The organism is Mesorhizobium sp. B2-6-2, assembly GCF_006440615.1.
GTDB lineage: Bacteria > Pseudomonadota > Alphaproteobacteria > Rhizobiales > Rhizobiaceae > Mesorhizobium.
The window spans coordinates 1-56,225 of record NZ_VFUG01000003.1; the positions used below are offsets into that span (position 1 = coordinate 1).

Consider the following 56,225-nt stretch of genomic DNA (forward strand, 5'->3'; position numbering starts at 1 on the left):
CCACCGATCTCTGCACCATGCTTGGCGATCCGGCAGGCGATCATATCGGCACCGTCGAGCATCTGATGGCCACGGTGTTCGGTCTCGGCATAGACAACCTGATCATCGAGATCGACGGTTCGGAAGTCCCCATTCTCGACGGCAGCGCCATGGCCTTCGTCGAGGCCATCGACCAAGCCGGCATCGAGACGCTGGCGGTGAGGCGTCGCTACATCCGTGTCGTCAAGCCGGTGCGCGTGGAAGCCGGCGCGTCCTGGGCGGAGTTCCGCCCCTATGACGGCACGCGGTTCGAGGTCGAGATCGATTTCGAGAGCCCGGCGATCGGCCGCCAGCAATTCGCCTCCGACATCAATCCCGACATCTTCCGCCGCGACATCGCGCGCGCTCGCACATTCGGCTTCATGAAGGACGTCGAGAGGCTTTGGGCCGCCGGCTACGCGCTCGGCTCGTCGCTCGAAAACTCGCTTGTCATCGGCGACGACAATCGCGTCATCAATGTCGGCGGGCTGCGCTATCCCAACGAGTTCGCCCGCCACAAGACGCTCGACGCGATGGGCGATCTGGCGCTGGCCGGCGCGCGCTTCATCGGCTGCTTTCGCTCCTATCGCGGCGGCCACCGGATGAATGCCTCGGCATTGCGCCGGCTGCTTTCCGACCGGACGGCCTTCGAGATCGTCGAGACGAGACGTCGCGAGCGCGGCCGCGTCGCCGAGATGATCGCCGTCAGCGGGCCGGTCTACGCGCCCTGGGTGATCTGATTCTTAACCGTTTTCTGGCTTTGTGGTCAGGCTTGTGTTGCATGGCTGCATCACAGGGCCGTCAAAACGCGCGGCTTTGGCCATCGCGTCGGCCTGCCACAAAAATGTGCGATTGGCCGGACATAGCGTTGCCGGGCAAGGGGATAATGGTTTATGGCTTCGGCCCGGGACCGAAACGACGCCGAAGGGGCGGAATCCAAACATGTTTTTTTCGCGAGTTGGTCAATCGGTAACGCCGCGTCGGGGTGTTTTGCTGGCGCTGTCGGTGGTTGCTCCCGCGCTCGTGCTGTCGGCCTGCATGTCCTCCGAGAAGGATGTCAACCTGGCGACCTATGTCGACCAGACCGAGCCGGCCGACGTTCTCTACAACCAGGGCCTGGCCAACATGAATGCCGGCCGCCTCGATGAGGCGAGCAAGAAGTTCGACGCGGTCGACCGCCAGCATCCCTATTCCGAATTCGCGCGCAAATCGATGGTGATGGGCGCTTTCGCCGACTACCGCGCCGGCAATTACGACGAGGCGATCGGTTCGGCCAAGCGCTACCTGACCCTCTATCCCTCGACAGACGACGCGGCTTACGCGCAGTACATCATCGGCCTCTCCTACTATCGGCAGATCAAGGACGTCACCCAGGACCAGAAGGAAGCGCGCCAGACCATCCAGACCATGCAGGATCTGGTGACGCGCTGGCCGAACTCCGAATATGTCGGCGACGCCAAGGACAAGATCCGCTTCGCCAGCGACCAGCTCGCCGGCAAGGAGATGCAGGTCGGCCGCTACTATCTCGAGCGCCGCGAATACATCGCCGCCGTGAAGCGTTTCCGCACCGTGGTCGAGAACTATTCCAATACCCGCCATGTCGAGGAGGCGCTCGCGCGCCTGACCGAGTCCTACTATGCGATGGGCCTGACCTCGGAAGCACAGACGGCCGCGGCGGTGCTTGGTCACAATTATCCGGACAGCCCGTGGTACAAGGATTCCTACAAGCTCCTGCAGAGCAACGGGCTTGAACCCCGCGAAAATGCCGGATCGTGGATTTCCAAGGCCGGGAAGCTGATCACCGGCGCCTGAAGCTTGCGATGCTGTCCAGACTGTCGATCCGCGATATCGTCCTGATCGAGAAGCTGGACATCGACTTCCTGCCTGGGCTTTCGGTGCTGACCGGCGAAACCGGCGCCGGCAAATCCATCCTGCTCGATGCGTTGTCGCTGGCGCTTGGCGCGCGCGGCGATGCCTCGCTCGTCCGCCATGGCGTCGCGCAAGGCCAGGTCATTGCCGTGTTCGACGTGCCGCGCAACCATCCGGCACGCGCGTTGCTCGCGGGAAACGACATCGAGGACGATGGCGACATCATCCTGCGCCGCGTGCAGACCGCCGATGGCCGAACCCGCGTCTTCGTCAACGACCAGCCCTCCAGCGTCACCCTGATGCGCGATGTCGGCCGCGCCCTGGTCGAGATCCATGGCCAGCATGACGAGCGGGCGCTGGTCGATCCCGGCGCGCATCGCGAATTGCTGGACAGTTTCGGCGGCCATCTGGGCGCCGTGCGCGGCACGGGCGAAGCCTGGCGGTACTGGCGAAACTGCGAGCAGGAGCTTTCCCGGCATCGCGCCAAGGTCGAGGCGGCGGCGCGCGAAGCCGATTATCTGCGCGCTTCCGCGGCCGAGCTCGCAAGACTCGACCCGCAACCGGGCGAGGAAACGGAGCTTGCGGAATTGCGCGCGACGATGATGCGCGTCGAAAAGATCGCCGCCGAAATCCATGATGCGCAGGATGTGCTGTCGGGGCCGTCCTCGCCCTTGCCGCAGCTCGCCAGCCTGTTGCGGCGGCTGCAGCGCAAGTCCAGCGAAGCGCCCGGCCTGCTCGACGACGTGGTGAAATCGCTCGACGAAGCGATGATGTCGCTCGACGCCGCGCAGTCCGGCGTGGAAGCAGCGCTTCGCGCCACCGAATATGATCCGCAGCGTCTGGAGAAGGCGGAAGAGCGTCTGTTTGCGCTGCGCGCCGCCTCGCGCAAGCACAGTGTCGCGGTCGACGATCTGGCGCAGCTGCGCGACACGATGGTGGCCGATCTTGCCGATCTCGATGCCGGCGAGGAGCGGCTGCACGCGCTGGCCAAGCAGGCCGCCGCGGCGCGCGAGGCCTACGATATTTCCGCGGCGCAGCTGTCGTCGCTGCGCCATGCGGCGGCGGCGGGCCTGACCAAGGCTGTCATGGCGGAACTGCCGGCGCTCAAGCTCGAACGGGCCGAGTTTATCGTCGAGATGGGAAGCGATGCCGAAAGCCGCATGGAAGAAGGCATCGACCAGGTCGAATTCTGGGTGCGCACCAATCCAGGCACGCGGCCGGGACCGATGATGAAGGTCGCTTCCGGCGGTGAGCTCTCGCGCTTCCTTTTGGCGCTGAAGGTGGCGCTGGCCGATCGCGGCTCGGCGCCGACCCTGGTGTTCGACGAGATCGACACCGGCGTCGGCGGCGCGGTGGCCGACGCCATCGGCCAGCGGTTGGCGCGGCTGTCGAAGCGGGTGCAAGTGCTTTCGGTCACGCATGCGCCGCAGGTTGCGGCACGCGCCGCCACGCATTTCCTGATCTCGAAATCCGGCGGCAAGGACCGTGTCGCCACCGGCATTGCCGAAATGGACCGCGCCGCGCGCCAGGAGGAAATCGCGCGGATGCTGGCCGGCGCCACCATCACCGACGAAGCGCGCGCGGCAGCGGAGCGGTTGCTGCGCGAGAACACCGCGGCGGCTTAAGATTTCCGGTAGTGGGTCAGTTTGAAATCACCCCGTCATGCGGTCGGCGACGGAGGCCGCAAGATAGCTTGGGCCAGAAGTGATTTGACAGTAGGCCATCCCGAGCGCCGAGTCCTTCTGTGCGCATTCGCGCACGTTCGATGGGAGGAGACCCGATCATGGAAGAGATTAATCGTCGATCTGCACTGGCGATCGGTTTAGCGTCAGCTGCGGCAACGCCTCTTTTCGCTTTGGCGTCGCCCGCAAGAGCCGCAGAGATCGTCCCGAAATATAGCCCAAATGACGGTACGGAGATCGCCCCCGGCGTTCGCATAGTGGAAGTAGGCACTTGGCCGTCGGATATGACAGGCGTCAAAAGCGTTCAGATACTCGATGCCGTATTCCAACCCGGGGCTACAGACAAAGAATCCGTGATGGACAACGACATGGTCTGTTTTATCACTTCCGGTGAGTTCACCATAAAGAAGACGAACCCCGACAAGGAATTTACCGTGAAGAAAGGGGAGTACTATACCTGCGGCAAAGGCAAGACCGACCATGCCACGAACATAAGCAAAGAAGTCGGGATTCACCGGATCACCGTGCTGATACCCGCCTGAAAGGTTATTTACTTGGGCCACCGAACGTTTAAGTGGCCCTTCCTCTTTTTACCACTTCATCACCAAGCGCGCTTCTTATACGGACCGCGAACCGGCGGCCTCTCGGCCTCCTTCGCCTCGATAAGCGCAACGATGTCGCCGATTTCCCGAAGCTTGTCGGTGACGCCAGCGGCCATTGCCGGGGGTTCATCCGCAGAGAAGCATGAATGCGGACGAAATAATATCACATGAAGTGCAGCGCAACCGCGTTGGCGTGAGCTTCGACCTTCTTTGAAAAGCCGTTGGTCAGGCGCCTGAAGCGGCGCATGCGCATCCGCATGGTAAGGTTCTGCCGATCCGCAAAAGACGTGCTGACGTGCTTGGCATCGGGATTGCCTTCGATGGTGAAGCGGCCCTTGGCGCTATCTGGCGACGTGGCGGCGCGACAGATCGTCCGTGAAAGCCGTCGCGCATTTCACTGTCGCGCCCGCCGACCAAGCCACGACATGACCAGCTTGGTGTCGGCATCGATGGCGGTCCACGTCCAAGTGTCGCCCGCGCCTTCCGGGGCAGCCTTGGCCGTCGCGACGTTCTTCTGCTTGGCGCAGGTGAACGACCAGATTTCCGTATGCTGGCAGGGAGAGTCAGCAGATGGCTGCATCCCGCTGTTCAGCAATGATTTCTTCGCAATCCGACTCCCTCGCGGCGAATCCTGATTTATAGTGGCCCGCCATAATTCGAGGACCGCGTTTCATGTCGGAAAAACCCGTCGATTCGTTGAGCGAAGGCGAAGCCGCGGATGAGCTGAAGCAACTGGCGGCGGAGATAGCCGAGCATGACCGGCGTTATCACACCGAGGACGCGCCGACGATCACCGATGCCGAGTACGATGCGCTGCGCCGGCGCAACCTCGCCATCGAAGAGCGCTTCCCCGATCTCGTGCGCGAGGATTCGCCGACGCGGCGGGTGGGCGCCCCGCCCGCGGAGGGCTTTACCAAGGTGCGGCACGCGGTGCCGATGCTGAGCCTCGCCAAGGCCTATACCGACCGGGACGTCGCCGATTTCATCGAGCGCGGAAGGCGCTTCTTCGACCGCGACAAGGACCTCGACATCGCCTTCACCGCCGAACCGAAGATCGACGGGCTGTCGGCCTCGCTGCGCTACGAGAGCGGCGTGTTCGTGCAGGGCGCGACGCGTGGCGACGGCACGGTCGGCGAGGACATCACCGCCAATCTGAAGACGATTGCCGACATCCCGAAGAAGCTGCAGGGTTCGGGCTGGCCGGAAATCATCGAGGTCCGCGGCGAGGTCTACATGACCTATGCCGAATTCGAAGCTTTGAAGCAGCGTTCAGCGGCGGTCGGCGGCCAGGACTACGTCAATCCGCGCAACACGGCTGCAGGGTCGCTGCGCCAGAAGGATCCATCGGTCACCGCCAGCCGCAATCTGAAATTCTTTGCCTATGCCTGGGGCTATACGACAGCGGACCCCGCACCGACGCAGTTCGATTCCGTACAGAAGTTCAAGGAATGGGGCTTCAAGGTCAGCCCGCTGATGGTGCGGGCGAAGTCGATCGACGACCTGATCGCGCATTACCACCGCATCGAGGAACAGCGGTCCTCGCTCGGCTACGACATAGACGGCGTCGTCTACAAGGTCGACCAGCTCGAGCTGCAGCGCCGCTGGGGTTTCGTCACCGGCGAGCCGCGCTGGGCGGTCGCCCATAAATTCCCGGCCGAGCAGGCGATGACGACGGTCGAGAGGATCGACATCCAGGTCGGCCGTACCGGCACGCTGGCGCCCGTGGCGCGGCTAGCGCCGGTCACGGTCGGCGGCGTGGTGGTCGAGAATGTCACGCTGCACAATGAAGACTACATCAAGGGTTTCGACAGCAACGGCCAGCCGATCCGCGACGGCATCGACGTGCGCATCGGCGACACGGTGGTCATCCAGCGGGCAGGGGATGTCATCCCGCAGATCGTCAGCGTCGTCATCGACAAGCGGCCAGCCAATGCAGTGCCTTACGAATTCCCGCATACCTGCCCGGTCTGCGGCTCGCCGGCGACGCGCGAGATCAACGAGAAGACAGGCAAGGAGGATTCGCGCCGGCGCTGCACCGGCGAGATGATCTGCGCCGCGCAGGCGGTCGAAAGGCTGCGTCACTTCGTGTCGCGCGGCGCGCTCGACATCGAAGGCCTCGGTGCCGAAAACATCGACCTGTTCTTCAATTCGGGGCTGGTGAAGACCGCCGCCGATATCTTCACGCTGAAGGACCGAAGGCTCGCCGTCACTAGGGCGCTGGCCGAGCGACGCGAGGAGCAGGCGAGGCTGCGCGAGGAAGCCTCGGGCAAGGCGCGCAAGAACGTGCGCAGCGTCGAGGAGCGCAATTATGAAGGTCTCGACAAGCTGTTTTCGGCCATCGACGCACGCCGCGAGCCGGAGCTCGACCGTTTCATCTTCGCGCTCGGCATCCGCCATATCGGCGAGACCACGGCGGCCGTGCTTGCCCGCCAATTCTCGACCATCGAGGAACTGATCCGTGTCGGCAAGGAGACGGCGAAAGCGGAGGATCCGCACAGCGTCTTCCCGTCGATCAACGGCATCGGCGATACGGTGATCAACGCGTTGCGCGACTTCTTCGGCAATGAGCGCAATGACGATGTGCTGGACGCCTTGCTGGCGCAGGTTCATCCGAAGCCTTATGTCGTGGAAATCTCGGCCGGCAGCGAAGTCTCGGGCAAGACGGTGGTGTTCACCGGCTCGCTGGAAAAGATGACGCGTTCGGAAGCCAAGGCGATGGCGGAGCGGCTCGGCGCCAAGGTCGCGGGCTCGGTTTCGGCCAAGACCGACCTGGTGGTGGCGGGTCCTGGCGCCGGCTCGAAGCTGAAAGTCGCGAGCGACCTCGGCATCGAGGTGATCGACGAGGATACCTGGCTGCAGCGCATCGGCAGGGCGGGTTGATGGCGGGCGCGTTCAAGGGTTTTGGGCCGAAGGCCATTCCGTTCCTGAAGGCGCTCGACTTCCACCAGAGCCGCGAGTGGTTCCAGGAAAACCGCGACCTTTACGACAGCGAGCTGCACGGGCCGTTCTGCGATCTGGTCGAGACGCTCACAGAGCGTTTCGAGGCGGCCAAGCTCGGCTTGCGCGGCGACCGCAAGAAATCGCTGTTCCGCATCAATCGCGACGTGCGCTTTTCCAAGGACAAGCGGCCCTACAACCGGCATCTCTCGGCGATCCTGTCGCCCGACGGCACCAAGATGGAGCAGGGGGTCTTCTATGTGCATATCGGTCTGGAGCGCTGCTTTGCCGGTGTGGCCTGGTGGCAGCCGGCGCCTGAACTGCTGCAGGCGATGCGCAAGGCGATCGTGACCAAGCCGGCCGCGTTCCGCGGCATGGTCGCATCGCTCAAGAAGGCCGGCCTCGCGCTCGATGCGGAAGACCGCCTGAAGCGGGCGCCACGCGGTTTCGAGGATGTCGGCGACGAGGATCTCGCCGAGGCGGTGCGCAACCGGCATTTCGTGGTCCGGCACGACATCGATCCGGCGACGATCCATTCGCCGGCGCTGGTCGACGATCTCGTCGGCTTCACGCTTGGCGCCAAGCCGTTGCTTGACTGGGGCCGGGCGATCCAGGGGACGGCCGTCGCGGCCTGACGCCGCCTTCGGCTGTCGCCGGGCTTACATCCGCATCAAGAGGCCGCCGTCGACGGCAAGCTCGATGCCGGTGATATAGCTCGCAGCGTCCGAGAGCAGGAAGAGCGCGGCGTTTGCCATGTCCTGCGGCGTGCCGATGCGGCCGAGCGGCGTATAATTCGCCACGGCGGCGCGCTTTTCTTCAGTGTCCCAGCGCGCCTGCAGCGGCGTCAGCGCCATGCCGGGGCAGATCGCGTTGGAGCGGATGCCGTCGCCGGCAAGCTGCATGGCGAGCGACTTCGACAGCGCGCAGACGCCTGCCTTCGAGGCCTGATAGGCATCCTGCGGCTTCGGGTCGCCGCGATACCATTGAATGGTCGAGAAATGCACCATGGCGCCGCCGCGGCCGCCGGCGCGCATCTGCGGAACGACCGCGCGTGCGGTGTGCACGAAGGATTTCAAATTGATGTTGAAGACCTGATCCCAGACCTCCAGATCCATTTCGAGCGCCGATTTGTCGCGACCGAACCACAATACGCCGGCGACATTGGCGAGATAATCGATGCCGCCGCGCTCGCGGCCCGCCGCACCGATGGTCCGCTCCACGAAGGCCGCGTCGGTCAAATCGCCCTGGGCGAAGGTGAGCCGGTCGTCGTACGAGGCGAGGGAGGCCGGACGCGGCTTGATGTCGATGGCGGTGACGGAGGCGCCGGCATCGAGCAGCGCCAGCGCGATCGCTTCGCCCATCCCGCCGCCGGCTCCGGTGACGACCGCATGCCGGCCCGTGAAATCATAGACGACCATTCATTTCCCCTCGGTTTTTGCTGCAAGGCGCGGCGCTATCTCTGCGCCAAGGCGCGATCGTTCGACAATAGGGGCGGGCAAAAAATCCCATCCGATGCCAGGCAGGCGTCGCACATCAGGGACTTCGAATGGCAGCGCTATTTCGTCAGCTGAGCAGTGGAGAACTTCCAACGCTTTGCAACGCCGGCGATCAGTTCCGCTGATCATTGGGTCAGGCGAATTGGTGTGACATTGAAAGCGACGCTCCCTAAATGAAACCGCTCTTAACGCGCGTCGCGCTGAACGAATCCAGGCGACGCGCTTTAAGTCTTTTTGTTGATGCATGTCGTTGTCCCAGAACCGCTGCGCACTTCTGGGCGACATGCACGAGGAGCGGTGCATGGCAGCGGAAGCAATCTCCGAGGGCAGAACGGGAAGCGATTTCTGGGACGGCGTTCGGTTGAGCATGCCGGTCGTCGTCGCCTCCGCGCCGTTCGCGATCCTGTTCGGCACGATCGCCGTCGACAATGGGTTTTCCGTCCTCGAAGCCTTCCTGATGAGCGCTATGATCTATGGCGGCGCCAGCCAGATGGTCGGCATCGAGCTGTTCGGCCAGCATGTCGCGCCATGGCTGATCGTGCTGTCGATCTTTGCGGTGAATTTCCGCCACGTGCTCTATTCGGCCGGCATCGGCCGGCGCATCGCGCATTGGCCGCTGCTGCAGCAGGCGCTCGGCTATTTTATCCTGACGGATCCGCAATTCGCCATCGCCGAGGCAAGGGCCGAGTCCGGCCGTCCCGTCGGCTTCGTCTGGTATCTGGGGCTCGGCCTGCCGGTCTATGTGTTCTGGGTGGTCGAAAGCGGATTGGGCGCGGTGTTCGGCAAGCTGATCCCGGACACGCATGCGCTGGGCATCGATTTCCTTTTGCCGATCTATTTCCTCGGCCTGGTGCTCGGCTTCCGCAAGCGGCCGCTCTGGGCGCCCGTCGTCGCCGCCAGCGCCGTCGCCTCGATCATCGCCTATCGAACCGTGGGCTCACCCTGGCATATCTCGATCGGCGCAGTCGCCGGCATCCTCCTGGCGGTGATCCTGCCGCCGCATCACAGCGGCGTGGGCAAGCGGCCATGAGCACAACCTTCTGGATCATCCTGGCCGGCGCCGCCGCCACCTATCTGACCCGCGTCGGCGGCCACCTCGTCATCTCGCGCTTCGAGACCATCCATCCGCGCGTCGAAGCCGGCCTCAACGCTGTGCCTGCCGCCGTGCTGACGACCTTGGTGGCGCCCGAGCTATTGCATGCCGGGCCCGCTGAGTGGGCTGCGCTGATCGTCACCGTGCTGGTGTCGCTGCGCGGCGGCCTGATGGCGATGTTCTTGGCCGGCGCGGCTGTGCTGATTCTGGCACGCCAGTTTGTGGGTTAGGACTCTGCCAGCGCGATCGTTTCGGATCGTCGGCACTGCCCCTCATTGCCCTGCCGGGCATTTCTCCCCGTAAACGGAGAGAAAGACGCTCACCTCAAATCTTCGCGTCATGCGGCAGCGGCGCGGTGGCTATCTCCAGCCAGGCCAGCGTCTCGCCGTCGACCGTCGGGCCGATCTCGGCCAGCACCCGGGCGTGATAGCGGTCGAGCCACTGCAACTCGTCCCGGTGCAGCAGATCGGTGCGGATGAGCCGCTTGTCGATCGGCGCCAGCGTCAGCGTCTCGAAGCCGTGCATGGCGATGTCGCCGCCTTCGATCTGTTCCGCCGGCGTGACCAGGATCAGGTTCTCGATGCGGATGCCGTAGGCGCCTTCCTTGTAGTAGCCCGGTTCGTTCGACAGCATCATGCCGGCCAGCAGCTTTTCTGTGCCGGTGCGGGCGATGCGCTGCGGCCCTTCATGCACGGCGAGATAGGAGCCGACTCCGTGGCCGGTGCCGTGGGCGAAGTCGCAGCCATGCTTCCACAGCGCCACGCGGGCAACGGCGTCGATCTCCGAACCGCGCGTGCCGGCGGGGAAACGCAGCGTCGAGATGCCGATCATGCCCTTCAGCACGAGGGTGAAGCGCTCGCGCATCTCCTCGCTCGGCTGGCCGATCGGCACGGTGCGGGTGATGTCGGTGGTGCCATCCTGATACTGGCCGCCGGAATCGAGCAGGAACAGCTCGCCGCTCTCAAGCTTGCGGCTGGTGGCGCGCGAGACGCGATAGTGCATGATCGCGCCGTTCGGGCCGGCGCCGGAAATCGTGTCGAAGGAAACGTCGCGCAGCGGCATCTGCGTTCCCTCGCCGGTCTGCCGGCGCACCTCCTCCAGCTTGGTGACGACGGCGATCTCGTCGAGTGAGCCAGGCGGTTGGCGGTCGAGCCAGCACAGCAGCCTGGCGACCGCGGCGCCGTCGCGGCGATGCGCGGCGCGGCTGCCGGCGATCTCGGCCTGGTTCTTGGTCGCGCGCGGAATACGCGCCGGGTCGGCGGCCAGGACGACCGTGCCGCCATTGTCCTCGACCAGCATGCGGAGCTTCTCCGCCGCCAGCACCGGATCGAGCGCGATTTTCGCGCCGTCCTTGGCGAGCGCGACGATGGCGGCTTCGAACTCGCCCGGGTCATGCGGATCGGCAAGCTGGGTGAGATAGGCCGCGACCTGGCGCGGGAATTTGCGCTGGTCCATGAACAGCTGATGCTTGCCGTCGGCGGCGAGGATGGCGAAGCCGAGCGCCAGCGGCGTATGCGGCACGTCGCCGCCCCGGATGTTGAAGGCCCAGGCAATCGAGGAAGGATCGGTCAGGACCGCATGGGTGGCGCCTTCCTTTTCGATCGCGCCTGCCAGCCGTTTGAGCTTGTCCTTGGCTAGCTCGCCGGCGAGGTTTTGCGGATGGATCTCGACAGGCGCGCGGGGCGGTTCCGGCTGATCCGTCCAGATGATGTCGATGGGATTCCTGTCGAGCGGCACCAATGTCGCGCCGGATTGCTCGGCCGATGCCTTCAGCGCCTTGATCTCACCAATCGTGTGCAGCCAGGGGTCGAAGCCGAGCCTTGCGCCCTTGCCGAGATTGTCCTTGATCCAGCTCGCCGGCGGATTGTCGATGAGGCTTTCGACGGTGAAGATCGAAAGATCGACCTCGCCCCGCACCTGCAGCGTGTAGCGGCCGTCGACGAAGATGAAGGCGCGGTCGCGCAGCACGATGGCGACGCCGGCCGAACCCGAAAAACCGGTCAGCCACTTCAGCCGCGCCGAGCGGTCGGCGACGTATTCGCCCTGGTGCTCGTCCGCGCGGGGAACAAGGAAGCCATCCAAACCATTCTCAGCCAGCCATTGCCGCAGCAGCGCCACACGCGGCTTACCGACGGCAGGATCACCAGCGGAATCAAAGGTCTGGAACATTTTTGGCCTCTCGTCGATGCTTGTTGCGAGCGTAGCGCATGACCCCGGAAATCGGAATCGATTTCGGCAGGGCCAGATCGGCTGGATGCGACCCGGCCTCAGTGCTTGAGGTGGATGGTCACCCAGCCCTCGCGATGCAAGGTGCGCACGTGGCGGAAGGCCTGGCCGACATAGGCCGAGATCACCGCGTCGCGCTGCCGGTCGAGGATGCCGGAGAGCACCAGCGAACCGCCGAGGCTGATGTGCTTGGCCATTTCGGGCGCGAGCCGCATCAGCGGCCGGGCCAGGATGTTGGCGACGATGAGGTCGAAAGGCGCGCGCCTGGCGAAGATCGGATGATGGAAGCCGGGCGCCGTCACCGTCTCGACCAGCGCCTTGACGTGGTTGAGGCGGGCATTGGCGGCGGCGACGCGGACGGCGACCGGATCGATATCGGTCGCCAGCACCGGGATATGCGCGAGCTTGGCCAGCGCAATCGCAAGCACGGCGCTGCCGGTGCCGAGGTCCAGCGCATTGCGCGGCCGCTCGCGCAGCACCACCTGCTCCAGCACTTCGAGGCAGCCGGCGGTGGTGCCGTGATGGCCGGTACCGAAGGCAAGGCCCGCCTCGATCTCGATGGCGAGGTCGCCACTGCGTCGCTTGGCCCGGTCGTGCGAGCCGTGGACGAAGAAGCGTCCGGCGCGGACCGGCTTCAAGCCTTCCAGCGAGCGCGACACCCAGTCGACGTCGGGAAGGACCTCACGCTCGACAGGCTTCGGCAGGCCGAGACCGGCTAGGACATCCCTGACCCGCGCCTCGACGGGATCGACCTCGCCATCGGCATAGAGCGACACTTCGTGGATATCTTTTTCCTCGTCGAGCTCCAGCACGGCGATCGGCAGGCCGTCATCCTCGAAGGCGGCGTCCAGCGCGGCAAAGATGCGGTCGGCCTCAAGCTTGTTGGCGGTGAAGTGGAGCCTAGTCTGGCCCATCAGGTCTGCCCACCCGCAGCCAGCCGCTTCAGCTTGGCTATCGCGGTGTCGGCGCTCTCCCCATAGGCGATGGTGCCGGCGAAATCGCCCTTGGCGTTGAGCAGCAGCACCGAGGCCGTATGGTCCATCGTGTAGTCGCCGTCGCCGGTGTCGACCTTCTTCCAATAGATACCGAAGGCCTTGGCCATGGCGTGCACCTTGTCCGGATCGCCGGTGATGCCGGTGATCCGGTCGGAGAAGTTGCTGACATAGGTGTTCATCGTCTCCGGCGTGTCGCGTTCCGGATCGACGGTGACGAAATAGGCGTTGAGGTCCTTGCCGCTGTCGCCCATCGTCTTCAGCCAGCCGGCGAGCTCAAACAGTGTCGTCGGGCAGACTTCAGGGCAATGGGTGAAGCCGAAGAACACGACGCTGGGGTGTCCCCTGAAGGCAGCTTCGGTGATCGGCGCGCCTTTCTGGTCGACCAGCGTGAAGGGCGCGCCGAAGGGCTCGCCGCCATAGTGGCCCCGATACCAGTCGAATGTCAGCCAGCCGATGCCCGCCGCCATCAGGACGAGAATGCCGACCAGGATTGAGCGCATCATCAGTGAATGTCCGTTGCTTTGGCTGGAAGCCAGTTTGGCGACAGTCTTAGCGGGTCGGCGCCGGGCGCGCAAAGATGTCGCGTTGCCGCAAGCCGCCGGGCAGGCCGATCGGCTTGCAAACGCCACGATCCTGTCCCACCTGACATCGGCAAACGTGAACCGAGGAGGCTTCCTTGCGAAAACTGATCGGCTTGTTCGCCGCCTGTCTTGCCCTGAGCGCCGGCGCGGCCATGGCTGACGAAGTGGGTAAAGTGGGTGTCGACTGGGTCGGCAACGACATCATGGTCGACGCGATCAAGGACCCGAAGGTCGACGGCGTCACCTGCCATGTCGCCTATTTCGACCGCAGCATCATCGACCGGCTGCATAAGGGCAACTGGTTCGAGGATCCTTCCGATTCGTCGATCTCCTGCCGCCAGACCGGGCCGATCACGATCGGCGACATCGATATGGGCGAGAGCGGCGAGGAGGTGTTCAAGCAGGGCCTCAGCCTGATTTGGAAAAAGCAGGTGGTGAACCGCATCTACGACAAGAAGAACGAGACGCTGATCTATCTGTCGCACTCGCGCCAGGTGCAGAACGGCTCGGCGAAGATGTCGGTCACCACCGTGCCGCTTTACGGCCAGAACGTGGTGTGGTCCAAGGGCAAGCCGCAATAGGCGATAGGCTTGGCGGGGGCAGGCCGCGCTTGCGGGGCCGTCCCCGCCGGCGTAAAGCCCCCTCATGGACCGTCCCGAAAACCTCGTCCTCAAGGATCCCGAGCCGCGCATCCATCCGACCGCGGAGCTGAAGGCATGCAAGCTCGGCCGCTATGCCTCGATCGGCGAGCGGGTGACCCTGCGCGAGGTGAGCGTCGGCGATTTTTCCTATTTCGAACGCCATTGCGAGGCGATCTACACGACGATCGGCAAGTTCTGCTCGATCGCTGCGAACAGCCGCATCAACGCGCTAGAGCATCCGATCGAGCGGCTGACGCAGCACAAGGTCAGCTACCGGCCGAACGAGTATTTTCGCTGGCTGGGCGTCGACACCGAGTTCCGCGCGCGGCGCCAGGCAAAATCGGTCAGCATCGGCCATGATGTCTGGATCGGCCACGGCGCGGTGATCATGCCGGGTGTCGCGATCGGCAACGGCGCGATCATCGGCGCCAATGCGGTGGTGACACACGATGTCGCGCCCTACACGATCGTAGCAGGCGTTCCGGCAAAGCCGCTGCGCCAGCGGTTCTCGGCCACCGTCGCGGCGCGCATCGAAGCCCTCGCCTGGTGGGACTGGGCGCCCGAGAAACTGGCGAGCGCAATCCCCGACATGCAGGCCATGCCGATCGAAGCCTTTCTCGATCGTTGGGAAGAAACGCTCACTGACACGGGCAGAACGCCGTCGAGCACATGACCGGCGCTGTCTGACCGGTCCCCTTCCGGGAATCAAATGCCCCTTCCGCCATGCGGGGGTGGCGCAGCGGAAGGGGCTGGAGGTAAACCGCCGTGAAGCGGAAGGAACAGGCTTTCGGCCTGCAACCGCACTATGACAGACAATCGGATAAGGTGTTTCTTCGCGCGCCCGCGCTTTCTGCGTGTATACGATTGTGCTGAGCGAAAACGAAAGTTCAGTTCCTGGGAACCGGAGAAGGCGGCAGCTTGTTTCTTCGCAAATGCTTGAGCATCCACGGTCCAGGGAATTACATGATCGAGAAGGTTTTTACGAGGATAGCCAACCATGTGGCCCATCTGGCGGGTCTGCCGCCCACCTTTGCCGTCTGTGTGCTGATCGTGGTTATGTGGGCGTCGAGTGGACCGTTCTTCGGGTTCTCGGACACCTGGCAACTGGTCATCAACACCGGCACCACCATTGTCACCTTCCTGATGGTGTTCCTGATCCAGAACACGCAGAATCGCGACGGCGCGGCGATCCAGGCCAAGCTGGACGAGCTGATCAGGGTCAGCCGGGCCCACAACCGTTTCATCGGCATCGAGCACCTGACGGAAACGGAGGTCGAGGAAATCCGCGCCAAATGCGAGGCGGCGGCAAAACGACATGACCGCGAGATCGCCGAAAAGGCGGCCGACAAGGCCGTAGCCAGAAAGAACGCTACCAGGCATGCGCCCAAGGCCGCCGGCGCGGTCACAAAGAAGACCGGGAAGAACGGCCCCAAGAAGAAAGCGGCGGCTTGAGACTGCCGTCAGCGATTCATGAAGGCCGCGAAGGCCTCCTTATGGTCGGGATGCCAGCGCGACAGGGCAGGGCGGTTCTCGATGACGTCGCCGATCGCCCAGGCCATGCGTTTTTCATCCGTCGGCCGCGCCACCTCGTTGTCGGGGCACAGGATGTAGAAGTCGTCGTCGATCAGCGATGCCAGCATGAAGTCGATCACCTGTTCGCCGGTCCAGGCGCCGGCGGGCTTTTCCGTCGCGCCTTCGGTCAGGCCGGTATAGGTGAAGCCCGGGATCAGCAGATGGGCCGACACCTTGGCTCCCGGCTCGTTGCGCAGCGCATGCGCCAGCCCTTCGGTAAAAGTCTTCACGCCGGCCTTGGAGACGTTGTAGGCGAGGTTGCCGGGCGGCGTGGTGATGCCCTGCTTGGACCCGGTGTTGATGATCAGGCCCGGCTTTCCGGCGGCGAGCATGCGCGGCGCGAAGGCTTCGACGCCGTGCACGACGCCCCAGAAATTGATGTCCAGGAGCCGCTTCCAGGCATCGCGGTTCTCCCACGGTTTGCCCGGATTGTTGCCGACGCCGGCATTGTTCATCAGCACCGACACCGCGCCGAAGGCGCCGTAAGCGAGGTCCGCCAGCCGGTCGACCTCTTCCGCCCTGGAGACATCGGTCGGGATCGGGAGGACGGCATCCTCGCCGGCGATCGCGGCGACCGCCTGCTTCGCCTGGTCGAGGCGCATGCCGCCGATGTCGGCAAGCACCACCTTCATGCCCATTGCCACGAACCGTTTTGCGGCGGCAAGGCCGATGCCGCTGGCGCCGCCGGTGACGACGGCGACATTGCCGGAGGCGAAGGCGGGCAGGGCGGTCTGGATCTGGGCGTCGCTGGTCATGATTTCCATCCTTGTTCGGGTCGGGCCGAACTTAACGCCGGGCGCCGCCGAGGCAAGGCCGGTTAGTCCCATCATTGACGGTAAGACCCGCAACGGGTTGGCGGCAATAGCCGCAACGGGTTGACGGCAAGAGCCGCAACGGGTTGACCATCGCAGCGCTCGCCGCGCATGTTGTCCCAAAAAAGGAGTTCGGCATTTGACCGACTGGATCGGAATCCTGAAGGAGCAAACCGTCAACGGCGACCAGATGAGCCGCGAGGTGCCGAAGATGCTCGCCAATCCCGACATCAGCGAGACGCAGGTGAAGACGCTGTTTGCGGCGCTGGAGGAGCAGGCGGATTTCGCCGAGAAGCTAAGGCTGGCGCTGGAGAAATTCGGCCATGACTTTCCGATCATCAAGGCGGCCGAGAGGCTGGAGGAGCGCTATGCCGACCTTGCCGCCTCGGCGGCGGAAAAGCTGAAAACGATGCGGAAGTAAGCGTTATTTCTCGACCAACCGTTCGAAGCGCTTGTCCGGCACGAACCAGATGGTCGCTACAAGCACATAGATCGCCACGCTGATCCACTGGTTGAGGAAGCTGAGCAGGACGGCGGCGATGTAGAGCGCCAGCGAGATCTTGCCTTTGTTGTCACGGCCGACGGCCTTGGCAAAGGTCGTGTCGGCGCCGTGCAGATGGCGTAGCTTGAGGACCAGGATAGTGTAGGCGACGGCGCAAAGCGCGAGGTCGATGCCATAGACGGCGACCGGTACGGGCGCGAAGTGATTCTCTCCCATGAACGCGGTGGTCACCGGCATCAGCGACAGCCAGAACAAAAGGTTCAGGTTGGCCCACAGCACGCGTCCGTCGACGCGCTGCACGGTGTGAAACATGTTGTGCAGGTTGTTCCAGTAGATGCCGATATTGATGAAGGACAGCACATAGCAGAAGAAGACCGGCCACAGCGGCAGAAGCGCTGAGAAATCTTCGCCGTGCGGTACTTTCAGCTCCAGCACCATGATGGTGATGATGATGGCGACGACGCCATCGGTGAATGCCTCGACCCGTCCCTTGCCCATGGTTCCTCCTCGTCGGCCGACAAAAGCTACGCGAGGATTTCGCACAAGACCATCCTGTCAGGATTGTCAGGAGGACATTCGGTGGCTGGAACAGCGCCATTATATAGGCGTTGGGCTTGCAACCCCCGGAGGTTGTCATGACCAGCTACGCTCAAACCATGACGCGTGACAATGAGCTTGGCGGCGGCGCCGCAATGGCCGTCGTCGCCGCCATGATCGCAGCGCTTTTTGCCGGCAGCACTGCGCTGACGCCGCTTTATGTGATCTACAAGCAGGCCTTCGGCTTCTCGCAGGTCACGCTGACGCTGGTGTATGCCGTCTATGTGGTCGGCAATCTGGCGGCGTTACTGTTGTTCGGCCGCCTGTCGGATGTCGTCGGCCGCCGCCCCGCCGCGCTAGCGGCAATGGGCGTTGCCGTGGTCAGCGCGTTGTTTTTCCTCTTCGCCGAAAACCTCGCCTGGCTCGACATCGCCCGCATCCTCAGCGGGCTCGGCATCGGTGTCGGCGCAGGGGCGGGCTCCGCCTGGCTGGCCGAGCTGATCGAGGGCAAGGACAAGTCACGCGCCGCCGTCATCGCCACCAGCACCAACTTTGTCGGTCTCGGAGCCGGCGCGCTCATGTCGGGGCTGCTCGCCCAATATGCGCCCTGGCCGCTCAGGCTGACATTCGCCGTCTATCTTGTCCTGCTTGCGCTGGTGACCCTGCTGATCTGGCGCACCCGGGAAACCGTCTCCCGGCCTGGACGGTTTTCCGAGGTCTCGCTGCGGCCGCGGCTTTCGGTTCCGGACAACATCCGCGCGCAGTTCGTGGCGCCGGCGGTGACCGGCTTCGGCGCCATGGCGCTGGTCGGCTTCTACGCGGCGCTGGCGCCGAGCATCCTGGCGCAGCAGCTGCATGTGACCAATCATGCCGAAGCCGGCGGGCTTTTCTTCGAGCTGTCGATTGTGGCGGCCATCACCATCGTCGCCACCACATGGCTCTCCAGCCGCTCCACCATGCTTGCCGCGTTGGTGCTGATGATCCCGACCGTGGCGCTGATCGTGGCGGCGCAGGTCTATGCCTCGATGGCGCTGATGATCGCCGCGACGGCGGTCTGCGGCGTGGCGGCGGCGCTCGGCTATCGCGGCGGCCTGCAAGTGGTGAATCAGATCGCGCCCGCCGACCGCCGCGCCGAGGTGGTCTCGGCCTTCTTCATCTGTTGCTTCTGCGGCAACGCCCTGCCGGTGATCGGCATCGGCATCTTGTCGAGCCTGGCAAACGCAACCATCGCAAGCCTGGCCTTTGCCGGCATGATCGTCGTCTTTTCGCTGGTGGCGCTTGGCTTCGGCGCCAAATACGCGCGGTAGCGGATTTTCACGTTTTCCTGTCGTCGCGGATTTTAGCCGTTCGGCGTCTCCGACAGGAGCTGCGCGCGCTGGCGCGGCACGCCGAGGCCGGTGTCGGGCGGCTCGCCGGCGGCCGGCCGGTCCTCGATCATGTGCATCGTGCGCCAGCGGCCGAAGCGGTAATAGGCGGCGGCGAGCGCCAGCGAGGCGACCGAACCTGCCGGAAAGCTCCACCACAGCGCCTCCTGGCCGATGACGCTGCGCATGGAATAGGCAAAGCCGGTGCGAATGATCAACACCGAGATGATCAGGATAATCAGCGGCGGCATGACGGCGCCGGTCGCGCGCACCGTGGCGAACAGCACGATCGTGATGCCGAACAGGATGAACGACCATGACGCCACCTTGTTGATGTGGGCGGCAATGTCGATCGCGGCGCTGTCGGTGCTGAGGAAGAGGCCGAGCACCGCGCGATCGAAGACGAAAAGCAGCGCCACCAGCGCGCCGGTCAGCACCAGGTTGAAACCGACGCCTGAGGCTGCGACCCTGCCGATGCGGTCCCAGCGCCCGGCGCCGACATTCTGCGCCGCCATCGAGGAGACGGCGGCGCCGATCGCCAGAGCCGGCATCTGGATATAGGTCCAGAGCTGCGCGGCGATGCCGTAGGCGGCGGCGACCTGGGAGCCGTAGGAATTGACGATGCCCATCACGGTGAGCGCCGCGGCCGAGATGACGATCATCTGCAGCCCCATCGGAATGCCCTTGGAGACGACGATGCGCAGCAATGTCGGGTCGGGCCGCAGCAGTGCGAGATCGCTGCCCGCCAGCCGCAGCGGATGTTTGCGCACATAAAGCACGATCAGGATGGCAACCACGCTCACGGTCTGGCCTATGAGCGTCGATGTCGCCGAGCCGGCAATGCCGAGCTCGGGGAAGGGGCCGATGCCGCGGATCAGCAGCGGATTGAGCACGACGTCGAGCACGACCGCCAGCGCCATGAAGACGAACGGGGTTCGCGAGTCGCCGGCGCCGCGCAGCACGGTCATGACGAAGGATAAAAGGTTCATCATCGGCACGGCGACGAAGATGATGCGCAAATAGGCGCGCGCCAAAGGCAAGGCATCGGCCGGCGTGCCGAGCCCGGTCAGGATAGCGTCGACCCAGATCCAGCCGCAGACGGCGAACACCACCGAGACGAGAAAGAAGAAGGTGGCGCTGGTGCCGACGATGCGCTTCGCCTCGGGCAGGTCGTGGGCGCCGACCGATTGCGCCACCAGGATGGTCGCCGCCATGCCGATGCCGAAGACGGTGCCGAGGATGAGGAACAGCACCAGATTGGCGTTGGAGGTCGCCGTCAGCGCCGCCTCGCCGAGGAAGCGGCCGACCCAGACCGCATTGATCGAGCCGTTGAGCGACTGCAACACGTTGGAGCCCAGCACCGGCAGCGCGAACAGCAGCAGCGTGCGCGGAATGGGGCCGCTGGTCAGGTCGCCGGTCCGCCGGCGGGTTGGCTGTTTGTCATCCATGTTGTTACCCATGGTGGGGGGCCGAAACTAAATCAGGCCCGCGATGCTATCGCAGGCCTGATGTTCATGCATCCCTTCAGAAGAGGGTCGGCTGCCGCGGCAGCCGATCCTATCCCATTACTGAGTGGTGTTTCCAGAAAGGCCGGGCAGGGTGACCTGATAGACCAGGAAGGTGGTGTCGACATCGGCGCCGTCCTCGGCTTTGTACGCAGCGCCGACCTGGAAGCCGTCCTGGGTGAGAAAGTCGTTGTCGTTGGCGACGAACAGGAAATAGTCGTCGGGCAGCTTCGGATCGAGCACCGGCACCAGCGACATCGCCTCCCACTTCTCCGAGAGGTTGTCCTTGTCGTTCGGCGCGCCATTGTGCAGGCCGAAACGGCCGAGCTCGCCCTTGTCGTTGATGTCGATAAACGGCGTCAGCTTCGCCGGCGTCACCGACGCATCGAGCATGCCCTTCGGCGCGACCGGCTTGTCGGCGGCGTCGAACGGGCCGTTGGCGATATCGGTGGCGGCGGAGAGGTCGACGATCTCGATTTTGCGGTAGAGCGACTCGTCGCCCTTGACGCCCTGGCCGTTGCCTGAGTCGCGCGCCAGCATCAGAAAGCTCTTGTCGGAGAGCGCGACGATCTCGCTCTGCGCGGCCACCTTGGTCTTGCCCTTGGCATCCTTGAACACCGGCAGCGGCACGACATATTCATGCGCCAGCTTGAGGTGGGCGAGATCGGAAGCGTCGTAAACCAGCGCGCGGGTGTTCTGGCGGGTCGAGCCGGAATCGCCGCCGTCCTGGCGGGGCGCCGACTGCAGCACGGCGATCAGGAACCTGCCGTCCGGCGTCATCGACATGCCTTCGAGGCCCTGGTTGTTCTGGCGGCCGGTTTCGGGATCCTTCGGATCGGGCTCGGCAGCGCCCGGGCCCGGGTTGTCGGACGCGAAGTTCGGCTTGCCGTGGCGCATCGGCACCAGCGCCGCGGGCGGTTGGGTCGCCGACATCAGACGGCCTTCGGCCGAGAAGCGGTAGATGTTGGGACCATATTCGTCGGAGATGAACATCGTGCCGTCCGGCAGGCGCACGATCGCTTCGTCATCGAGCGCCAGCTTGCCATTGGCTTCGGGCAGGATCGGCATGTCGCCGGCGGCGGCGCGCTCGCCGTTCGACGGATCGAGGCCGGTGGCGTCGGCGCCCTTGTCGTCGGTCAGAAGCATCGTGTCGGCGAGCGTCGCTTTGACGCCCGACTGTTCCTGTCCGGCGGCGGGCGCCGCGCCAGGAGCGGTCGGGGCCAGTTCGATCGAGACGGTGTTGAGGCGCGGGCGATAGTCAGTGGTGCCGACGACATTGTAGCCGCGGTCCGGCAGCAGCCAGAGCGAACCCTTGTAGGTGGCCCCTTCACGCGTCCAGGATTTGGTGTCGATCGCCATGCCGGAACCTGAACCGAAGGTCTCGCCGAACTTGTCCTTCTGGTTGGCCGGGATGCGGCCGATGCCGACGAGCCCCTTGTTGACGTAAGCGACGCCGTCGGCGAGCGCCGGCGTCATGGCGGTAAACAGGGCAAGTGCCGCGCCGAGCGCGACGGTTCGGTTGAGATGTTTCATCGATATCCCCTTCTTGACGAGCAGAGCGGCCTGGAAGGAACGCGCATCGGCGATGCGGCGAGCCGGTTCCCGTCGAGCGGTCTAGGACGTGAACGTGATGGTTGCATGACAGTTTCCTTCTCCCCTTGTGGGAGAAGGTGGATCGGCGCGTAGCGCCGAGACGGATGAGGGGTGTTCCAGCGGAGTGAGAGGCTGGTGTCTTCTGGAGCACCCCTCATCAGTCGCCTTCGGCGACACCCACAAGGGGAGAAGGAGAAGCCCGTCAATCGCTCTCTCTTGCGATCAGCTCCAGCGGCCAAACCTCGTGGATGATGCGCGTGCCTTCGGGACCGGCGAAGGCGGGAAGCGAGGCGAGCAGCATCTCGGCCAGCCGCCGGCCCATGGGCTCCAGCGACGGACGGAAGGCGGTCAGCGTCGGCGAGAAGTAGCGGCAGAGCGGCGTGTCTACGATGACGATCACGGCCATGTCATGGCCCGGCTTGATACCCATCTCGGCCAGCGCCTTGCAGCCGCCGAGCGCCATCGCGTCATTGTTGAAGATGATCGCCGTCGGCGGGTTTTTGGAGCGCATTACTTGCGGCGTCACCTGGTAGCCGCCGGTCTCGTTGATGAAGCCGTCGGCGATCAGATCGGGGTCGACCTCGATACCGTGCCGCTTCAGCGCCTTGCGGTAGCCGTCGAGGAACAGATAGCCGAAGTTGAGATCAAGCGAAGGGCGGATGGCGGCAATGCGGCGGTGGCCGCGCGCGACCAGCCGGTCGACGGCTTCATCACCCGCCCTCTCGAAATCGATATCGAGTGACGGATACGTGTCGCCGCCGGACTGACTTCGGCCAAGCGTGGCGAAGGGAAAGCCGGCCTTGCTGAGATAGTCGATCCGATCGTCTTCCCTTCGCGTATTGGCCAACACGACCGCGTCGGCCCGGCGCGTCTCGACCACGCGGCGCAACCGCTCCTGCTGATATTGGCCCGGCTCACCCATGACGACCATCAGATCTAGGTCATGCTCGGCGAGCCGCGCCTGCAGGCCGGTCAGGAATGGGATGAAGAACGGCTCGCCATATTGCTGGTCGCCGGGATGCGGCTGCAGCATGAAGGCGATGGAACGGGTGGCGCCCTGGCGCAGGCTGCGGCCTGACTGATTGGGCGAATAGTTCAGCTTCCTGGCCGCTTCGAGCACACGCTGGCGTGTGTCGGCATTGACGTCGGCCCGGCCGTTCAGCGCGCGCGACACCGTGCCGATCGAGATGTTCAGGTGACGCGCGAGATCGTGGATGCTGGACGCCAAGGACGGATTCTCCCCCTGCCTTGGCTAGCACCGGCTGCCGCTCAGGCCAAGGCTTCGGGACGATTTTTGCAGGCAGCCGGTTGACATTCTACGCCATCGGGTGTGTTCTCGTAAACGTTTACGGAAAAACGTTTACGGTGACGCCGTGGACGCCGTGACATCCGGTCTGGAGGGACCGGCGGAGGAGGAACGCTGGATGATGAAGGTCGTCCTGGCCGGGTGCGGAGCGATGAGCAAGCACTGGCTCGATGCCGTGAAGCAGATCGACGGGCTCGCCATTGTCGGCCTCGTCGACCTCGACGTCGAGCGGGCCCAGGCGAGGGCGCGCGAATACGCGCTGTCCAACGCCATCATCGGCACCGACCTTGACGCCGTCCTCGACCAGACCAAGCCGGATGCCGTGTTCGACGTCGTGGTTCCCGCCGCGCGCCGCGAGGTCGCGCTTTCGGCCTTCGCGCACAATTGCCATCTGCTCACCGAGAAGCCGCTGGCCGACAGCCCGGACAATGCGCGCGCCATCGTCGAGGCAGCGCGCCGCGCGGGGCGCATCCACGCCGTCGTCCAGAACCGCCGCTATGTCGCCAATGTCAGGCGCATCAGGCGCTTTCTGGACTCCGGCGTCATCGGCAAGCCGACCAGCATCCACGCCGACTTCTTCGTCGCACCGCATTTCGGCGGTTTTCGCGAGGAGATGGCCCATGTGCTCCTGCTCGACATGGCGATCCACACGTTCGATGCCGCGCGTTACATGGTCGCCGGCGAGCCGGCCAGTGTCTACTGCCAGGAATGGGAACCCGTGAATTCCTGGTATCGGCAGGGGTCGTCGGCCAGCGCCGTCTTCGACCTCGGTGGCGGCAAGATCCTCACCTATGCCGGCTCTTGGTGCGCCGACGGTTGCCGCACGAGCTGGGAGGGAAGCTGGCGCATCGTCGCCGAGCGCGGCAGCCTCTTGTGGGACGGCCATGACGCGCTGAAGGCGGAGGTGGTTGCGTCCGGCCGCGACGGGATCATCGACAAGACCCAGCCCATCGAAGTGCCGCCGCTCGATCCCGCCGACCGTGTCGACGGCCATCTCGGCATCATCCGGGATTTCATGCACGCGGTCGAGACCGGCATCGAGCCGGAGACGCGCGGCGCCGACAACATCAAAAGCCTGGCCATGGTCTTCGGCGCCATCGAGAGCGCGGAGAGCGGGCGGCGCGTGACAATCGCCAAGGAAGCACAGTAATGGCAAACCCGCTTCTCGATATCAGGATCGGCACCATGGTGCGGGCCAATCTCGACGATCCGGCGGCCTATATCAGGCAGATCCTGCCGCTCGGGTTCGAGAGCATCCAGCCTTTCTTCTGGCAGACGCTGGGCGGCAAGGACCTGAAGCGCCTGGCGGGCGAGATCCGCGAGGCGATCGGCGACGCCGATGTGACCGTGTCCTCGATCGGGGTGTTCGGCAATCCGCTCGAGAATGGAGAGGTCGATCGCGGTGTGCTGGCGGCCTGGGAGACGGTGATCGACAATGCGCATCTGTTCGGCGCTTCGACGGTCAGCGGCTTCACCGGCCGCATCCGCGGCAAGAAGCTGACCGACAGCCTGCCGCGCTTCCGCGAGGTGTGGGGGCCGCTGGCTAAGCGTGCCGCCGACAAGGGCGTGCGCATCGCTTTCGAGAATTGCGCGATGGACGGCAACTGGGCGAGCGGCGACTGGAATATCGCGCATAACCCGGACGCCTGGGAGCTGATGTTCAACGAGTTGCCAGACGACAATCTCGGGCTGGAATGGGAGCCTTGCCATCAGCTCGTTTATCTCATCGACCCAATCCCGCAGATCCGCAAATGGGCGTCGCGCATCTTCCACGTCCACGGCAAGGACGCGACGGTGCGCTGGGACGTCATCCGCGAGCATGGCGTGTTCGGCCGACTGCCTTTCGTGCAGATGCGCACGCCGGGCTTCGGCGACAGCGACTGGACGCGGGTGATCAGCGAGTTGCGGCTGGCCGGCTACAAGGGCGCCATCGACATCGAGGGCTGGCACGATCCGGTCTATCGCGGCGACCTCGAGATCACCGGACAGGTGCGCGCGCTCGACTATCTGAAGCAATGCCGGGGAGGGAACAGCTACCTGCCCAATCCGGCTTGAGGCCAGATTCGATGTGAGGATTGGCCGGCGGGAGGAGCCGGCCGACCGAGGACGCAGACAATTCGAAACCCTCCATCGGGAGGGGTCTAAAAAGGGAGGAACGTGCATGACGACCAGAAGGACTGTTCTGCGCTCGACCGTCGTGGCGGCTGCCACGGCGCTCTGCGCCTCGATCTCTGCCTTGCCGGCGCACGCGCTCGACGCGCAATGGTGCAAGGACGTACACATCCGCTTCTTCGTCGGCGGCGCCGAGGGCGACGCCTTCGGCACCATCGTCTATAATGGCGCCAAGCAGGCGGCGGCCGATCTCGGGCCGAAGGTCGACTACATCTTCTCGCAGTGGGACGTCGAGAAGATGGTGCAGCAATTGCGCGAGGCGGTCGCGGTCAAGCCGCAGGGCATCGCCATGATGGGCCATCCGGGCGACGCCGCGATCATGCCTTTGGCCGAGCAGGCGCATAAGGACGGCATCAAGATGATGTACCAGAACGTGCCGGTGCCGAAGGTGGTGGCGGCGTTCGGCGGCGGCTATGTCGGCGCGCAGCAGGAGCAGCAGGGCCGCGCGCTGGGCGTCGAGGCGTTCAAGCTGGGCAAGCTCAAGTCCGGCGACAAGGCGATCATGATCGGTCCGTTCGAGAATGAAAGCCGCGGGGCACGCGAGCGCGGCACCGTGGCGGCGCTGAAGGAGGCCGGCGTCGAGGTGATCCAGCTCTCCTCGCCGCCGAGCGGAGAATGGGCGTCCGATCCCAACCTCGCCATTCCGGTGATCACCGCGGCGCTGCTCAACCACCCCGACGTCAAGGCGGTCGGCTATCCCGGCGGCCAGATGCTCGGCAATGTCGCCACCTATATGCAGGCGGCGGGCCGCAAGCCCGGCGACATCTTCAATTTCGGCTTCGACACCAGTCCGCAGATCGTCGAGGGCTTCAAGGGCGGCTGGGTGCAGCTGACGGCCGACCAGCAGCCGTTCCTGCAGGGCTACCTGCCGATTCTCAGCCTCTGCCAGCAGGTGGTGCTGGGGCTGGCGCCGATGAATGTCGACACCGGCGCGGGCTTCGTGACGCCGCAGAACTACGAGATCGTCTCAGAGCTCGCCAAGCAGGCGTTGCGCTGACCTCCCAGGCAGCCGGCCGGGCTTGCCCCGGCCGGCTGGACCGCCGGCGACGAGGCCGCCGAACAGACATTGCAAGCGAGGATCGCATGGGCGAACGCATCATCGAACTGCGCGACATCAAGAAATCCTACGGCCAGGTCTATGCGCTGGGCGGGGTCAACCTCAGCGTCGACCGCGGCGAAGTGGTCGGCCTTATCGGTGACAACGGCGCCGGCAAGTCGACGCTGATCAAGATCCTGTCCGGTGTGGTCAAGCCGACCAGCGGCGAGATCCTGGTGCGCGACAAGCCGGTCACCGGGTGGAGCGCGGCGCGCTCGCGCGACGCCGGCATCGAGACGGTGTTCCAGGACCGTGCGCTGGCCGTGCAGCAGACGATCGTGCGCAACATCTTCATGGGCCGCGAACTGACCAGCTTCATGGGCTGGCTGAAGGTCGACAAGGAGATCGAGGAGGCGAGCCGGCTGATGCGCGAGATCGGCTTCACCTCGAAGGTGTTCACGCCGCACTCGATCGTCGGCCAGCTTTCCGGCGGCGAGCGCCAGGGCGTGGCGATCGCCCGCGCCATCTACAAGCAGGCGGAACTGATCATCCTCGACGAGCCGACGACGGCGCTGTCGCTGACCGAGACCGCCAAGGTCTTCCATTTCGTGCGCCAGGTTCGGGCAAGCGGCCGGTCGATCCTGTTCATCGGGCACAACATTCACCATGTCTTCGACATTGCCGACCGCTTCGTCGTGCTCGACCGCGGCAAGGTGGCGCTCGCGGCCGACCGCAACGAGGTCAAGTCGGCAGAAGATCTCATCAACTTCATGGAAGACGTAGCACACCCCGGCGGATTGCCGGGACTGCATGAGGACGCGGAGCAGGGAGCGCAATGAGCAAGGCGATGGAACCCGATCTGCAAACGCCTCTGGGAACGGCAAGCGGCAAGATAGCCAAGGGACCGGCCAAGGAATGGAGCCATCCGTCCAATCACTGGCTGCGCGGCTTCGTCCTCGACAATCGCGCCTCGCTCGGCACGCTCGCGGTGTTCATTGTCATGATGGCGGTGTTCATGATCGCCAACCCGACCGTTTTCACCACCTGGTATCTCTACAGCTCGGTGTTGACGACGCTTCCCGTGGCGCTGTTCGTGGTCGTGCCGCTGGTCTTCGTCGTTACCTGCGGCGAGATCGACCTGTCGTTTCCCGCGACAATGGGCTTTGCCTCCTGGGTCTTCGCGCTGGTCGTGCAGGCCGGCTACGATCCGTTTATCGGCATCGCGGCGGCGCTCGTCACCGGCACGCTGCTCGGCTTCCTGGTCGGCTCGCTGGTTGTCTATGGCGGCCTGTCGTCGCTGATCGCCACGCTCGGCATGAACTTCCTGCTGCGCGGCCTGATCCAGATCATCAACGAAGGCAGGTCGACGGCGCTGACCGGCCTTGCCGACAGCTCGGCGTACAAGATATTCTCCAGCCAGATCTGGGGCATCCCGGTGCAGATCTTCTGGGCGATCGTCTTCGTCGTCTTCTCGGCGCTGCTCTACAACCGGCATCGCTTCGGCGCGCAGGTGAAAGTGGTCGGCGACAATCCTGACAGCGCAAGACAGATGGGCATCGACGTCAAATGGGTTCGGGTGAAGGTGTTCGTCTTCGTCGGCATCGGCGCGGCGATCGCCGGCACCTTCTCGGTGATGATCAATTTCACCTGGTGGCCGACGGCGGGCGACGGCTATCTGCTGCCCGTGCTGGCCTCGGTGTTCGTCGGCGGCACGCCGACCTGGGGCGGCATCGGCACCGTGGTGGGTGGCGCGATCGGCGCGGTCACCGTGTCGTTCATCCAGACCGGCGTGGTCGCGGCGGGCCTGAGCGGCTTCTACGTGCAGTTCTTCAACGGGCTGATCATCATCCTGTCGCTGCTCGGGCATAAGTGGAACCAGGCGCGGTACAGGTGAGGAGGCCGGTCACACCGGCGCGACGAACCCGTCCAGCACGCGTTTCTGGCCGGCCTTGTCGAAGTCGATGGTGAGCTTGTTGCCGTCGATGGCCGCGATGTTGCCGTTGCCGAATTTCTGGTGGAAGACGCGGTCGCCGACATTGAAGGCGGATGGCGTGTCGGCCACGGATTTGGCGACCAGCTCGCCCTCGATGGTGCGGCCCTTCACCGAGGTGCGGCCGGCGCCGTAGCCTGAGTCGGTTTCGCCATAGCCGATACGCTCGACCTGGTGGCCGGAGCGGGTGCCCCAGTTGCGGTCGGTCGCCTCGGTGCGGTTCGCCTGCGCGCGCTGCCAGCCGGGCGTCGCATAGGTGTTGGAGAAGCTGCCCTGGTCCTTGGCGCCGATATTGTCGAAGCGCGAGGCGCCGTAGGGGTTCTGCCGGCCGCCGCCGCGCCCGGAAGCGAACGAGCCGCCGCCATAGGGATTGCCGTAGCCGCCGTAGCTGTTGCCGCTGTCGGCGATATCGATATGGGTTTCGGGCAATTCGTCGACGAAGCGCGACGGGATCGTCGATTGCCACAGGCCGTGAATCTGGCGGTTGGAGACGAACCAGATATGCAGGTTCTTCTTGGCGCGCGTCAGGCCGACATAGGCGAGCCGGCGCTCTTCCTCGAGGCCGGAGCGTCCGCCTTCGTCCAGCGCGCGCTGATGCGGGAACAGGCCTTCCTCCCAACCAGGCAGGAAGACGGTCTCGAATTCGAGGCCCTTGGCCGAATGCAGCGTCATGATCGAGACCGCATCTTGCGATTCGCCTTGCTCGGCCTCCATCACCAGCGCGACGTGCTCGAGGAAGGAACGCAGCGATTCATACTCCTCCATGGAGCGGATCAGCTCCTTGAGGTTTTCCAGCCGCCCGGGCGCCTCCGCCGAACGGTCGTTCTTCCACATGTCGGTGTAGCCGCTTTCCTCCAGGATGGTCTCGGCGAGCTCGGTGTGCGGGGTGGTTTCCAGCGCCTTCTGCCAGCGCTCGAAATTGGCCGCGACCTCGCGCAGCGCCGCGCGCGGCTTCGGCTTCAGCTCGTCGCTTTCGGCGAGCGTTGCGGCAGCCTCCAGCATGGGGATGCGCATGGCGCGCGCCGTGTCGTGGATCTGGCGGATGGTGGCTTCGCCGAGCCCACGCTTCGGCACGTTGACGATGCGCTCGAAGGCGAGGTCGTCGCCGCCATTGGCGACGACGCGGAAGAAGGCCAATGCATCGCGGATTTCCAGGCGCTCGTAGAAGCGCGGGCCGCCGATGACGCGGTAGTTCAAGCCCAGCGTGATGAAGCGGTCTTCGAAGGCGCGCATCTGGAAGGAGGCGCGCACCAGGATCGCCATGTCGTTGAGATTATGCTTCTGCCGCTGATAGGCCTCGATGGCGTCGCCGATGGCCCGGGCCTCTTCCTCCGAGTCCCAGGCGGCGTGGACATGCACCTTGTCGTCCTCGGGGTCGTCGCGGTCGGTGAACAGCGTCTTGCCGAAGCGGCCCTCATTATGGGCGATGAGGTGCGAGGCGGCGCCCAAAATATGCGCGGTGGAGCGATAGTTGCGTTCCAGCCGGATGATGGTGGCGCCCGGGAAATCCTTGTCGAAGCGCAGGATGTTGTCGACCTCGGCGCCGCGCCAGCCATAGATCGACTGGTCGTCGTCGCCGACGCAGCAAATATTTACGGCACTGGCTCCAATCTCCCCCACTTGGGGGGAGATTGGCCTGCCGCCGGCGTCAGCGCCTTTGCGCCCAGAATTGGGCCTCTGCGCCAGAAGCCGCAGCCACATGTACTGCGCGGTGTTGGTGTCCTGGTATTCGTCGACGAGGATGTATTTGAACTTGCGGTGGTAGTCCTTCAGCACATCCGGATAGGCGCGGAAGATGCGGATCGGATGGTAGAGCAGGTCGCCGAAGTCGCAGGAGTTCAGCGTCTGCAGCCGTTCCTGGTAGGCCTTGTAGAGCTGGCGGCCCTTGCCGTTGCCGAAGCTGCGCGCATCGCCTTCCGCGATTTCATCGGGGCCAAGGCCCTTGTTCTTCCAGTTGTCGAGCATCTGGGCGAAGGTCTTGGCCGGCCAGCGCTTGTCGTCCAGCCCCTCAGCCTGGATCAGTTGCTTGATCAGCCGCACCACGTCATCGGTGTCGAGAATGGTGAAATCCGATTTCAGCCCGGCAAGCTCGGCGTGGCGGCGAAGCAGCTTCACGCCGATCGAGTGGAAGGTGCCGAGCCAAGGCATGCCCTCGACATTGCCTTCGCCGATCAGGATGCCGATGCGCTGCTTCATCTCGCGCGCGGCCTTGTTGGTGAAGGTGACGGCCAGGATCTGCGAGGGAAAGGCCCTGCCGGTGGCAAGGAGATGGGCAATGCGCGTGGTGAGCACCCGCGTCTTGCCGGTGCCCGCGCCGGCCAGCACCAGAACCGGGCCTTCGGTCGTCTCGACGGCGAGCCGCTGCTCCGGGTTCAGGCCCTTGAGATAATCGGGCACGCCGTTCTGGCCGCTGCGGGCGGCCATGGCGCGCGCGGCTATGCCGGATGGGGCCGCAGCGGGCCGCGCATTCGGTTCATCGAAAAAAGGCATGTCCTCGGAAAAGCCCGACATCGCTCCCGAATGTAGTGATTCGGCAGCGAAAGACCAGAACTGTCTACGTTTTGTTCTAGTTTTCGCGTGTCTGGCCGCAACTTGACAGCCGGAGCGGGTGAGGGAAAGCTGCCGGCAGGGCAGGGACGGCTCGCCGTCGCCTGAAAGCGGCCGCGAAGGCGCAACAGTCGAAGGAGCACCGTCTTGGCTGTCACCATCACCTCCCTCGTCCTCTTCCTCATCGGTCTCATTCTCGGCGGCGGCGGCATCTGGCTCATCGCGCTGGGCGGCAGTTGGTACTACCTGATCGCCGGCCTGGTCTTCCTGATCACCGCCTGGCTGCTGTTCAGGCGCAGGTCGACCTCGCTCTGGCTCTACGCGCTGTTCGTACTGGCCACGCTATCCTGGGCGGTCTGGGAAATCGGCTTCGACTGGTGGCAGCTCAGCCCGCGCGGCGGCGTCATCGTGCTCATCGCCCTGTGGCTGCTGACGCCGTGGGCAAGGCGGGGGCTGCTCGGGCCGGACGGACGCGCGCCGCTGATCCTGGCCGTGCTTGCCTCGCTCGCGGTCGCCGGTTATTCGATGACCGCCGATCCCATGGATATCGGCGGCACGCTGGGCACCGAAAAGGCGGCGACGGCCGCCAATCTCGGCGGCGACATGCCGGCCGGCGAGTGGCAGTTCTACGGCCGCACGCCCTTCGGCCAGCGCTATTCGCCGCTCGACCAGATCACGCCTGACAACGTCGCCAAGCTGCAGCCTGCTTGGACCTATCGCACCGGCGACGTGAAAGGCCCCGACGATATCGGCGAGACGACCTATCAGGTGACGCCGCTGAAGGTGGGCGACGCGCTGTTCATCTGCACGCCGCATAATTTCGCCATCGCCATCGATGCCGCGAGCGGCAAGGAGAAGTGGCGCTACGATCCGAAGATCAAGCTCGACCCCAACCGCCAGCATCAGACCTGCCGCGGCGTGTCCTATTATGCCGACGCCAAGATCGCCTCCGGCCAGCCTTGCGCCGCGCGCATCTACCTGCCGACCTCCGACGCCCGGCTGATCGCGCTCGACGCCGCGAACGGGCAGGTGTGTCCGTCCTTCGCCGAGGGCGGCACGCTGAACCTGATGGCCAACATGCCCTATCCGAAGTCGGGCTATTATTATTCGACGTCGGCGCCGCTGATCGTCGGCGGCAAGATCATCGTCGGCGGCGCGGTCAACGACAATTATTCGACCGAGGAACCGTCCGGCGTCATCCGCGCCTTTGACGCCAGCACCGGCGCGCTGTTGTGGAACTGGGATTCCGGCAATCCCGATGTGACGACGCCGCTGCCCGCCGGGCAAACCTACACTCACAACTCGCCCAATATGTGGTCGACGGCGAGCGCCGACGAGAAGCTGGGACTGCTCTACGTTCCGCTCGGCAACCAGACGCCGGACCAACTCGGCATGGGCCGCAGCGCCAATGTCGAGAAATTCTCCTCCTCGATCACCGCGCTCGACCTCAACACCGGACAATTGCGCTGGGTACGGCAGACTGTGCATCACGATCTGTGGGATATGGACGTGCCGGCGCAGCCGTCGCTGGTCGACATCACCACGGCGAGCGGCGTCGTGCCGGCGCTGGTCGGACCGACCAAGCAGGGCGATCTCTACGTGCTCGACCGGCGCACCGGCGAGCCGATCATCCCGGTGAAGGACGTGCCGGCGCCCGGCGGCGCGATCGAGGGCGATCATGCCTCGCCGACGCAGCCGGCCTCGGACCTGTCCTTCAATCCCAGGCCGCTGACCGGTGCGGATATGTGGGGCATCACCATGTTCGACCAGCTGGCGTGCCGGATCGAATTGAAGAAGCTGCGCTATGAGGGACGCTACACGCCGCCGTCGCTGCAAGGCTCGCTGATCTATCCCGGCAATTTCGGCGTCTTCAACTGGGGCGGCGTCGCGGTCGATCCGGTGCGGCAGGTGATGTTCGGCATGCCGACCTACCTCGCCTTCACCTCGAAGCTCATCCCGCGCGCGGACGTGCCGCCGCCGGGCGACACCAAGGGCAGCGAGCAGGGGCTGAACCGCAACGAGGGCGCGCCTTACGCGGTGGTGATGGGACCGTTCCTGTCGCCGCTCGGCATTCCCTGCCAGGCGCCGCCCTGGGGCTATGTCGCCGGCGTCGATCTCAAGACGGGAAACATCGCCTACAAGCACCGCAACGGCACCGTCTACGACATGACGCCGCTGCCTTTGCCGCTCAAGGTCGGCGTTCCAGGCATAGGCGGGCCGATGATCACGGCTGGCGGCGTCGCTTTCCTGGGCGCCGCGGTCGACGATTATCTTCGGGCCTACGACCTCACCACCGGCAGGCAGCTCTGGCGGGCGAGGCTGCCGGCGGGCGGCCAGTCGACGCCGATGACCTATACGGTGGCCGACGGCCGCCAGTTCGTCGTCATCGTCGCCGGCGGGCACGGCTCGGTCGGCACGAAGCCGGGTGATTACGTGATGGCCTACACGCTGCCAAAATAGGACAGGGCGGTGTCAGGCCTCAAAGCCCGAGATGACCGCGCAAGCTGGGCACCTGGTCCAGCACCTGATTGGTCAGGTCGGGGCCGGCGGCAAGCTCGGCCTGCTTGATCAAGGTCTCGCCGGCCTGACGGATTTGCGCCATGTCGAGGCCGGACGCCTTGAGCGCGGCGATGCCGTTGATCAGCGCGCCGGCCTTTTCGCCCAGCACGCCGCCAAGCGCGCCCTGCAGCGACGACAGAAGTCCGCCGCCCGAATTGGCCGTCGCGCCGGCGGCCATCACGTCATATTTCTGGGCCAACGCATCGGCGCCGGGGATCTGGTCGAAGAAGGACGAAACGCTGGTGCCCTCAGCCTCATGCTCGAGCACGGAAAAAATGGTGCCGACAACCTTCTCGGTGGTCGGCTCATCGAGGCCGGCCTTCGAGGAAACGGTGTCGATGATATCCTGGACGTTCATGGCATTCCCCTTTTCGTCATTCGTATCGGTGAAGCCGATCCGGCAACTTCACGTCCTAATGTGACAGCACCATCAAGCCTTTCGGAAATGACCAAAATGTGATGAATCAGCCGGGCTTGTCGGCTGAGCGACGGGTCGGCGCCAGACCTCTACAGGGATCGTCACCGGGGCGTGACTGGATCGTGCGATTCTCGACCCTATCTTGCGGATCGATCTGCCAATCGTCGTCGAGGACAGCCATGACCGAACCCGTTGCCAAGCCCGCCATCACGCAGCCCGTCATCACCCAGGCGATGATCGACGCCTATGACGAATACACGCATCTGACGCTCGACCGCCGCCGCTTCATGGAGCAGTTGACGAAGCTGGCGGGCTCGGGTGCCGCGGCGGCCGCGATCGCGCCGATGTTGGCGGCCAATTCCGCCCAGGCAGCGATCGTCGCCGAGGACGACAGCCGCGTTAAGGGCGAGGACATCACCTATCCCGGCTCAAGCGGCGAGATGAAGGGCTATCTGGTCAAGCCCGCGAACCAGTCAGGCAAGCTCGGCTGCGTCATCGTCGTCCACGAGAACCGGGGGCTGAACCCGCATATCCGCGATGTCGCCCGGCGCGTGGCGCTGGAGGGATTCATCGCGTTGGCGCCGGACTTCCTGTCGCCGCTTGGCGGAACGCCCTCCGACGAGGACAAGGCCCGCGACATGTTCACCAAGCTCGACGTGGCCAGAGTCGCCGCCGACGGCGTTGCGACGATCGCCTACCTCAAGAGCATCAAGGATGGCAACGGCAAGGTCGCGGCGGTCGGCTTCTGTTGGGGCGGCGGCGCGGTGAACCAACTCGCCGTCCATGCGCCCGATCTCAGCGCCGCCGTCGCCTATTACGGCATGCAGCCCAAGGCCGAGGACGCTCAAAAGATCAAGGCGCCGCTGCTGCTGCACTATGCCGGGTTGGACGAACGCACCAATGCCGGCATCGACGCCTATAAGAAGGCGCTCGACGCCGCCCATGTCGAATACAAGGTCTATGTCTATGAGGGTGCCAACCACGCCTTCAACAACGACACCTCGGCCGCGCGCTATGACAAGAAGGCCGCCGACCTCGCCTGGGGCCGGACGGTGGCTTTCCTGAAGGAGAAGCTGGCCTAGCCGAGCGGTCCAGAGCAATTCCAGGAAGAGTGACAAACGGCAACCTTTCAAAATCCATGTGTCGGAGAACCAGGGCGTTTCACTGTTTCACGGAAACGGCGCCGAGGATTGGTTGAAGCCGCCCCAACCTCGTCATTCTATGGCGGAGCAAGGAGCGAAGCGACGCGGCGCAGACCATAGAATTCCGTGACTTGGAAGCGCCGCCACGGTGCAGAATTCTGCTCCGTTGCACGCCTTGGCGAAAGTAACGGAATGGATTCCAGGATCTTCGCGACGGAGCTTCGCTCCTGCTCCGCCCTGGAACGACGATTCGCGATGGGCGTTTCGGCCAATCTCCAAGGCATGCCGCCTGCCAACGCAAACAGAGCCGACCGGTCAAGGTCCTGCGCAGTGCTACTAGGCGTTTGCCGCCGGCTTGTGGAAGGCCACCCCTGTGATCACCAGCGAAATGCCGATGCAGTCGGTAACGCTTGGCACCTGGCGCAGCACGATGACGCCGATCAGCGTTGCGGTGAGCGGCAGGAGCGAGAGCATCAATGCGAAGCTCGCGCGCGGCAACCTCGCCATGGCGAGCTGGTCGCAGATGTAGGGGATGACCGAGGAGCAGATGCCGACACCGATCGCGGCGCCGAGCAGTTGCGGCAACGCGAAGGCGGGCAGCGCCTCGCGAAAGCCGATGGGCAACACGATGAGGAAGGCGACCGCCATGGCGGCGCCGAGGCCGGCGATGCCGATGCCTGCCTGGGCGACGCGGTGACCGATCACGATGTAGCCGACGAACAGGGCGCCGTTCAAAAAGGCCCAGAACAAGCCGACCGGATCGCTGGACCATTTCACGTCGATGAGAAGCAAGGTGCCGACAACGGCAATGGCGAGCGCGGCAAAGTTGCGCCGGCTGCGCAGGCCAACCAGCGCGACCGCGATCGTGCCGACGAATTCGATCGCCGCCACCAGCGAGATCGGCAGCCGGTCGAGCGCCAGGTAGAACGAGCAGTTCATCACCGCCAGGCAGCCGCCGAAAGCCAGCAGCAGAAGTCGCTGAGGGCGATCGGCGCGGGCGAAAACGCGCCAGGGCCTGGTCAGGGGAGCAAAGACAAGGGCGGCGGTGGCGATGCGCAGCCAGGCCATGCCGAGCACGCCGACCTGAGCGAAAAGCAGCACGGCGAAAGCCGGCCCGAGATAATGGAACACGGCGCTGACGCAGAACCAGACATGCGGCGGCAACGCGTTGGCCATTCCAGCAAGCATGGTGGGGCCGGCGAGGGCGGCGTGCGCATCGGCGGCCGCCCGGTTTGCAGCAGGAATTTGCGTTTGCGTTTTCATGCGAGCATTATCGCAGGCGAAACCCGCGGATTACATGTGTGATGAATGGCGTGATTGACGCTTTTCTTTCTGATGGAAGAGGTTTGGTTTGAAAAACCTTCGAAGTGAAAATGTCGATCTGGACGCGATCGATCTGAAGCTCCTGCGGCTCCTGGAAAAGGATGCGCGCATCAGCACGGCGGAGCTAGCGCGCGCGGTCGGGCTGTCGGCGCCGAGCGTGGCGGAGCGCATCCGCAAGCTGCAGGACAACGGCGTGATCGAGTCCTATACGGTCAGGATCAATCCGGCCGCTCTCGGCATGAAGCTGTCCGCATGGCTGAGGATCAGGCCGGTGCCGGGACAGCTTTCCGTGGTGGCGGACATCATCCGCGAGCTGCCGGAAATCGCGCAATGCGACCGCGTGACCGGCGAGGACTGCTTCATTGCGCTCGCCCATGTCGGCTCGGTGAGCGAGCTCGAGCGGGTGATCGACCGGATCATTCCCTATGCTATGACCAACACCGCGATCATCCAGTCGTCACCGGTCGAGCCGCGCTCGCCGCTGTGCGGGTTCAAGCAGCCATGATTCGGCGGTTATGACTCGGCAGCTATGACTGGTCAGGAAGGATGAGGCAGCGACGAGGGATCAAGCGTGGCCGCGCTTCATGCGCGCCTGCTTCAGAATCACGCGCCAGCGGATCATGTCGAACGGGATGGGTTCGTTGTTGTTGGCGATGTGGAAGATCTCGTTGTTGACGTTCTTCAGCGATCGCCAGAAATCATAGTCGGTGATGCGTGGATCGGCCGCCAAGCGCTCCACTTCGACGTTGATGTCGGTTTTCATGCACTATCCTCGCACCGCATTCCGCCAGCCGCCCCCGCGCAAACCCGGTACGGCGGTTTTCGAACGCGCCAGTGAGTCGTTCAACGGACTCAACCGACTTGTTCACGTTAAAACCTTGGTAAGGTTAACGCGGGCGAGCGGGTTTTCAAGCGCTCTTGCGCTTGATGCCGATCGAGCGGCCGGCGCGCTCCGGCATCGGCAGTCCGGCATGAGCGGCGCGCATGGCCTCGACCTGGGCCATCACGTCGGCGGGAAAGGGAGCGACCTTCGGTCCTTCCATGTCGACATGCAGCGATAGCGATTCGGACGTCGCCGCCAGCCAGCCCTCGACGTGGCGGATTTCCTGATAGGCACGCAGCCGCTTCTCGTCATGATCGATCAGCTGGAACGAGACGTTGACCTTGTGGTCGAGGTGCAACTCCTGCACGTAGCAGACGTGAACTTCGGCCGTGTAGATGGTAAGGCGTCGCTCCTTGGCGTAGTTCGGCCCCATGCCCATCAGCTCGAACGCCTGGTCCGAGCAGCGGTCGAACAGCACGTTGTAGTAGGCCATGTTGAGATGGCCGTTATAGTCGATCCATTCCTTCTCGATCGCCATTGGGCCGGAAATGATCGGTGCGGGGATCGTCATTTTGGTTTTCCTCGATGGTCGCTGGACAAGGCGGACGGAAGGCTACGGTGAAGTCGCCGAGCCTAATCGCTTGGCACTTTTCCTAGGATTGCTTTAGGCATCATTCATAGCTGCACTACAAGCGTGGCTGCTGGTCCATTCGCGGAGGAATTCATGGCTTTGAGCGACCTCAACCCCGTCGAACGCAATGAGGAAGGCATCGCCGCGGTGCTCGGCATCCTCAAGCAGCGCTTCGGCGAGCGCTTCCAGACCGGCGAGGCGATACGCGGCCAGCACGCGCACACCACCACCTATATTCCGACCCAGGCGCCGGACGGCGTCGCTTTCGTCGAGACGACCGCGGACGTGCAGGAGATCGTGCGCGCCTGCGCCGACCACCGGGTGCCGGTGATCGCCTTCGGCGTCGGCTCCTCGCTCGAGGGCCACACCAACGCGCCAGGCGGCGGCATTTCCATCGATACGTCGCGCATGAACCGGATCTTGGCCGTCAATCCGCAGGACCTCGACTGCACAGTCGAGCCCGGCGTGACGCGCGAGGACCTCAACCGGCACCTGCGCGACACCGGCCTCTTCTTTCCGATCGATCCGGGCGCCAATGCGTCGCTGGGCGGCATGGCAGCGACCAGGGCTTCCGGCACCAACGCGGTGCGCTACGGCACAATGCGCGAAAACGTGCTGTCGCTGACCGCCGTCATGGCCGACGGCGAGACGGTGACGACCGGCAAGCGGGCGAAGAAAAGCTCGGCCGGCTACGACCTGACGCGGCTTTTGGTCGGCTCCGAAGGCACGCTCGGCGTCATCACCTCGCTGACGCTGAGGCTGCAGGGCATTCCGCAGGCGATCTCCGGTGGCGTCTGCCCGTTTCCGAGCCTGGAGGCCGCCTGCAACACGGTGATCGCAACCATCCAGATGGGCATACCGGTGGCGCGCATCGAGCTGGTCAACGCGCTGCAGATGCGGGCGATGAAAAACTATTCCAAGCTCGACTATCCGGAGAGCCCGTGCCTGTTCGTCGAGTTCCACGGCAGCGACGCGGGCGTGGCCGAGCAGGCCGAGACGTTCGGCATGATCGCCGAGGAGAATGGAGGGGGGCCGTTCCTGTGGACCAGCGTCGCGGAGGAGCGAACAAAACTCTGGAAGGCGCGGCACGACGCCTATTGGTCGTCGCTGACGCTGCGCCCCGGCGCCAAGGGGCTGTCGACCGACGTCTGCGTGCCGATCTCGCGGCTTGCCGAATGCGTCACGGAGACCGAAGCCGATATTGCCGAGATGGGGCTTGTCGCCCCGATCGTCGGCCATGCCGGCGACGGCAATTTCCATGTGCTGGTGCTGATGGATGTCGACAATCCGGACGAGATCGCGCTTGCCGAGAAATTCGTCGCCCGGCTCAACATGCGCGCGATCGCCATGGAAGGCACCTGCACCGGCGAGCACGGCATCGGTCAGGGCAAGGTCGGCTTCCTGCGCCACGAGCTCGGCCATGGCGTCGATGTCATGCGCACGATCAAGCAGGCGCTCGATCCGCTCAACATCATGAACCCGGGCAAGATCCTGCCCGCGGCGGGCTGATCCGCCGGACTGCGGCTGTCCTCCCAGCCTTTCGGCCAGCTTCTGCAGCATCAGCTGCGTCGGCGCGAAGAAGGCCGTGCCGGTGTGCGGCGTTGAGAAATCTGCACGTCGATCGGCGCTGTGTCCCAATTCTTGCCTGACATCGGGAACGCTCCGTGTTGGGTTCAGATTTGTCGCGGCCAAGGACGTGACCGGAAGGGGGGAAACTGCAAAAGAGATATCGCGACCGCGAGCCGTCGCGCAACTGGAGACGTTGGCCGTTGCCGCGCGTTGAATTGCCTCTTTATCGACACGCGGATGCGGGTAGAGTGCAGCTGACTTTCAACCCGGGAAACAGATGCTCGCCCGCCTGTTCGTGATCTTCGGTGGCCTGTTCGTGCTGGTGCTGTGCGCGGCGCTGGTGGTGCCGTATTTCATCGACTGGACGGGTTACCGGGGCGATTTCGAGCGCGAGGCGAGCGCCGTCCTCGGCCGCAAGGTGACGGTGAAGGGCGACGCGACGGCGCGGCTGTTGCCGTTTCCGTCGGTGACCTTCTCGAATGTCGAGGTCGCGGGCGGGCCGGAGGGCCAGCCGGCGATGACGGTCGAGACCTTCTCCATGGATGCGGAGCTCGCGCCGTTCCTGCGCGGCGAGGTGCTGATCTTCGACATGCGGCTTGTACACCCGAAAGCCGTCATCAATATCGCCGGTGACGGCACCGTCGACTGGACCCTCCGGCCCTCGGCTCCCTTCGATCCGGGCCAGATCGCGATCGAGAAGCTGTCGGTGACCGAAGGGGAGATCGAACTGCGCCATGCCGCCGGCGGGCGCAGCCACCTGATCTCGGAGATCAACACGACGATTTCGGCCAAGGCGCTCACCGGCCCATGGCGCATGGACGGAACGCTGCGCTTCGACGGCCTGCGAGCCGACGTCTCGGCTTCCACCGGCAAGGTGGAGCCGGACGGCCAGATGCGGCTCCGGCTGAAAGCGGACCCCGATGCCTATCCGCTGATCATCGAAGCCGACGGCAATGCTGGCATCGTCAAGGGCGCCGCGGTCTATTCCGGCCAGTTCAAGATTTCGGGTGACGACAGAAATTCGGCCGAGCTGCGCGGCAACGGGGGCGAACCGGTCAAGGTCAGCACCGGCAAGCCCGATCCGGGCTTCCGGCTGAACGGCAAGTTCGCGCTCGACCACCAGAAGCTCAATTTCGACGAGTTCCGCTTCGAGACCGGGCCGCTCGACAATCCCTATACCGCCGACGGCAAGGCATCGGTCGATCTCGGCCTGAAGCCGCATTTCTCGGTCGAGGCCAGCGGGGCGCAGGTGCAGTTCGACGAGGCCGTCGGCGGGGCCGGCGCCGGTTTCACGCTCGACCAGCGCATTGCGGCGTTCGAGCGGACGCTGCAGCACATGCCGAAGCCGACCATACCGGGCAAGGTCGAGGTCAGGCTGCCGGCGGTCGTGGCGGGCGACACGACGGTGCGCGACGTGCGGCTGTCGGCCGAGCCGGCCGAAGGCGGCTGGTCGGTCAAGTCGCTTGCCGCGACGCTGCCGGGCCGCACAACGCTCGAAGCCGACGGCATGTTGAGCGTCGAAGACCATTTCGGCTTCACCGGCTCGTTGCTGCTGGCCGTCGGACAGCCTTCCGGCTTTGCCGCCTGGCTGTCGAAGGATGTCGACGAGGCCATCCGCCGGCTGCCCGCGGCAGGTTTCAAGGCCAAGGTCGATCTCAGCGAGAACCGGCAGTCGTTCAGCGATCTCGAGCTCATCCTCGGCAAGGCGAAATTTTCGGGCAGCATCGATTCCAGCCAGCCGGACGGCGCCAGGCCATCGGTGCTGATGCGGCTGACGGGCGGCGAGATGGATCTGGACGGGCTCGCGGCGTTCGCCTCGATCTTCATCAGCGACAAGGGCGCCAACCGCTTTTCGGATCGCGATCTCGATTTCCAGATCAAGGCGGGTCCGGTCAGCGCTGCCAGGCTCAGCGCCGACACCGTCGACACGGCGCTGCGGCTGCGCGAGGGCCTGCTCGAGATCGACCGGCTTTCGATCGGCGGCCTGGCCGGCGCCTCGATCAGCGCCACGGGCCGGGTCAAGGATTTCCCGCAGAGCCCGACCGGCAAGCTCAACGCTTCCGTGGTGGCGGTGGACCTCAAGCCCCTGATCGATGTCGCGGCCCAGCATTATTCCGACAATGCCATGCTCAAGGGGCTGGCCAGCCGTGCTGCGGCCTATCCCGAACTGTTCCAGGACGCGCGCATCGATCTCTTGACCAGCGCCGCCGACAATGGCGACGGCACCACGGGCCTGGCGCTCTCGGCCCAGGGCAAGGCCGGCGGCTCGGCCTTTTCGGCTTCGCTTTCCGGCAAGGGAACCGTCGGCAGGCTCTCCGAGGCGCCGGTGGCGATCACCTTCAACGCCCACAACGACAATGCCACCACGCTGCTTGCGCTTTACGGCCTGCCGGCGTTGCCGCTCGGCATGCTCGGCCACGCCAACACCGACGTCTCGGCGAAGGGCTCGGTCGCCGGCGGTCTCGCGACAAGCTTCAACCTGACGGCTGATGATTTCAAGGCAAGCTTCGACGGAACAGTCGCCTCGACGGCGCAAGGCCCCACCGCCAAAGGCAAGGTCAATCTCGATGCCGCCGATATCGAGCCGTGGCTGATGACGACGGGGATAGGCCTGCCCGGCATGGGAACGGGGACGTCGACGTCGCTGGCGGCCGATGCCGATTTCGGCAATGGGCTGCTGGTGCTGAGCGGTCTCACCGGCTCGATCGACAAGGCGGCGGTGTCCGGCGACATCAACGTCGACGCCAAGGATGGTCTGCCGCATCTTGCCGGGGCGCTGGCGCTCGACGAGCTCGACCTCGATCCGCTGGCGGTCTCGCTGTTTGGCGACCAGTCCTTCGCTGCCGCCAAGGGCGGCTGGCCGACGACGCCATTCAGCCAGAAGTCGACCCTGCCGTTCAACGCCGACCTCGATCTCAACACCTCGGCGCTCGCCATCGGGCCCTTCGCGACGGCGCATGACGCTTCATTCTCGCTGAAGCTCGACCGCGAAGGCATCCATGTTTCCGACCTCAAGGCGAAGCTCCATGGCGGCGAGCTGACCGGCCTGTTCGACCTGAAGAACACGGAGGGCACCGGCCTGTTCTCCGGCCAAATGAGGCTGGCCGGCAGCGATCTTTCCGCGGTCCTGCCAGGCGCCGGCATCGGCGGCAGCGGCGATCTTTCGGCCGCGTTGTCGACCAGCGGCAAATCCGTCGATGCCATGATTGCCGCCCTGTCCGGTTCCGGCACCGCGGCGCTGAAGGGATTGAAAGTGGATGGCGTCAATCCGGACGGCTTCGGCGCCATCATCGCCAAGGCCGATGCGATCGGACGCGATATTGACACGGCCAAGACCGCGGAGTTCGCGCCGCAGATCGCAGACGACGGCAGCTTCGCCGCTGGCGACACCGATGTGGCCTTCACCATCGCCAATGGGACACTGCGCGTGCCGCCGATCAGCCTCGACAATCCCGGCGCGACCTTGTCCGCCGACGTGACCGCCGATCTCAACACGAGCACCGTCACGGCAAAGGGGACGCTGACCTATCGTCCCGGCGACGAGGCACTGGTCGGTTCCGAGCCGGCCGTCAATTTCAGCCTGGCCGGTCCGCTCGGGGCCGCGCCCCAGTTCGACAGCGGCCCTCTGGCACAGTTCCTGACGCAGCGCGCGCTGGAGAAGGAACAGCAGCGGGTCGAGGCGATGCAGGCGGCGCTGCTGGAGAAGCAGCGCCTGCGGCGCGAGGTGCGCTATTACGCGGCGCTGCAGACGGAGCGCGACAAGGCGGCCGAGGAGGTGCGCCGGCAAGAGGAAGAGGCGCGGCAGAAGGCCGAGGCGGAAGCCAAGGCAAAAGCCGAGGCTGAAGCGCAGGCACAGGCGGAAGCCGAGGCAAAAGCCAAGGCCGACGAAGAGGCGAGGGCCAAGGCGGAGGCCGACGCCAAGGCGCAGGCCGAAGCGGACGCCAAGGCCAAGGCCGATGCACAGGCGAAGGCCGAGGCCGAGCAGCGGGCCGCGGACGAGGCGGCCAAGGCGCAGGCCGAGGCCGATCGCAAGAAGGCGGAGCAGGCGAAGCTGGACGCAGCGCGCAAGGCGGCCGAGCAAACGCGCAAGGTCGACGGGTCGCTGCCGGGCGTCAACGACGGTTCGGCGCCGGCGCCGGCGAAGCCGAAGGCCAACCCGTTCACGATCGACAATCTGTTGAAATCGCTCGACGGCGGCTGAGCTTTACGCCGCACACGGGGCGGATCTAGTTCCCAGCACTCGGATTTGACCGGTCGGCTCTGTTTTGCGTTGGCAGGTGGCACGCGTTGGAGATTGGCCGAGACGCCCATCGCGATCGTCATTCCAGGGCGGAGCAGGAGCGAAGCTCCGTCGCGAAGACCCTGGAATCCATGCCGTTACCTTCGCCAAGGAATGCAACGGAACAGAATTCTGCACCGTCGCGTCGCTTCCAAGTCACAGGATTCTATGGTCTGCGCCGCGTCGCTTCGCTCCTTGCTCCGCCATAGAATGACGAGGTTGAGGCGGTTTCAACAACCGTTCAAAATCCCTATGTCGGGAACCAGTTGAATATCTTAGCGCCTAGCATTCTTCCTGGCGCGAGAGCAGACGCCGCAGCATCGGCTCGATGCGCGAAAGCTCGTCGAGATGCGCGGCCGACAAGTCGGCCAGGCGATCGTCGGCCAAGGGGGTGAGCTGCAGCAGGACGCGGCGGTGATCGGCCTTGTCCTGATCGCGTATGACCAGGCCGGCCTCGGCAAGGCGGTTCACCAATTCCACGGCGCTGTGGTGGCGGATGCGCAGCCGCTCGGCGAGATCGCCCACTGCCACCGGTCCGCCGCCTGGAAACCCCTTGATCGCCAGCAGCGCCTGGTGCTGGCGCGGCGTGAGGCCCGCCTCGTTGGCCTGGACCTGGCTGAATTCGAGGAAGCGGCGGATCAGATAACGGAACTGCGACAGCCGCTGGTAGTCGGCCTGGCTGATGGCGGAGCGTGGTTTCGGCGGCGTCATTTCCCGACTTATGGTCTTTTCCTGCAAAAGCTCAACCGGCCGTCGCGATCCCTGTCCAAAATGACGCGGCGCAGCGATTGAAAACAGCCTTGCAGATTTATATCGTGTTACGATATGAGGCCACCTGAAACCGTGCGGTCTTCGTGCCGTCAGAAAGTTCAGGCTCCCAAAATGAAATCCGCTCGTGCCGGCAACGGCCATCTTCGCGACTTCACGACCGATCCGCGCGTGCTGTTTATTGCAGCCATCGCCGTGGTGGTGGCGACCGCCGGGCTTTTTGCCGGCATCGCGCTCTTGAAGCTCATCCGGCTTGCCACCAACATCGCCTATTTCGGCCAGTTCTCGCTGGCCGAGCTAAGGCTCGAGGACACCCCGCTTGGTCTCGCCGCGGTGATCGTGCCGGTGATCGGCGCGCTGATCATCGGCCTGATGGCGCGCTTCGGCAGCGAGAAGATCCGCGGCCACGGCATTCCCGAAGCCATCGAGGCGATCCTGCTCGGACGCTCGCGGCTCGACGCCAAGGTCGCGGTGCTGAAGCCGCTGTCGTCGGCAATCTCGATCGGCTCAGGCGGACCGTTCGGCGCCGAAGGCCCGATCATCATGACCGGCGGCGCCATCGGCTCGCTGATCGCGCAGATGCTGCCGGTCAGCGACAATGAGCGCAAGACGCTGCTGGTGGCGGGTGCCGCGGCCGGCATGACGACCGTGTTCGGCACGCCGATCGCCGCCATCATGCTTGCGGTCGAACTGCTCTTGTTCGAATGGACCCCGCGCAGCTTCATCCCGGTTGCCGTCGCGGCAATTGTTGCGGAAGTCGAACGCAGCCTGCTTCACCTGCCGAGCCCGATCTTTCCGTTCTCGGGCAGCATGGATCCATCGATCGCCGGGCTGGGCGGCTGGGTGCTGATCGGCATTGCCGCCGGACTTCTTTCAGGCCTGCTGACGCAATTGGTCTATGCCTGCGAGGACGCCTTCCTGAAGCTGCCGATACACTGGATGTGGTGGCCGATGATCGGCGGCCTGGTGGTCGGCATCGGCGGACTTATCGAGCCGCACGCGCTCGGCGTCGGCTATGACAACATCGCCAACATGCTCGACGGCCGAACCGTCGCCACCGCCGCGCTGCTGCTTCTGGTGGTAAAGGCCGTCATCTGGTCGGTCGCGCTGGGGTCCGGGACCTCGGGCGGCGTGCTGGCGCCGCTGCTCATCATGGGTGGCGCGATGGGAGCGGTGCTCTCGGGCATCCTGCCCGAGGCAAGCCCCGGCTTCTGGCCGCTGCTGGCGATGGCGGCGACGATGGGCGGCACCATGCGCGCGCCGCTGACCGCGACCTTTTTCGCCACCGAGCTCACCGGCAACACGCATGTGCTGGTGCCGCTGATCGCGGCCTGCGCCACCGCGCATGCGGTCACCGTGCTGTTGATGAAGCGTTCGATCCTGACCGAGAAAGTCGCGCGGCGCGGGCATCACCTCGTGCGCGAATACCGGGTCGATCCTTTCGCCCTGACCAGGGTCAAGGAAGTGATGACGACCAAGGTCGAGAGCGTGCCGGGAACGATGACGCTGCATGGCGCGGCAACCTTCCTGACCGCTCCGGACACGCGGCATCCGAGCTTCCCGGTTATCGATCAAGCGGGGCATGTGCTCGGCGTCATCGATCCGCCGGCGATCCTGCGCTGGCGCCGTAACGGCAAGCACCGCAAGGCGACGCTCGGCGAACTGCTCGCCGGCAGCAAGATCACGCTCGCCTATCCGGACGAGTATCTGGAGGCGCTTTCCGATAAGCTGCTCACCGCCAATGTCTCGCATCTGCCGGTCGTCTCACGCGAGGATGAACGGCTCGTCGGCTATATCGGCTGGAAAGACATGATGCGGGTAAGGTCGAAAAAGCAGGCGGAGGAGCGCGACCGCACCGCATTGCTGAGCTTTGGCGCAAGGCGCAAGACGCAACAAAGCGTCAGCGACAACGCGGTCTAGGGCGCGGCGGCGCCGCGTTTGGCCCAGGCCAGCACATAGAGCCTCAGCGCGGATGACAGGTTTGCGTCGCGGGTCCGAGTCTCGTCGATCTCCGCGACCAAGGCCGCGAGCGACAGCGAGCGCTCGGCGGCGATGGCGATGAGGTCGTCATAGAAGGGCTGTTCCAGGGAAAAGCTGGTGCGGTGACCGCGGATCGTTACCGAACGTTTCTCGACCGCGGCCATTGCAGGACTCAGCGCTCGCCAGGGTCGTCGGGTTTTTCCCGGCGATGGCCGGCCACGAATTTCTCGGCCTTCTGCGATGTCAGCCTATCACGCTCGCGCTCTGTGTTCGAGCGGCCGTGCAGCGCCCGGTTCTCGCCGGCCCGGCGTTCCTTCTCGGTGCGCGCTTTCTGCTTGCGGGCCTGGCGGAGATTGACGACCTCGCCCATGGCGTCGGGCTACTTCTTGCGGAAGGCGTCGAGCGAAACGACGTCGGCGCCCTTGGCGCCGGTCTCGGCGACCGCCTGCTTCTTTTCGGCCTCGGCGGCCTTCTTCTTGGTTTCCGCCTTCTTCTCGGGGACGACAGCGACCGGCTCGGGGGCCGGAGCGACGGCCTCGTCTTCGGCGCTTTCCGTCTTGACGTCGAATTCGAGCTCGAAATTGACCGACGGATCGTAGAAGCCGCGCACGGCGGAGAAGGGGATTTCGAGCTTTTCCGGCACGTCGGAGAAGGAAAGCCCGACCTCGAAGCCGGCATCCGTCACCTTGAGGTCCCAGTACTGGAACTGGATGACGATGGTCATCTGCTCCGGATAGCGCTCGCGCAGCCTGGACGAGATGCGCACGCCCGGCGCTCCGGTCAGGAAGGTGATGAAGAAATGATGATTGCCCGGAAGGCCGGTGCGCGCGACCTCGGCCAGGACCTTGCGCATGACGCCGCGCAGAGCCTCCTGGGCCAGAATGTCGTAGCGGATGTGGTCGTCGGCCATCTGATGGTCGGGTTCCGTTGAATCGTCCGCATAGCTGTAATCAAGCTTGAGCGCGGCGTAAACCGCATATAGGCGCAAAGCCGTGAGGCCAAGAGGGGTGCCGGCGATTTGATGGCTCAGGCGTGAGCGAGCGCAGCCTGTTTGCCGGCTGGCGATTTCCTTCTGGCGAAGGCGCCGAGAAAGGTCCGCACGCCGTTCGTGGCCGAGCGCAGCACCTCTTCCTCGGTGGGCACGCCGCCCAGCATGAAAGTGATCTGAAGCTCGGCGTTGACGAGGGCGAAGAACTGACGCGCCGCGACGTCGGGGTCGCCGATCGACAGGTGGCCGGCGAAGGCAAGCCGGGCAAAGCGCGCGGCAAGCGCCGACCAGGTACGGCCCGGGCCTTGCTCGCGCCATTCGGCAAACAGCTCCGGACAACGCTCGCCTTCGGCCTGGATCAGCTTGCGCAGGAAACGGCCATCGCGGTTGCAGATGCAGTTGCGGTTCATGCGCACGGCGAAGGCGACCAGGTCGGCTTCCAGGTCCGTCGGCTGGTCGGGGAAGCTGGCGATGGTGGCGAAGATGCCGGCATTGCAGCGCTCCGTCAGGTCGCGCACGACGGCGACGAACAGCTTTTCCTTGTCGCCGTGATGGTTGTAGACGGTCTGCCGCGAAACGCCGGCCTCGGCCGCGATCAGGTCGATATTGGCGCCGGCATAGCCTTCGCGGCAGAAGACGGAAGCGGCAGCGTCGACCACCGATACGCGCTTGGCCTTGTGGCTGCGTGGCGGGAAAGTGTCAGGAGAAACACCGGGCTTCATGAAAATCTATATAGCGGTGATTGACGAATTGGACAAGCCTGTCTAAATTTGTGGACACAATAAAGGAAGTCCGCACTGAAGGGGCGAAGAAATCTGCCCTCAGACGTAGGATTTCCGCGGGATGGAACGTCCTGGGTTCAGACGCCGGCATTTTGCGGCGGCAACCAGATCCGAAAGAGCCTTATCATGAGTCCCAAATTCCTCCGCATCGCGGTCGTGCTCGGCTTGTTGTCCGCGATCGGCCCATTTGCGATCGATATGTATCTTCCCGCGCTGCCTTCGATCGGCCAGGACCTGCATGCCGGCACCGCCGCCGTGCAGATGAGCCTTCTGATCTTCTTCCTGTCGATGGGTTTTGGGCAGATCGTCGTCGGCCCGATCTCCGACATGGTCGGCCGCAAGGCGCCGCTTTATGCCGGCCTGGCGCTGTTCATGGTCGGCGGCGTCGGCTCGGCGATGGCGCCGAGCATCGAGTGGCTGATCGCCTTCCGCTTCCTGCAAGGGCTTGGCGCCAGCGCCGGCATGGCGGTGCCGCGCGCCATCGTGCGCGACCTGCATACCGGCAACGAGGCCGCCAAGCTGATGTCGCTCTTGATGCTGGTCTTCTCGGTGTCGCCGATCCTGGCGCCGCTGACCGGCAGCCAGATCATCGAGAGCTTCGGCTGGCGCGCCGTGTTCTGGACGGTAACGGGCGCGGCCGCTTTGGCCACCATCCTGCTTGCCACCTCGCTCAAGGAGACGCGGCCGGTCGAAGAGCGCGCCGGCTCATCCTTCGGCACGGCGCTTGCCGGCTACCGCTACCTGATGGGCGACCGCAACTTCCTCGGCCTCGTGGCGATCGCCGGCTTCGGCATTGCGAGCTTCTTCGTCTACCTGTCGAGCTCGTCCTTCATCCTGATCGACCATTACGGGCTGTCGCCGTCGGTCTACAGTGTGTTCTTCTCAATCAACGCGGTCGCCTTCATCGGCATGTCGCAGCTGACCGGCTTGCTGGCCGACCGCTTCGGGTTGAAGCGCGTCGTCTGGGTGGCGGTCACCGGCTATGCCACGGTGATGGTGGCGCTGTTCGCGATCATGGCGTCCGGCGTCGACCGGCTCGACGTGATGGCCGCGCTGCTTTTTGTCGGCTACGGTTTCCTTGGCCTCGTCATCCCCACCACCTCGGTGCTGGCGATGGAAGAGCATGGCGAGATCGCCGGCACGGCCTCGGCGCTGATGGGCACGCTGCACTTCGCCATCGGCGCGCTGGCGATGGGTGTCGCCGGCATCTTCTTCGACGGCACGCCGCTGCCGATGGTGGCCGGCATCGCGCTGTGCGCCGTGATCTCCTTCACTCTGGCCAAGCTGACACTCGGCCGCGTGCGCGAAGCGGTCGAAGCGCCGGCGGAGTAGGACAGCCGTTGAGAAGATAGAAGACCGGGTCGCTCTCAGCCTTTTTCATGTTCCTGGCGAAGCTGTTTGATCGAGGACGAAGCGCACCCGTTCATCGACCGGAGCGAGAGGCAACGGCACCAGGTCGTAGCCGAGCTACGCATAGCGGTCAGCACGAAAAATCGATCGGTATCGTTTTGCATCGCCTGTCGATGGATGATGGGCGGCAAGGCTGTGCCCGCGCATCAGGCGCCGGACGACCCTTGGCGTTCGGTTGATTGGGAAGAAGCAAGGAGGGGGAAGGTGGAGGTTTCTGTTGCCAGGTACCTCCGAACCCCGCCTAGAAGTGCGAACCCCTAGGGCTTGATTTGAAGCGTTCGCGCCGCATTAAGCAGCGAGACGAGCTTCCGCATAGTTGTCGTTGGCAACTATAAGTTTAGCCCGATAACGGTGGTACAATGCCGGGCAAAAGTACGATCTTTACACCTTCGTCGATCCTATTTCGCCCCCAGCAAAAGCCGCTCCGTCAACCAGAGCGGTTTTTGGTGGAGGCGCCGGGTACCGCCCCCGGGTCCGAACGGCTTATTTCATCGCCTGTTTATCGCCATAGTCGGTCAAGCCGACGAACCGTATATAGGGAGCGGCGAAGGAAAAATAAAGGCCAAAACCGGCGCTTATCCGGTCGTGCCAAACGGCAGCCAAGGGTTGACTTGCGCGCCTACTCAATCAAATCTCGCTCCCGGTGAGGAGTCTCTGACCTAGCGCACAGGTTGCGCGGCGCGCCACAACCCTCATCGACCGGATCCGTGGCGCCGACGAGGGGAAGTTTGATGGCCGACTATCTTGCGGATGTGAAGAAATATGATGCCGGCGCTAGCGCCGACGCGGTCGATAAGATCGTCAAGCATCTGGGCATTGCGCTCAGGAACCGCGATTCCTCGCTGGTGTCCTGCACCGACCCGAAGGAACTCGATCGCGTGCGGGAGAACTGGATCGGCAAGAAGCTCGGCATCGCCGATGCCGCAAAGGCCAACGCCTCGATCGAGAAAACCTGCAAGGCCATGCAGGCCGACAACACCAAGAGCCGCGTGACCTTCTACTATCTGGTTGCCAAGGATCTCGGCAAACTCGGCTCTCTTTGACAGGTCGCGCTTCGGTTTGCGAAGATTGCCGCGGCAAGGCTGTCGCGTCGGATTTGAATTTACGTCACGGGGCGTCGGCGCTGCCCCTCATCTGGCTGCCGCCATCTTCTCCCCGTATAGTGACGGGGAGAAGGGCGCTGCCTTAGGCGGTTTCGCCAACCGTCAGCGTTGCAAGAAACGCTGCAGCGCGGCAGCCAGCCCTTTCTCCCCGTCACTATACGGGGAGAAATGCCCGGCAGGGCAATGAGGGGCGGGCGCAAACGTTGGAAGTGTAGTGGTGCACAGGCGCTAGTGGCGCGTTTTGGTGTGTCCGGACACCTGGCTATCGGTTATTATTGGCTATTACCCGAATCGAGGCAGAGCCGATGCGCCAATATCTCGACCTGTTGAAGCATGTGCTGGAGAATGGCATCGATCGCGGCGACCGTACGGGTACCGGCACGCGCTCGGTGTTCGGCTACCAGATGCGCTTCGACCTTTCGCGCGGCTTTCCGGTCACGACAACCAAGAAGCTGCATCTGAAGTCGATCATCCACGAGCTTCTGTGGTTTCTGGCCGGCGACACCAACATCAAATATCTCAACGACAACGGCGTCACCATCTGGGACGAATGGGCAGACGAGAACGGCGATCTCGGACCGGTCTATGGCAAGCAATGGCGCTCATGGCCGGACGGGCATGGCGGCGGTATCGACCAGATTGCGGGCCTTTTGAAGGAGATACGCAAGAATCCCAACTCGCGCCGGCTGATCGTCTCGGCCTGGAACCCGGCCGAAGTCGAGGCGATGGCGCTGCCGCCCTGCCACTGCCTGTTCCAGTTCTATGTTTCGGAAGGCCGGCTCTCGTGCCAGCTTTACCAGCGCTCGGGCGACGTCTTCCTCGGCGTGCCGTTCAATATCGCTTCCTATGCCTTGCTCACCCTGATGGTGGCGCAGGTGACCGGGCTGAAGCCCGGCGACTTCGTCCACACGCTGGGCGATGCGCATCTTTATTCGAACCATTTCGAGCAGGCGCGCGAGCAGCTGCGGCGCACGCCCAAGGCCTTGCCGACGATGTGGATCAATCCGGAGGTGAAGGACCTCTTCGCCTTCCGCTTCGAGGATTTCCGCCTCGAGAATTATTTCGCGGACGCGAATATCAAGGCGCCTATCGCGGTATGAGCCAGCTTCGGCTCAATCGATGCCGACCATGACGTCCGAGGCCTTGATCACCGCATAGGCCTGCTTGCCCTTCTCGAGCGCGAGGTCGGCGACCGCTTGGTGATCGACGCGGTGACTGACGCGTCGCCGCCGATGTCGATCTGACATGCGAAGCGGTGGCTTCCCTTGACGATCTCGGTCACCTTACCCTTGAGGTGTTGCAGGCGCTGATCTTCATGCGTCTCTGCTTGAGCTTCGCCCCTTCCGTTTCGCATTCACCGTAGGCTGAGATCGCGCCGGCGCACAATGCCGCGACAGGTGAAAGGCCTTCCCTTGTTATGTTCATACGGATATATCGGTCAAAGGCTTTTGGCGGTACGGATTTGAAACCAGGGAGAGACTTCATGACGGGCAAGGGTTTCGGGTTGAAGACGATCGCCATTGGCGGTCTGGCGGCAATGCTGATGACGGCGGTGCCGGCGGCCCATGCCGACGACAAGGTGGTCGTGTTTGCCGCGGCCAGCCTCAAGGAAGCGCTCGACGCGGTCAACAAGGCCTGCGAGCCGGAAGTCGGCGAAGCAGCGACCATTTCCTACGCGGCGAGTTCGGCGCTCGCCAAGCAGATCGAAGGCGGCGCGCCGGCCGACATCTTCGTCTCGGCCGACCTCGACTGGATGAAATATCTCTCCGACAAGAAGCTGACCAAGCCTGATACCGAAGTGAAGCTGCTCGGCAACCAGATCGTGCTGGTGGCGCCGAAGGATTCCGCGGTCGAGACCAAGGTCGAGAAGGGCTTCGACCTTGCCAGGCTGATCGGCGACGGCAGGCTTGCCATGGGCGATTTCAAGGCCGTGCCGGCCGGCAAATACGGCAAGGCGGCGCTGGAATCGCTGGGCGTCTGGTCGTCGGTCGAGGGCAAGATCGCGCAGGCCGAGAATGTGCGTGCAGCTCTCAAGCTGGTGTCGACCGGCGAGGCGGCTCTGGGCATCGTCTACGCCACCGACGCGCATGCCGAAAAGGGCGTCAAGGTGGTCGGCACCTTCCCGGAAGATTCGCATCCGCCGATCATCTACCCGATTGCCCAGACCGCCGATTCGAAGGACAAGGATGCGGCGGCCTTCCTGAAATGCGTCGAGTCGGCCAAGGCCGCCGACCTGTTCAAGGAGCAGGGCTTCACGGTCCTCGCACCGAGCAACTGAGAAAGACCGCGCAAACACAATCATGAACTGGCTGCTGGACCTCACTCCCGACGAATGGAATGCGGTCCGGCTGTCGATCAAGGTGGCAACGGTGGCGATGATCGCCAGCTTGCCGCCGGGCGTCCTGATCGCGCTCCTGCTCGCGCGGGGGCGTTTCTGGGGCAAGACGCTGCTCAACGGGCTGGTGCATCTGCCTCTGATCCTGCCGCCGGTGGTGACCGGCTATCTGCTCTTGCTCACCTTCGGCCGGCGCGGCCCGGCCGGCGCCTTCCTTGCCGAGCATCTCGGCATCATCTTCTCGTTCCGCTGGACGGGCGCGGCACTGGCCTGCGGGGTCATGGGCTTTCCGCTGATGGTGCGGGCCATCCGGCTCTCGATCGAGGCTGTCGACCGCAAAATTGAAGCGGCGGCCGGCACGCTCGGCGCCAACCCGCTCTGGGTGTTCGCCACCATCACGCTGCCGCTGATCCTGCCCGGCCTGATCGCGGGAGCGATCCTTTCCTTCGCCAAGGCGATGGGCGAATTCGGCGCCACCATCACCTTCGTCTCCAACATCCCCAACGAAACGCAGACGCTGCCCTCGGCGATCTACACCTTCACACAGGTGCCGGGTGGCGATGAAGGCGCGCTCAGGCTGACGCTGATCTCGATCGTCATCTCGATGGCCGCGCTCATCGCCTCGGAAGTGCTGGCGCGGCGGGTCGGCCGGCGGATGGACATCGAATGACGCTCTCGGCCGACGTCAGCCATCGACTCGGCGATTTCGCCGTGGAAGCCCGTTTCGAGAGCGCCGGCCGGCTGACGGCGCTGTTCGGGCCGTCGGGCTCGGGCAAGTCGACGCTGATCAACCTGATCGCCGGCCTGGTCCGTCCGGGCAAGGGGCGTATCTCGGTCGACGGCAATGTGCTGGTCGACACCGCCGCGCGTATCTTCGTGCCCATGCACAAGCGGCGCATCGGCATGGTGTTCCAGGATGCGCGGCTGTTCCCGCATATGAGCGTCGCCGGCAATCTGCGCTACGGTCGCTGGTTCACGCCGTCTTCCGAGCGCTACGCCAAGATGGATGCGGTGGTCGAGCTGCTCGGCATCGATCACCTGCTCGACCGGCAGCCGGCGAAACTGTCGGGCGGCGAAAGGCAGCGCGTCGCGATCGGTCGCGCGCTGCTTGCCAGCCCGAAACTGCTTCTGATGGACGAACCGCTTGCCTCGCTCGACGAAGCGCGCAAGGCCGAGATCCTGCCTTACATCGAACGGCTGCGGGACGAGACGAAGATACCGATCGTCTATGTCAGCCATTCCGTCGCCGAGGTGGCGCGGCTGGCGAGCGACGTCGTGGTGCTTTCGCAGGGCAAGGTCGCGGCCGCGGGGCCGACCGAGGCGATCATGCGGCGGCTCGACCTGTTGCCGGCGGAGGAGCGCGGCGAGGGCGGTGCGGTGCTCGATACCAAGGTGCTGCGTCACGACGAGGCCTTCGGCATGACGGTGCTTGCCTCGCAGGCCGGCGAAATCCGCGTGCCGAAACTGGCGCGGGCGGCGGGCGCTCCGGTGCGCATTCGCATCCGCGCCCGCGACGTGATGGTCGCCACCGAGAAACCCGCCGGCCTCAGCGCGCTCAATATCCTGTCGGGAACGATCGTCGGCATGAAGCCGGGCGAGGGGCCCGAGGTCGAGATCGGCATCGATTGCCATGGCGCGGTTGTGATCGCGCGGATCACCGAGCAATCGCGGCAGGCGCTTGGCCTCAAGCTGGGAAGCCAGGTCTTCGCGGTCATCAAGACGGTGAGCTTCGATCGCGCAAACACCGGCGCCGGCCTGCCGGCCGAAGTCGGCGTTTGAGGATCTCGATCATGTCGCTATGTATATTTGGAATAGCGCTTCCTTCCCATCGGGACTATTGTCGTGCCGTGGAATCCGAGGAGATGAAATGCCGTCGCTCAGCCTGCGGATAAATCTCGACCCCGATGGCCGGATCGGCCCGGGTAAGATCGAATTGCTGGAGCAGATCGCCGCCTTCGGCTCGATCTCGGCCGCGGCGCGCGGCATGGAGATGTCCTACAAGCATGCCTGGGATCTGGTCGAGGACATGAACCGCGTGTTCGGCAAGCCGCTGGTCGCGGCGCAGACCGGCGGCCGCAAAGGCGGTGGCGCGCAACTGACATCGGCGGGTTTGGCGGTCGTCAGCCGATTTCGCGCCATAGAGCGCGCCGCTTCATCGGCCGCCGCCGTCCATATGCTGGCCCTGCAGGCGGAGATCGATGCTGGATGAGGCAGTAGGCAGTAGGCGGTAGGCAGTAGGCAGTAGGCAGTAGGCAGTAGGCAGTAGGCAGTAGGCAGTAGGACAAGATGTCCTGGATGCTTGAAAATCGAGGCCTCCAATCGCCCATTATTTTACTGCCTATTCCCTACTGCCTACTGCCCTAATTTCCTCAACAGATAAATGTCCATGATCCAGCCCTTCTTTCGTTTGGCGTCTTCACGAACCATTTCGATTTCGGCACCCACGTCGCCTAAGCGACCGGAGATGACGATCTCGTCGGGCGTGCCGAGATAGGCGCCCCACTGGATGAGGACGTCTTGGTCGGCAAGCGTGTTGAAGGCGCATTTGCCGTCGAGCATGACGACGGTGGAGCCGGCGTTCGCGGGCAGCCCTTCTTCGGTTAGCCGGCGGCCGGTCGTCACCAGGATCGAATCGCCGATGCGGTTGAGCGCAGTCGCGTGGGCGGCGGCCAGCGCCTGGATCGCGGTGATGCCCGGGATGACTTCGAGCTCGAAACCGACATTGCCTCTCAGGCGCACGCGCTCGAGAATACGCAGCGCGCTGTCATAGAGCGACGGATCGCCCCAGATCAGGAACGCGCCGCAGCCATCGTCGGCAAGCTCGTCGCGGATCAGGGTTTCATAGATCTCGGCGATCGCCTCGTGCCAGTCGTCGACCGTCACACGATAGGACGATGTCGGCTCGGCCCGAACCGGCACATCGAACTCGACCCGGCGCGATTTTGGATTGGTGACGAAGCGGTCGCAGATCTGCCGGCGCAAATCGGCAAGATCGTTCTTCTTCGCTCCCTTGTCGGGAATGAACAGCACGTCGGCGCG

At 64.5% G+C, this 56,225-nt stretch carries 51 protein-coding genes, 1 other RNA gene and 2 pseudogenes (1 of these 54 running past the window's edge); 31 read left to right on the plus strand and 23 right to left on the minus strand.

The genetic code is table 11. The features are described from left to right. The 4 genes from lpxC to FJ419_RS08075 form a co-directional block, all read left to right on the plus strand. Positions 1-758 (plus strand): UDP-3-O-acyl-N-acetylglucosamine deacetylase (gene lpxC, locus FJ419_RS08060; protein ID WP_140689354.1); only part of this gene is annotated, 758 nt, incomplete at its 5' end. 202 nt (positions 759-960) lie between these two features. Beyond that, positions 961-1,830: an outer membrane protein assembly factor BamD gene (locus FJ419_RS08065; protein WP_095769002.1), complete on the plus strand. Its 870-nt coding sequence runs from the start codon at positions 961-963 to the stop codon at positions 1,828-1,830. Positions 1,831-1,838: 8 nt separating this feature from the next. Continuing rightward, positions 1,839-3,512, plus strand: a complete 1,674-nt coding sequence (gene recN / locus FJ419_RS08070; RefSeq protein ID WP_140689356.1) for a DNA repair protein RecN — start codon at positions 1,839-1,841, stop codon at positions 3,510-3,512. 158 nt (positions 3,513-3,670) lie between these two features. Then, a complete protein-coding gene (locus FJ419_RS08075) occupies positions 3,671-4,111 on the plus strand; it encodes a hypothetical protein (RefSeq protein WP_140689360.1) in 441 nt (146 codons plus the stop codon). Positions 4,112-4,170: 59 nt separating this feature from the next. Here the strand turns inward: FJ419_RS08075 and FJ419_RS31115 are convergent. Beyond that, positions 4,171-4,715 (minus strand): annotated as a pseudogene (locus FJ419_RS31115) (IS1 family transposase); the annotation flags it as partial. A gap of 128 nt (positions 4,716-4,843) precedes the next feature. On the opposite strand from FJ419_RS31115, the gene ligA reads away from it, so the two are divergent. Beyond that, positions 4,844-7,051: an NAD-dependent DNA ligase LigA gene (ligA, locus tag FJ419_RS08090; RefSeq protein WP_140689376.1), complete on the plus strand. Its 2,208-nt coding sequence runs from the start codon at positions 4,844-4,846 to the stop codon at positions 7,049-7,051. Continuing rightward, on the plus strand, positions 7,051-7,743 hold the full coding sequence (locus FJ419_RS08095; protein WP_140689386.1) for a TIGR02453 family protein: 693 nt from the start codon (positions 7,051-7,053) through the stop codon (positions 7,741-7,743). Before ligA ends, FJ419_RS08095 begins: the two co-directional genes overlap by 1 nt. Positions 7,744-7,767: 24 nt before the next feature. Here FJ419_RS08095 and FJ419_RS08100 read toward each other — a convergent pair whose 3' ends face one another. Continuing rightward, a complete protein-coding gene (locus tag FJ419_RS08100; protein WP_140689395.1) occupies positions 7,768-8,526 on the minus strand; it encodes an SDR family oxidoreductase in 759 nt (252 codons plus the stop codon). A 379-nt stretch (positions 8,527-8,905) separates the two neighbouring features. Between FJ419_RS08100 and FJ419_RS08110 the strand changes: the two genes are divergently transcribed. Together FJ419_RS08110 and FJ419_RS08115 are read left to right on the plus strand one after the other, a co-directional pair. Beyond that, positions 8,906-9,634: an AzlC family ABC transporter permease gene (locus tag FJ419_RS08110; RefSeq protein ID WP_140689401.1), complete on the plus strand. Its 729-nt coding sequence runs from the start codon at positions 8,906-8,908 to the stop codon at positions 9,632-9,634. Beyond that, positions 9,631-9,927: an AzlD family protein gene (locus FJ419_RS08115; RefSeq protein WP_140689408.1), complete on the plus strand. Its 297-nt coding sequence runs from the start codon at positions 9,631-9,633 to the stop codon at positions 9,925-9,927. The genes FJ419_RS08110 and FJ419_RS08115 overlap by 4 nt, the downstream gene beginning before the upstream one ends. A gap of 94 nt (positions 9,928-10,021) precedes the next feature. Here FJ419_RS08115 and FJ419_RS08120 read toward each other — a convergent pair whose 3' ends face one another. The 3 genes from FJ419_RS08120 to FJ419_RS08130 all read right to left on the minus strand — a co-directional run bounded on the left by FJ419_RS08120 (position 10,022) and on the right by FJ419_RS08130 (position 13,421). Beyond that, positions 10,022-11,866 (minus strand): aminopeptidase P family protein, encoded by a 1,845-nt coding sequence (locus tag FJ419_RS08120; RefSeq protein ID WP_140689416.1) that lies wholly within the window; start codon positions 11,864-11,866, stop codon positions 10,022-10,024. A 98-nt stretch (positions 11,867-11,964) separates the two neighbouring features. Further along, positions 11,965-12,837, minus strand: coding sequence for a 50S ribosomal protein L11 methyltransferase (locus FJ419_RS08125; protein WP_140689424.1), 873 nt, complete (start codon positions 12,835-12,837; stop codon positions 11,965-11,967). Continuing rightward, positions 12,837-13,421: an SCO family protein gene (locus FJ419_RS08130; protein WP_095769018.1), complete on the minus strand. Its 585-nt coding sequence runs from the start codon at positions 13,419-13,421 to the stop codon at positions 12,837-12,839. The genes FJ419_RS08125 and FJ419_RS08130 overlap by 1 nt, the downstream gene beginning before the upstream one ends. Before the next feature lie 230 nt (positions 13,422-13,651). Between FJ419_RS08130 and FJ419_RS08135 the strand changes: the two genes are divergently transcribed. The 3 genes from FJ419_RS08135 (at position 13,652) to FJ419_RS08145 (ending at position 15,592) form a co-directional block, all read left to right on the plus strand. After that, a complete protein-coding gene (locus FJ419_RS08135; RefSeq protein ID WP_246678066.1) occupies positions 13,652-14,080 on the plus strand; it encodes a CreA family protein in 429 nt (142 codons plus the stop codon). A gap of 64 nt (positions 14,081-14,144) precedes the next feature. Further along, positions 14,145-14,813: a DapH/DapD/GlmU-related protein gene (locus tag FJ419_RS08140; protein WP_140689432.1), complete on the plus strand. Its 669-nt coding sequence runs from the start codon at positions 14,145-14,147 to the stop codon at positions 14,811-14,813. A gap of 290 nt (positions 14,814-15,103) precedes the next feature. Next, positions 15,104-15,592 (plus strand): low affinity iron permease family protein, encoded by a 489-nt coding sequence (locus tag FJ419_RS08145; RefSeq protein WP_181170645.1) that lies wholly within the window; start codon positions 15,104-15,106, stop codon positions 15,590-15,592. An 8-nt stretch (positions 15,593-15,600) separates the two neighbouring features. On the opposite strand, the gene FJ419_RS08150 is transcribed toward FJ419_RS08145, so the two are convergent. Further along, positions 15,601-16,467 carry an SDR family NAD(P)-dependent oxidoreductase gene (locus FJ419_RS08150; RefSeq protein ID WP_140689437.1) on the minus strand — a complete coding sequence of 289 codons (867 nt, stop codon included), beginning with the start codon at positions 16,465-16,467 and terminating at the stop codon, positions 15,601-15,603. A 196-nt stretch (positions 16,468-16,663) separates the two neighbouring features. Here FJ419_RS08150 and FJ419_RS08155 point away from each other — a divergent pair, with 196 nt between their 5' ends. Further along, positions 16,664-16,945: a hypothetical protein gene (locus tag FJ419_RS08155; RefSeq protein WP_140543315.1), complete on the plus strand. Its 282-nt coding sequence runs from the start codon at positions 16,664-16,666 to the stop codon at positions 16,943-16,945. Between the two features lie 3 nt (positions 16,946-16,948). Here FJ419_RS08155 and FJ419_RS08160 read toward each other — a convergent pair whose 3' ends face one another. Next, complete coding sequence (locus tag FJ419_RS08160) at positions 16,949-17,524, minus strand: TMEM175 family protein (RefSeq protein ID WP_140689441.1); 576 nt, start codon at positions 17,522-17,524, stop codon at positions 16,949-16,951. Positions 17,525-17,661: 137 nt separating this feature from the next. Here FJ419_RS08160 and FJ419_RS08165 point away from each other — a divergent pair, with 137 nt between their 5' ends. Beyond that, positions 17,662-18,870 carry an MFS transporter gene (locus tag FJ419_RS08165; protein ID WP_140689449.1) on the plus strand — a complete coding sequence of 403 codons (1,209 nt, stop codon included), beginning with the start codon at positions 17,662-17,664 and terminating at the stop codon, positions 18,868-18,870. Between the two features lie 32 nt (positions 18,871-18,902). Here FJ419_RS08165 and FJ419_RS08170 read toward each other — a convergent pair whose 3' ends face one another. From FJ419_RS08170 to FJ419_RS08180, 3 genes are all read right to left on the minus strand, one after another. Next, on the minus strand, positions 18,903-20,375 hold the full coding sequence (locus FJ419_RS08170) for an MATE family efflux transporter (protein WP_140689457.1): 1,473 nt from the start codon (positions 20,373-20,375) through the stop codon (positions 18,903-18,905). A gap of 117 nt (positions 20,376-20,492) precedes the next feature. Further along, complete coding sequence (locus FJ419_RS08175; RefSeq protein WP_246679169.1) at positions 20,493-21,908, minus strand: esterase-like activity of phytase family protein; 1,416 nt, start codon at positions 21,906-21,908, stop codon at positions 20,493-20,495. 319 nt (positions 21,909-22,227) lie between these two features. Beyond that, complete coding sequence (locus FJ419_RS08180; RefSeq protein ID WP_140689473.1) at positions 22,228-23,253, minus strand: LacI family DNA-binding transcriptional regulator; 1,026 nt, start codon at positions 23,251-23,253, stop codon at positions 22,228-22,230. 196 nt (positions 23,254-23,449) lie between these two features. Between FJ419_RS08180 and FJ419_RS08185 the strand changes: the two genes are divergently transcribed. From FJ419_RS08185 to FJ419_RS08205, 5 genes are all read left to right on the plus strand, one after another. Beyond that, positions 23,450-24,481: a Gfo/Idh/MocA family oxidoreductase gene (locus tag FJ419_RS08185; RefSeq protein ID WP_140689478.1), complete on the plus strand. Its 1,032-nt coding sequence runs from the start codon at positions 23,450-23,452 to the stop codon at positions 24,479-24,481. Next, the gene (locus tag FJ419_RS08190; protein WP_140689480.1) at positions 24,481-25,386 is read left to right on the plus strand and encodes a sugar phosphate isomerase/epimerase; all 906 of its coding nucleotides are present in this window, start codon (positions 24,481-24,483) and stop codon (positions 25,384-25,386) included. Before FJ419_RS08185 ends, FJ419_RS08190 begins: the two co-directional genes overlap by 1 nt. 106 nt (positions 25,387-25,492) lie before the next feature. Then, the gene (locus FJ419_RS08195; protein ID WP_140543321.1) at positions 25,493-26,500 is read left to right on the plus strand and encodes a substrate-binding domain-containing protein; all 1,008 of its coding nucleotides are present in this window, start codon (positions 25,493-25,495) and stop codon (positions 26,498-26,500) included. An 86-nt stretch (positions 26,501-26,586) separates the two neighbouring features. Then, positions 26,587-27,378, plus strand: coding sequence for an ATP-binding cassette domain-containing protein (locus tag FJ419_RS08200; RefSeq protein WP_140543322.1), 792 nt, complete (start codon positions 26,587-26,589; stop codon positions 27,376-27,378). Further along, complete coding sequence (locus tag FJ419_RS08205) at positions 27,375-28,433, plus strand: ABC transporter permease (RefSeq protein ID WP_140689482.1); 1,059 nt, start codon at positions 27,375-27,377, stop codon at positions 28,431-28,433. The genes FJ419_RS08200 and FJ419_RS08205 overlap by 4 nt, the downstream gene beginning before the upstream one ends. A 9-nt stretch (positions 28,434-28,442) precedes the next feature. Here FJ419_RS08205 and FJ419_RS08210 read toward each other — a convergent pair whose 3' ends face one another. Further along, positions 28,443-31,040 (minus strand): UvrD-helicase domain-containing protein, encoded by a 2,598-nt coding sequence (locus FJ419_RS08210; protein WP_140689484.1) that lies wholly within the window; start codon positions 31,038-31,040, stop codon positions 28,443-28,445. 183 nt (positions 31,041-31,223) lie between these two features. Between FJ419_RS08210 and FJ419_RS08215 the strand changes: the two genes are divergently transcribed. Then, on the plus strand, positions 31,224-33,536 hold the full coding sequence (locus tag FJ419_RS08215; RefSeq protein ID WP_140689487.1) for a glucose/quinate/shikimate family membrane-bound PQQ-dependent dehydrogenase: 2,313 nt from the start codon (positions 31,224-31,226) through the stop codon (positions 33,534-33,536). Between the two features lie 19 nt (positions 33,537-33,555). On the opposite strand, the gene FJ419_RS08220 is transcribed toward FJ419_RS08215, so the two are convergent. Then, on the minus strand, positions 33,556-33,993 hold the full coding sequence (locus tag FJ419_RS08220) for a hypothetical protein (RefSeq protein WP_140689489.1): 438 nt from the start codon (positions 33,991-33,993) through the stop codon (positions 33,556-33,558). Positions 33,994-34,232: 239 nt separating this feature from the next. Between FJ419_RS08220 and FJ419_RS08225 the strand changes: the two genes are divergently transcribed. Then, positions 34,233-35,135: a dienelactone hydrolase family protein gene (locus FJ419_RS08225; protein WP_140689491.1), complete on the plus strand. Its 903-nt coding sequence runs from the start codon at positions 34,233-34,235 to the stop codon at positions 35,133-35,135. A 396-nt stretch (positions 35,136-35,531) separates the two neighbouring features. Here FJ419_RS08225 and FJ419_RS08230 read toward each other — a convergent pair whose 3' ends face one another. Then, on the minus strand, positions 35,532-36,458 hold the full coding sequence (locus FJ419_RS08230) for a DMT family transporter (protein WP_181170646.1): 927 nt from the start codon (positions 36,456-36,458) through the stop codon (positions 35,532-35,534). An 88-nt stretch (positions 36,459-36,546) separates the two neighbouring features. Here FJ419_RS08230 and FJ419_RS08235 point away from each other — a divergent pair, with 88 nt between their 5' ends. After that, the gene (locus tag FJ419_RS08235; RefSeq protein ID WP_140689493.1) at positions 36,547-37,023 is read left to right on the plus strand and encodes an Lrp/AsnC family transcriptional regulator; all 477 of its coding nucleotides are present in this window, start codon (positions 36,547-36,549) and stop codon (positions 37,021-37,023) included. A 60-nt stretch (positions 37,024-37,083) separates the two neighbouring features. Here the strand turns inward: FJ419_RS08235 and FJ419_RS08240 are convergent, their stop codons facing one another. Together FJ419_RS08240 and FJ419_RS08245 are read right to left on the minus strand one after the other, a co-directional pair. Further along, a complete protein-coding gene (locus FJ419_RS08240) occupies positions 37,084-37,281 on the minus strand; it encodes a hypothetical protein (RefSeq protein WP_140626853.1) in 198 nt (65 codons plus the stop codon). Positions 37,282-37,426: 145 nt separating this feature from the next. Continuing rightward, positions 37,427-37,912, minus strand: coding sequence for a thioesterase family protein (locus tag FJ419_RS08245; protein ID WP_140689495.1), 486 nt, complete (start codon positions 37,910-37,912; stop codon positions 37,427-37,429). A gap of 153 nt (positions 37,913-38,065) precedes the next feature. Between FJ419_RS08245 and FJ419_RS08250 the strand changes: the two genes are divergently transcribed. Continuing rightward, complete coding sequence (locus FJ419_RS08250) at positions 38,066-39,481, plus strand: FAD-linked oxidase C-terminal domain-containing protein (RefSeq protein WP_140689497.1); 1,416 nt, start codon at positions 38,066-38,068, stop codon at positions 39,479-39,481. Positions 39,482-39,818: 337 nt separating this feature from the next. Then, on the plus strand, positions 39,819-43,742 hold the full coding sequence (locus tag FJ419_RS08255; protein ID WP_140689499.1) for an AsmA-like C-terminal region-containing protein: 3,924 nt from the start codon (positions 39,819-39,821) through the stop codon (positions 43,740-43,742). Between the two features lie 360 nt (positions 43,743-44,102). Here FJ419_RS08255 and FJ419_RS08260 read toward each other — a convergent pair whose 3' ends face one another. Continuing rightward, entirely contained in the window at positions 44,103-44,531 is a 429-nt protein-coding gene (locus tag FJ419_RS08260) for a helix-turn-helix domain-containing protein (protein ID WP_140689502.1), read from the minus strand. 171 nt (positions 44,532-44,702) lie between these two features. Between FJ419_RS08260 and FJ419_RS08265 the strand changes: the two genes are divergently transcribed. Continuing rightward, positions 44,703-46,508 (plus strand): chloride channel protein, encoded by a 1,806-nt coding sequence (locus tag FJ419_RS08265; RefSeq protein WP_140689504.1) that lies wholly within the window; start codon positions 44,703-44,705, stop codon positions 46,506-46,508. Here the strand turns inward: FJ419_RS08265 and FJ419_RS08270 are convergent. The 4 genes from FJ419_RS08270 to FJ419_RS08285 form a co-directional block, all read right to left on the minus strand. After that, on the minus strand, positions 46,505-46,732 hold the full coding sequence (locus FJ419_RS08270; protein ID WP_140545388.1) for a ribbon-helix-helix domain-containing protein: 228 nt from the start codon (positions 46,730-46,732) through the stop codon (positions 46,505-46,507). The genes FJ419_RS08265 and FJ419_RS08270 overlap by 4 nt on opposite strands. An 8-nt stretch (positions 46,733-46,740) precedes the next feature. Further along, positions 46,741-46,938: a DUF4169 family protein gene (locus FJ419_RS08275; RefSeq protein ID WP_140689511.1), complete on the minus strand. Its 198-nt coding sequence runs from the start codon at positions 46,936-46,938 to the stop codon at positions 46,741-46,743. Between the two features lie 9 nt (positions 46,939-46,947). Beyond that, positions 46,948-47,478, minus strand: a complete 531-nt coding sequence (locus tag FJ419_RS08280) for an SspB family protein (protein WP_140545386.1) — start codon at positions 47,476-47,478, stop codon at positions 46,948-46,950. A gap of 116 nt (positions 47,479-47,594) precedes the next feature. Continuing rightward, on the minus strand, positions 47,595-48,278 hold the full coding sequence (locus FJ419_RS08285) for a TetR/AcrR family transcriptional regulator (RefSeq protein ID WP_140689519.1): 684 nt from the start codon (positions 48,276-48,278) through the stop codon (positions 47,595-47,597). 186 nt (positions 48,279-48,464) lie between these two features. Here FJ419_RS08285 and FJ419_RS08290 point away from each other — a divergent pair, with 186 nt between their 5' ends. Continuing rightward, a complete protein-coding gene (locus tag FJ419_RS08290) occupies positions 48,465-49,670 on the plus strand; it encodes a multidrug effflux MFS transporter (RefSeq protein WP_140689526.1) in 1,206 nt (401 codons plus the stop codon). 281 nt (positions 49,671-49,951) lie between these two features. Here the strand turns inward: FJ419_RS08290 and ssrA are convergent. After that, positions 49,952-50,312: a transfer-messenger RNA gene (ssrA, locus tag FJ419_RS08295) on the minus strand. Between the two features lie 167 nt (positions 50,313-50,479). On the opposite strand from ssrA, the gene FJ419_RS08300 reads away from it, so the two are divergent. Together FJ419_RS08300 and FJ419_RS08310 are read left to right on the plus strand one after the other, a co-directional pair. Next, positions 50,480-50,791, plus strand: coding sequence for a DUF2853 family protein (locus FJ419_RS08300; protein WP_042644091.1), 312 nt, complete (start codon positions 50,480-50,482; stop codon positions 50,789-50,791). Between the two features lie 365 nt (positions 50,792-51,156). Further along, the gene (locus FJ419_RS08310) at positions 51,157-51,951 is read left to right on the plus strand and encodes a thymidylate synthase (RefSeq protein WP_140689533.1); all 795 of its coding nucleotides are present in this window, start codon (positions 51,157-51,159) and stop codon (positions 51,949-51,951) included. A gap of 12 nt (positions 51,952-51,963) precedes the next feature. Here FJ419_RS08310 and FJ419_RS08315 read toward each other — a convergent pair. Next, positions 51,964-52,168: pseudogene (locus FJ419_RS08315) on the minus strand (TOBE domain-containing protein). A gap of 166 nt (positions 52,169-52,334) precedes the next feature. Here FJ419_RS08315 and modA point away from each other — a divergent pair. From modA to FJ419_RS08335, 4 genes are all read left to right on the plus strand, one after another. Next, positions 52,335-53,129 carry a molybdate ABC transporter substrate-binding protein gene (gene modA, locus FJ419_RS08320; protein WP_140689540.1) on the plus strand — a complete coding sequence of 265 codons (795 nt, stop codon included), beginning with the start codon at positions 52,335-52,337 and terminating at the stop codon, positions 53,127-53,129. A gap of 22 nt (positions 53,130-53,151) precedes the next feature. Continuing rightward, on the plus strand, positions 53,152-53,856 hold the full coding sequence (gene modB / locus FJ419_RS08325; RefSeq protein ID WP_140689547.1) for a molybdate ABC transporter permease subunit: 705 nt from the start codon (positions 53,152-53,154) through the stop codon (positions 53,854-53,856). Next, entirely contained in the window at positions 53,853-54,965 is a 1,113-nt protein-coding gene (gene modC / locus FJ419_RS08330) for a molybdenum ABC transporter ATP-binding protein (RefSeq protein WP_140689555.1), read from the plus strand. Before modB ends, modC begins: the two co-directional genes overlap by 4 nt. Positions 54,966-55,053: 88 nt before the next feature. After that, positions 55,054-55,395: a winged helix-turn-helix domain-containing protein gene (locus FJ419_RS08335; protein ID WP_140689563.1), complete on the plus strand. Its 342-nt coding sequence runs from the start codon at positions 55,054-55,056 to the stop codon at positions 55,393-55,395. Positions 55,396-55,538: 143 nt separating this feature from the next. On the opposite strand, the gene cobF is transcribed toward FJ419_RS08335, so the two are convergent. Next, a protein-coding gene (cobF, locus tag FJ419_RS08340) for a precorrin-6A synthase (deacetylating) (RefSeq protein WP_140689571.1) crosses the window boundary here: on the minus strand, positions 55,539-56,225 show its 3' portion. Its footprint extends 78 nt past the window's final position; the window shows 687 of its 765 coding nt (coding positions 79-765); its start codon lies beyond the right edge, outside the window; it ends in the stop codon at positions 55,539-55,541.

Bases quoted from the DNA above. Each gene is read 5' to 3' on its own strand.
- FJ419_RS08245 (WP_140689495.1), bottom strand. From the start codon at position 37,912: ATGACGATCCCCGCACCGATCATTTCCGGCCCAATGGCGATCGAGAAG.
- FJ419_RS08275 (WP_140689511.1), bottom strand. From the start codon at position 46,938: ATGGGCGAGGTCGTCAATCTCCGCCAGGCCCGCAAGCAGAAAGCGCGC.
- FJ419_RS08125 (WP_140689424.1), bottom strand. From the start codon at position 12,837: ATGGGCCAGACTAGGCTCCACTTCACCGCCAACAAGCTTGAGGCCGAC.
- FJ419_RS08135 (WP_246678066.1), top strand. From the start codon at position 13,652: ATGGCTGACGAAGTGGGTAAAGTGGGTGTCGACTGGGTCGGCAACGAC.
- FJ419_RS08265 (WP_140689504.1), top strand. From the start codon at position 44,703: ATGAAATCCGCTCGTGCCGGCAACGGCCATCTTCGCGACTTCACGACC.
- FJ419_RS08165 (WP_140689449.1), top strand. From the start codon at position 17,662: ATGACCAGCTACGCTCAAACCATGACGCGTGACAATGAGCTTGGCGGC.
- FJ419_RS08220 (WP_140689489.1), bottom strand. From the start codon at position 33,993: ATGAACGTCCAGGATATCATCGACACCGTTTCCTCGAAGGCCGGCCTC.
- FJ419_RS08170 (WP_140689457.1), bottom strand. From the start codon at position 20,375: ATGGATGACAAACAGCCAACCCGCCGGCGGACCGGCGACCTGACCAGC.
- FJ419_RS08110 (WP_140689401.1), top strand. From the start codon at position 8,906: ATGGCAGCGGAAGCAATCTCCGAGGGCAGAACGGGAAGCGATTTCTGG.
- FJ419_RS08120 (WP_140689416.1), bottom strand. From the start codon at position 11,866: ATGTTCCAGACCTTTGATTCCGCTGGTGATCCTGCCGTCGGTAAGCCG.
- FJ419_RS08300 (WP_042644091.1), top strand. From the start codon at position 50,480: ATGGCCGACTATCTTGCGGATGTGAAGAAATATGATGCCGGCGCTAGC.
- FJ419_RS08270 (WP_140545388.1), bottom strand. From the start codon at position 46,732: ATGGCCGCGGTCGAGAAACGTTCGGTAACGATCCGCGGTCACCGCACC.
- FJ419_RS08175 (WP_246679169.1), bottom strand. From the start codon at position 21,908: ATGACGCCGGCGCTCGCCGACGGCGTCGCTTACGTCAACAAGGGGCTC.
- FJ419_RS08240 (WP_140626853.1), bottom strand. From the start codon at position 37,281: ATGAAAACCGACATCAACGTCGAAGTGGAGCGCTTGGCGGCCGATCCA.
- FJ419_RS08150 (WP_140689437.1), bottom strand. From the start codon at position 16,467: ATGACCAGCGACGCCCAGATCCAGACCGCCCTGCCCGCCTTCGCCTCC.
- FJ419_RS08310 (WP_140689533.1), top strand. From the start codon at position 51,157: ATGCGCCAATATCTCGACCTGTTGAAGCATGTGCTGGAGAATGGCATC.
- modB (WP_140689547.1), top strand. From the start codon at position 53,152: ATGAACTGGCTGCTGGACCTCACTCCCGACGAATGGAATGCGGTCCGG.
- recN (WP_140689356.1), top strand. From the start codon at position 1,839: ATGCTGTCCAGACTGTCGATCCGCGATATCGTCCTGATCGAGAAGCTG.
- ligA (WP_140689376.1), top strand. From the start codon at position 4,844: ATGTCGGAAAAACCCGTCGATTCGTTGAGCGAAGGCGAAGCCGCGGAT.
- FJ419_RS08140 (WP_140689432.1), top strand. From the start codon at position 14,145: ATGGACCGTCCCGAAAACCTCGTCCTCAAGGATCCCGAGCCGCGCATC.
- FJ419_RS08260 (WP_140689502.1), bottom strand. From the start codon at position 44,531: ATGACGCCGCCGAAACCACGCTCCGCCATCAGCCAGGCCGACTACCAG.
- FJ419_RS08230 (WP_181170646.1), bottom strand. From the start codon at position 36,458: ATGAAAACGCAAACGCAAATTCCTGCTGCAAACCGGGCGGCCGCCGAT.
- FJ419_RS08195 (WP_140543321.1), top strand. From the start codon at position 25,493: ATGACGACCAGAAGGACTGTTCTGCGCTCGACCGTCGTGGCGGCTGCC.
- FJ419_RS08205 (WP_140689482.1), top strand. From the start codon at position 27,375: ATGAGCAAGGCGATGGAACCCGATCTGCAAACGCCTCTGGGAACGGCA.
- FJ419_RS08145 (WP_181170645.1), top strand. From the start codon at position 15,104: ATGATCGAGAAGGTTTTTACGAGGATAGCCAACCATGTGGCCCATCTG.
- FJ419_RS08285 (WP_140689519.1), bottom strand. From the start codon at position 48,278: ATGAAGCCCGGTGTTTCTCCTGACACTTTCCCGCCACGCAGCCACAAG.
- FJ419_RS08065 (WP_095769002.1), top strand. From the start codon at position 961: ATGTTTTTTTCGCGAGTTGGTCAATCGGTAACGCCGCGTCGGGGTGTT.
- FJ419_RS08185 (WP_140689478.1), top strand. From the start codon at position 23,450: ATGATGAAGGTCGTCCTGGCCGGGTGCGGAGCGATGAGCAAGCACTGG.
- FJ419_RS08100 (WP_140689395.1), bottom strand. From the start codon at position 8,526: ATGGTCGTCTATGATTTCACGGGCCGGCATGCGGTCGTCACCGGAGCC.
- FJ419_RS08335 (WP_140689563.1), top strand. From the start codon at position 55,054: ATGCCGTCGCTCAGCCTGCGGATAAATCTCGACCCCGATGGCCGGATC.
- FJ419_RS08190 (WP_140689480.1), top strand. From the start codon at position 24,481: ATGGCAAACCCGCTTCTCGATATCAGGATCGGCACCATGGTGCGGGCC.
- FJ419_RS08250 (WP_140689497.1), top strand. From the start codon at position 38,066: ATGGCTTTGAGCGACCTCAACCCCGTCGAACGCAATGAGGAAGGCATC.
- FJ419_RS08095 (WP_140689386.1), top strand. From the start codon at position 7,051: ATGGCGGGCGCGTTCAAGGGTTTTGGGCCGAAGGCCATTCCGTTCCTG.
- FJ419_RS08200 (WP_140543322.1), top strand. From the start codon at position 26,587: ATGGGCGAACGCATCATCGAACTGCGCGACATCAAGAAATCCTACGGC.
- FJ419_RS08075 (WP_140689360.1), top strand. From the start codon at position 3,671: ATGGAAGAGATTAATCGTCGATCTGCACTGGCGATCGGTTTAGCGTCA.
- modC (WP_140689555.1), top strand. From the start codon at position 53,853: ATGACGCTCTCGGCCGACGTCAGCCATCGACTCGGCGATTTCGCCGTG.
- FJ419_RS08225 (WP_140689491.1), top strand. From the start codon at position 34,233: ATGACCGAACCCGTTGCCAAGCCCGCCATCACGCAGCCCGTCATCACC.
- FJ419_RS08210 (WP_140689484.1), bottom strand. From the start codon at position 31,040: ATGTCGGGCTTTTCCGAGGACATGCCTTTTTTCGATGAACCGAATGCG.
- FJ419_RS08290 (WP_140689526.1), top strand. From the start codon at position 48,465: ATGAGTCCCAAATTCCTCCGCATCGCGGTCGTGCTCGGCTTGTTGTCC.
- modA (WP_140689540.1), top strand. From the start codon at position 52,335: ATGACGGGCAAGGGTTTCGGGTTGAAGACGATCGCCATTGGCGGTCTG.
- FJ419_RS08130 (WP_095769018.1), bottom strand. From the start codon at position 13,421: ATGATGCGCTCAATCCTGGTCGGCATTCTCGTCCTGATGGCGGCGGGC.
- FJ419_RS08280 (WP_140545386.1), bottom strand. From the start codon at position 47,478: ATGGCCGACGACCACATCCGCTACGACATTCTGGCCCAGGAGGCTCTG.
- FJ419_RS08115 (WP_140689408.1), top strand. From the start codon at position 9,631: ATGAGCACAACCTTCTGGATCATCCTGGCCGGCGCCGCCGCCACCTAT.
- FJ419_RS08160 (WP_140689441.1), bottom strand. From the start codon at position 17,524: ATGGGCAAGGGACGGGTCGAGGCATTCACCGATGGCGTCGTCGCCATC.
- FJ419_RS08255 (WP_140689499.1), top strand. From the start codon at position 39,819: ATGCTCGCCCGCCTGTTCGTGATCTTCGGTGGCCTGTTCGTGCTGGTG.